This window comes from Paenibacillus sp. MMO-177, assembly GCF_037147795.1.
GTDB lineage: Bacteria > Bacillota > Bacilli > Paenibacillales > Paenibacillaceae > Pristimantibacillus.
This window is the reverse complement of the sequence record NZ_JBBCUR010000001.1, coordinates 1-57,671: the sequence shown is the minus strand read 5'-3', so window position 1 is coordinate 57,671 and position 57,671 is coordinate 1. Positions and strand designations below refer to the sequence as shown.

52 protein-coding genes, 1 rRNA gene and 1 riboswitch (1 of these 54 running past the window's edge) are annotated in these 57,671 nt (G+C 51.0%); of the genes, 43 read left to right on the top strand and 10 right to left on the bottom strand.

The genetic code is table 11. The annotated features are described in order from the left end of the window. Positions 1 to 1,179, top strand: the 3' portion of a protein-coding gene (locus WFK81_RS00265) for a replication-associated recombination protein A (protein ID WP_336784472.1). Its footprint begins 132 nt before the window's first position; only the last 1,179 of its 1,311 coding nucleotides appear in the window; its start codon lies beyond the left edge, outside the window; it ends in the stop codon at positions 1,177 to 1,179. 39 nt (positions 1,180 to 1,218) lie between these two features. Here WFK81_RS00265 and WFK81_RS00260 read toward each other — a convergent pair whose 3' ends face one another. The 4 genes from WFK81_RS00260 to WFK81_RS00245 all read right to left on the bottom strand — a co-directional run bounded on the left by WFK81_RS00260 (position 1,219) and on the right by WFK81_RS00245 (position 5,693). After that, positions 1,219 to 2,457: a GHKL domain-containing protein gene (locus WFK81_RS00260; protein ID WP_336784471.1), complete on the bottom strand. Its 1,239-nt coding sequence runs from the start codon at positions 2,455 to 2,457 to the stop codon at positions 1,219 to 1,221. A gap of 396 nt (positions 2,458 to 2,853) precedes the next feature. After that, on the bottom strand, positions 2,854 to 3,645 hold the full coding sequence (locus WFK81_RS00255; RefSeq protein ID WP_336784470.1) for an ABC transporter ATP-binding protein: 792 nt from the start codon (positions 3,643 to 3,645) through the stop codon (positions 2,854 to 2,856). Between the two features lie 21 nt (positions 3,646 to 3,666). Beyond that, a complete protein-coding gene (locus tag WFK81_RS00250) occupies positions 3,667 to 4,710 on the bottom strand; it encodes a FecCD family ABC transporter permease (protein WP_336784469.1) in 1,044 nt (347 codons plus the stop codon). Beyond that, positions 4,707 to 5,693, bottom strand: coding sequence for a FecCD family ABC transporter permease (locus WFK81_RS00245; RefSeq protein WP_336784468.1), 987 nt, complete (start codon positions 5,691 to 5,693; stop codon positions 4,707 to 4,709). The genes WFK81_RS00250 and WFK81_RS00245 overlap by 4 nt, the downstream gene beginning before the upstream one ends. 190 nt (positions 5,694 to 5,883) lie before the next feature. On the opposite strand from WFK81_RS00245, the gene WFK81_RS00240 reads away from it, so the two are divergent. Beyond that, the gene (locus tag WFK81_RS00240; RefSeq protein WP_336784467.1) at positions 5,884 to 6,894 is read left to right on the top strand and encodes an ABC transporter substrate-binding protein; all 1,011 of its coding nucleotides are present in this window, start codon (positions 5,884 to 5,886) and stop codon (positions 6,892 to 6,894) included. 111 nt (positions 6,895 to 7,005) lie between these two features. Here WFK81_RS00240 and WFK81_RS00235 read toward each other — a convergent pair whose 3' ends face one another. Together WFK81_RS00235 and WFK81_RS00230 are read right to left on the bottom strand one after the other, a co-directional pair. Next, entirely contained in the window at positions 7,006 to 8,091 is a 1,086-nt protein-coding gene (locus WFK81_RS00235) for a copper resistance D family protein (protein ID WP_336784466.1), read from the bottom strand. Further along, positions 8,088 to 8,699, bottom strand: coding sequence for a copper resistance CopC family protein (locus tag WFK81_RS00230; RefSeq protein ID WP_336784465.1), 612 nt, complete (start codon positions 8,697 to 8,699; stop codon positions 8,088 to 8,090). Before WFK81_RS00230 ends, WFK81_RS00235 begins: the two co-directional genes overlap by 4 nt. 243 nt (positions 8,700 to 8,942) lie before the next feature. Here WFK81_RS00230 and WFK81_RS00225 point away from each other — a divergent pair, with 243 nt between their 5' ends. After that, positions 8,943 to 10,295 carry a hemolysin family protein gene (locus WFK81_RS00225; RefSeq protein WP_336785451.1) on the top strand — a complete coding sequence of 451 codons (1,353 nt, stop codon included), beginning with the start codon at positions 8,943 to 8,945 and terminating at the stop codon, positions 10,293 to 10,295. 47 nt (positions 10,296 to 10,342) lie between these two features. Here WFK81_RS00225 and mnmA read toward each other — a convergent pair whose 3' ends face one another. Next, a complete protein-coding gene (gene mnmA, locus WFK81_RS00220) occupies positions 10,343 to 11,500 on the bottom strand; it encodes a tRNA 2-thiouridine(34) synthase MnmA (protein WP_336784464.1) in 1,158 nt (385 codons plus the stop codon). Between the two features lie 223 nt (positions 11,501 to 11,723). Between mnmA and cymR the strand changes: the two genes are divergently transcribed. From cymR to WFK81_RS00125, 19 genes are all read left to right on the top strand, one after another. Continuing rightward, entirely contained in the window at positions 11,724 to 12,143 is a 420-nt protein-coding gene (cymR, locus tag WFK81_RS00215; RefSeq protein ID WP_015845919.1) for a cysteine metabolism transcriptional regulator CymR, read from the top strand. 12 nt (positions 12,144 to 12,155) lie between these two features. Then, the gene (locus tag WFK81_RS00210) at positions 12,156 to 13,313 is read left to right on the top strand and encodes a cysteine desulfurase family protein (RefSeq protein ID WP_336784463.1); all 1,158 of its coding nucleotides are present in this window, start codon (positions 12,156 to 12,158) and stop codon (positions 13,311 to 13,313) included. A gap of 17 nt (positions 13,314 to 13,330) precedes the next feature. Further along, a complete protein-coding gene (locus WFK81_RS00205) occupies positions 13,331 to 13,876 on the top strand; it encodes a PRC-barrel domain-containing protein (RefSeq protein ID WP_336784462.1) in 546 nt (181 codons plus the stop codon). Positions 13,877 to 13,879: 3 nt separating this feature from the next. After that, complete coding sequence (locus WFK81_RS00200) at positions 13,880 to 14,077, top strand: hypothetical protein (RefSeq protein WP_015845916.1); 198 nt, start codon at positions 13,880 to 13,882, stop codon at positions 14,075 to 14,077. Positions 14,078 to 14,390: 313 nt separating this feature from the next. Next, positions 14,391 to 15,470 carry a putative 2-aminoethylphosphonate ABC transporter substrate-binding protein gene (locus tag WFK81_RS00195; protein WP_336784461.1) on the top strand — a complete coding sequence of 360 codons (1,080 nt, stop codon included), beginning with the start codon at positions 14,391 to 14,393 and terminating at the stop codon, positions 15,468 to 15,470. A gap of 29 nt (positions 15,471 to 15,499) precedes the next feature. After that, positions 15,500 to 16,537: an ABC transporter ATP-binding protein gene (locus tag WFK81_RS00190; RefSeq protein ID WP_336784460.1), complete on the top strand. Its 1,038-nt coding sequence runs from the start codon at positions 15,500 to 15,502 to the stop codon at positions 16,535 to 16,537. Beyond that, a complete protein-coding gene (locus tag WFK81_RS00185; protein ID WP_336784459.1) occupies positions 16,534 to 18,252 on the top strand; it encodes a putative 2-aminoethylphosphonate ABC transporter permease subunit in 1,719 nt (572 codons plus the stop codon). Before WFK81_RS00190 ends, WFK81_RS00185 begins: the two co-directional genes overlap by 4 nt. A gap of 13 nt (positions 18,253 to 18,265) precedes the next feature. Next, complete coding sequence (gene phnX, locus WFK81_RS00180) at positions 18,266 to 19,063, top strand: phosphonoacetaldehyde hydrolase (RefSeq protein ID WP_336784458.1); 798 nt, start codon at positions 18,266 to 18,268, stop codon at positions 19,061 to 19,063. Next, positions 19,060 to 20,154: a 2-aminoethylphosphonate--pyruvate transaminase gene (gene phnW / locus WFK81_RS00175; RefSeq protein ID WP_336784457.1), complete on the top strand. Its 1,095-nt coding sequence runs from the start codon at positions 19,060 to 19,062 to the stop codon at positions 20,152 to 20,154. The genes phnX and phnW overlap by 4 nt, the downstream gene beginning before the upstream one ends. A 140-nt stretch (positions 20,155 to 20,294) precedes the next feature. Next, entirely contained in the window at positions 20,295 to 21,077 is a 783-nt protein-coding gene (locus WFK81_RS00170) for a DeoR/GlpR family DNA-binding transcription regulator (protein ID WP_336784456.1), read from the top strand. A gap of 109 nt (positions 21,078 to 21,186) precedes the next feature. Then, complete coding sequence (locus tag WFK81_RS00165; protein ID WP_336785450.1) at positions 21,187 to 22,257, top strand: AI-2E family transporter; 1,071 nt, start codon at positions 21,187 to 21,189, stop codon at positions 22,255 to 22,257. A 541-nt stretch (positions 22,258 to 22,798) separates the two neighbouring features. Next, complete coding sequence (gene alaS, locus WFK81_RS00160) at positions 22,799 to 25,432, top strand: alanine--tRNA ligase (protein ID WP_336784455.1); 2,634 nt, start codon at positions 22,799 to 22,801, stop codon at positions 25,430 to 25,432. Positions 25,433 to 25,491: 59 nt separating this feature from the next. Beyond that, the gene (locus tag WFK81_RS00155) at positions 25,492 to 25,749 is read left to right on the top strand and encodes an IreB family regulatory phosphoprotein (RefSeq protein ID WP_015845907.1); all 258 of its coding nucleotides are present in this window, start codon (positions 25,492 to 25,494) and stop codon (positions 25,747 to 25,749) included. 16 nt (positions 25,750 to 25,765) lie between these two features. Further along, positions 25,766 to 26,182: a Holliday junction resolvase RuvX gene (ruvX, locus tag WFK81_RS00150; RefSeq protein ID WP_015845906.1), complete on the top strand. Its 417-nt coding sequence runs from the start codon at positions 25,766 to 25,768 to the stop codon at positions 26,180 to 26,182. An 8-nt stretch (positions 26,183 to 26,190) separates the two neighbouring features. Beyond that, entirely contained in the window at positions 26,191 to 26,484 is a 294-nt protein-coding gene (locus WFK81_RS00145) for a DUF1292 domain-containing protein (protein ID WP_336784454.1), read from the top strand. Then, complete coding sequence (locus tag WFK81_RS00140) at positions 26,484 to 26,798, top strand: DUF1292 domain-containing protein (protein WP_336784453.1); 315 nt, start codon at positions 26,484 to 26,486, stop codon at positions 26,796 to 26,798. Before WFK81_RS00145 ends, WFK81_RS00140 begins: the two co-directional genes overlap by 1 nt. A gap of 181 nt (positions 26,799 to 26,979) precedes the next feature. Then, positions 26,980 to 28,077, top strand: coding sequence for an endolytic transglycosylase MltG (gene mltG / locus WFK81_RS00135; protein ID WP_336785449.1), 1,098 nt, complete (start codon positions 26,980 to 26,982; stop codon positions 28,075 to 28,077). Positions 28,078 to 28,272: 195 nt separating this feature from the next. Beyond that, a complete protein-coding gene (locus WFK81_RS00130) occupies positions 28,273 to 30,429 on the top strand; it encodes a methyl-accepting chemotaxis protein (protein WP_336784452.1) in 2,157 nt (718 codons plus the stop codon). Positions 30,430 to 30,521: 92 nt separating this feature from the next. Then, positions 30,522 to 32,345: a peptidoglycan D,D-transpeptidase FtsI family protein gene (locus WFK81_RS00125; protein WP_336784451.1), complete on the top strand. Its 1,824-nt coding sequence runs from the start codon at positions 30,522 to 30,524 to the stop codon at positions 32,343 to 32,345. On the opposite strand, the gene WFK81_RS00120 is transcribed toward WFK81_RS00125, so the two are convergent. Then, positions 32,331 to 33,482: an AI-2E family transporter gene (locus tag WFK81_RS00120; RefSeq protein ID WP_336784450.1), complete on the bottom strand. Its 1,152-nt coding sequence runs from the start codon at positions 33,480 to 33,482 to the stop codon at positions 32,331 to 32,333. The genes WFK81_RS00125 and WFK81_RS00120 overlap by 15 nt on opposite strands. Positions 33,483 to 33,623: 141 nt before the next feature. Here WFK81_RS00120 and WFK81_RS00115 point away from each other — a divergent pair, with 141 nt between their 5' ends. After that, positions 33,624 to 35,027, top strand: coding sequence for a polysaccharide deacetylase family protein (locus WFK81_RS00115; protein WP_336784449.1), 1,404 nt, complete (start codon positions 33,624 to 33,626; stop codon positions 35,025 to 35,027). After that, positions 34,990 to 35,214, top strand: a complete 225-nt coding sequence (locus WFK81_RS00110) for a hypothetical protein (protein WP_336784448.1) — start codon at positions 34,990 to 34,992, stop codon at positions 35,212 to 35,214. The genes WFK81_RS00115 and WFK81_RS00110 overlap by 38 nt, the downstream gene beginning before the upstream one ends. 664 nt (positions 35,215 to 35,878) lie before the next feature. Here WFK81_RS00110 and ilvD read toward each other — a convergent pair. Then, positions 35,879 to 37,549 carry a dihydroxy-acid dehydratase gene (ilvD, locus tag WFK81_RS00105; protein ID WP_336785448.1) on the bottom strand — a complete coding sequence of 557 codons (1,671 nt, stop codon included), beginning with the start codon at positions 37,547 to 37,549 and terminating at the stop codon, positions 35,879 to 35,881. A gap of 243 nt (positions 37,550 to 37,792) precedes the next feature. Between ilvD and WFK81_RS00100 the strand changes: the two genes are divergently transcribed. The 13 genes from WFK81_RS00100 to WFK81_RS00040 all read left to right on the top strand — a co-directional run bounded on the left by WFK81_RS00100 (position 37,793) and on the right by WFK81_RS00040 (position 51,551). Next, positions 37,793 to 39,445 carry a response regulator gene (locus tag WFK81_RS00100; protein ID WP_336784447.1) on the top strand — a complete coding sequence of 551 codons (1,653 nt, stop codon included), beginning with the start codon at positions 37,793 to 37,795 and terminating at the stop codon, positions 39,443 to 39,445. Then, on the top strand, positions 39,442 to 41,202 hold the full coding sequence (locus WFK81_RS00095; protein WP_336784446.1) for a cache domain-containing sensor histidine kinase: 1,761 nt from the start codon (positions 39,442 to 39,444) through the stop codon (positions 41,200 to 41,202). Before WFK81_RS00100 ends, WFK81_RS00095 begins: the two co-directional genes overlap by 4 nt. After that, the gene (locus WFK81_RS00090; RefSeq protein ID WP_336784445.1) at positions 41,199 to 42,182 is read left to right on the top strand and encodes a substrate-binding domain-containing protein; all 984 of its coding nucleotides are present in this window, start codon (positions 41,199 to 41,201) and stop codon (positions 42,180 to 42,182) included. Before WFK81_RS00095 ends, WFK81_RS00090 begins: the two co-directional genes overlap by 4 nt. Before the next feature lie 141 nt (positions 42,183 to 42,323). After that, positions 42,324 to 43,340: a galactose ABC transporter substrate-binding protein gene (locus WFK81_RS00085; RefSeq protein ID WP_336784444.1), complete on the top strand. Its 1,017-nt coding sequence runs from the start codon at positions 42,324 to 42,326 to the stop codon at positions 43,338 to 43,340. Between the two features lie 133 nt (positions 43,341 to 43,473). After that, a complete protein-coding gene (locus WFK81_RS00080) occupies positions 43,474 to 44,991 on the top strand; it encodes a sugar ABC transporter ATP-binding protein (protein ID WP_336784443.1) in 1,518 nt (505 codons plus the stop codon). 31 nt (positions 44,992 to 45,022) lie between these two features. Next, the gene (gene mglC / locus WFK81_RS00075; RefSeq protein WP_336784442.1) at positions 45,023 to 46,039 is read left to right on the top strand and encodes a galactose/methyl galactoside ABC transporter permease MglC; all 1,017 of its coding nucleotides are present in this window, start codon (positions 45,023 to 45,025) and stop codon (positions 46,037 to 46,039) included. Between the two features lie 251 nt (positions 46,040 to 46,290). Continuing rightward, positions 46,291 to 46,596 carry an urease subunit gamma gene (locus tag WFK81_RS00070; RefSeq protein ID WP_336784441.1) on the top strand — a complete coding sequence of 102 codons (306 nt, stop codon included), beginning with the start codon at positions 46,291 to 46,293 and terminating at the stop codon, positions 46,594 to 46,596. 28 nt (positions 46,597 to 46,624) lie between these two features. Further along, on the top strand, positions 46,625 to 46,993 hold the full coding sequence (locus tag WFK81_RS00065) for an urease subunit beta (protein ID WP_336784440.1): 369 nt from the start codon (positions 46,625 to 46,627) through the stop codon (positions 46,991 to 46,993). Then, the gene (gene ureC, locus WFK81_RS00060; protein ID WP_336784439.1) at positions 46,990 to 48,702 is read left to right on the top strand and encodes an urease subunit alpha; all 1,713 of its coding nucleotides are present in this window, start codon (positions 46,990 to 46,992) and stop codon (positions 48,700 to 48,702) included. The genes WFK81_RS00065 and ureC overlap by 4 nt, the downstream gene beginning before the upstream one ends. A gap of 16 nt (positions 48,703 to 48,718) precedes the next feature. Beyond that, positions 48,719 to 49,411 (top strand): urease accessory protein UreF, encoded by a 693-nt coding sequence (locus WFK81_RS00055; protein ID WP_336784438.1) that lies wholly within the window; start codon positions 48,719 to 48,721, stop codon positions 49,409 to 49,411. A gap of 26 nt (positions 49,412 to 49,437) precedes the next feature. Beyond that, positions 49,438 to 50,151, top strand: a complete 714-nt coding sequence (ureG, locus tag WFK81_RS00050; protein WP_336784437.1) for an urease accessory protein UreG — start codon at positions 49,438 to 49,440, stop codon at positions 50,149 to 50,151. Between the two features lie 2 nt (positions 50,152 to 50,153). Next, on the top strand, positions 50,154 to 51,020 hold the full coding sequence (locus tag WFK81_RS00045; protein WP_336784436.1) for an urease accessory protein UreD: 867 nt from the start codon (positions 50,154 to 50,156) through the stop codon (positions 51,018 to 51,020). A 69-nt stretch (positions 51,021 to 51,089) separates the two neighbouring features. Then, positions 51,090 to 51,551 (top strand): MarR family winged helix-turn-helix transcriptional regulator, encoded by a 462-nt coding sequence (locus tag WFK81_RS00040; RefSeq protein WP_336784435.1) that lies wholly within the window; start codon positions 51,090 to 51,092, stop codon positions 51,549 to 51,551. A 71-nt stretch (positions 51,552 to 51,622) separates the two neighbouring features. Here the strand turns inward: WFK81_RS00040 and WFK81_RS00035 are convergent, their stop codons facing one another. Next, positions 51,623 to 52,996 (bottom strand): hypothetical protein, encoded by a 1,374-nt coding sequence (locus WFK81_RS00035; protein ID WP_442956013.1) that lies wholly within the window; start codon positions 52,994 to 52,996, stop codon positions 51,623 to 51,625. 233 nt (positions 52,997 to 53,229) lie between these two features. Here WFK81_RS00035 and WFK81_RS00030 point away from each other — a divergent pair, with 233 nt between their 5' ends. The 6 genes from WFK81_RS00030 to WFK81_RS00005 all read left to right on the top strand — a co-directional run. Next, positions 53,230 to 53,907: a sulfite oxidase-like oxidoreductase gene (locus WFK81_RS00030; protein ID WP_336784433.1), complete on the top strand. Its 678-nt coding sequence runs from the start codon at positions 53,230 to 53,232 to the stop codon at positions 53,905 to 53,907. A gap of 74 nt (positions 53,908 to 53,981) precedes the next feature. Beyond that, positions 53,982 to 54,025, top strand: a riboswitch (PreQ1 riboswitch). 92 nt (positions 54,026 to 54,117) lie between these two features. After that, positions 54,118 to 54,783, top strand: a complete 666-nt coding sequence (gene queC / locus WFK81_RS00025) for a 7-cyano-7-deazaguanine synthase QueC (protein ID WP_336784432.1) — start codon at positions 54,118 to 54,120, stop codon at positions 54,781 to 54,783. After that, positions 54,780 to 55,223, top strand: coding sequence for a 6-carboxytetrahydropterin synthase QueD (gene queD / locus WFK81_RS00020; protein WP_336784431.1), 444 nt, complete (start codon positions 54,780 to 54,782; stop codon positions 55,221 to 55,223). The genes queC and queD overlap by 4 nt, the downstream gene beginning before the upstream one ends. Further along, entirely contained in the window at positions 55,216 to 55,944 is a 729-nt protein-coding gene (gene queE / locus WFK81_RS00015; RefSeq protein WP_336784430.1) for a 7-carboxy-7-deazaguanine synthase QueE, read from the top strand. The genes queD and queE overlap by 8 nt, the downstream gene beginning before the upstream one ends. Positions 55,945 to 55,963: 19 nt before the next feature. Beyond that, positions 55,964 to 56,461, top strand: a complete 498-nt coding sequence (gene queF / locus WFK81_RS00010) for a preQ(1) synthase (RefSeq protein ID WP_015845875.1) — start codon at positions 55,964 to 55,966, stop codon at positions 56,459 to 56,461. Between the two features lie 1,106 nt (positions 56,462 to 57,567). Further along, positions 57,568 to 57,671, top strand: a 16S ribosomal RNA gene (locus WFK81_RS00005); the annotation flags it as partial.

The following is a 57,671-nucleotide window of genomic DNA, read 5'->3' as shown; positions in this document are numbered from 1 at the left end:
GCGATCGAAGGCGACCAGGTATCGTCGATTTTGCTGTACGGCCCTCCGGGCTGCGGCAAAACCACGCTCGCCAATATTATCTCTAAACGTACGGCAGGGGAGTTCGTCAAGCTGAACGCGGTAGACGCATCGGTGAAGGACGTACGGGAAGTCATCGACACGGCGAAGACAAACAAGCTGATGTACGGCAAAAAAACGATTTTGTTCCTCGATGAGGTTCACCGGTTTAATACCTCGAGGCAGGATGCGCTGCTGCCGGCCGTTGAGCAGGGGATTATTGTTTTTATCGGGGCTACAACGGAGAACCCGTTCCATCATGTAAACGGGGCGCTCCTGTCCCGCTCAACGCTGTTCCAGCTGGAGCCCCTCAATGAAAAGCATGCGCTTGAAGCAATGAAGCGGGCACTAACGGACAAGACACGCGGGCTTGGCTTTATGACGCTTCATGCGGAGGAGGAGGCGCTGAATCACATCGCGGCTATGGCCGGCGGCGATATTCGCCGAGCGCTGAACGCATTGGAGCTTGCGGCGGTCACAACGCCTTCGGAGCCGGACGGCTCGGTCCGAATTACGATGGAGGTTGCGCAGGAATCGATCCGGAAGCCAACCGTCCGGGCGGATATGTCGACGCAATATGATGTTCTGTCGGCGTTTCATAAGAGTATCCGGGGCTCGAGCGATGCCGCCTTATTTTGGTTCCTTTATGCGGTCGAGAAGCTTGGCATGGATCCGATGACTTTCCTCAGGCGGCTTATCGTTGCTTGCAGCGAGGATATCGGTCTTGCCAATCCGCAGGCGATGGTGCAGGCGGTAACCGCCATGGACGCGTACCATAAAATCGGCTGGCCGGAGGCGAAGTACAATATTGCCCAGGCTATATTGTTTGCCGTCGAGAGTCCAAAGTCGAATGCGGCAGCGGTTGCAATAGGCAAAGCAATGGCGGTTATCGATGGTGCGGGACAAGCCGAGGTGCCGCTTCATCTGCGGGATACGCATTACAAAGGCGCTCAGCAGCTTGGTCACGAAGGCTACAAGTACCCTCATGATTACCCCGGCCATTATGTGAATCAGCAATATTTGCCGGACAACTTAAAAGGGGTCACGATCTACAAAGCGACCGAGCAGGGGATGGAAGGAAAAATCCGCCAGAACCAGGAGCTTCGTCAGCGGAAAAAATAACAGGAAAAAGGACCTTCGCCGGAAGGTCCTCTTCTTTGCTTAAATCGTAATTTGAATTTTTGCGGTTTCGTTATCGTAACGGAAACGGATATCGCCGTTATATTTATGTACCGTCTTTGTAATAATCGACAGCCCGTTGCCCCGCATCGCGTTCGGATTTTTTTTGGTTGTATAACCGTCGGTGTGGAACAGGTGCTTCTGATCTTTCGCGTTTAGAATCGCCGGATTTTCTACCGTATAGACGGTTTTGCCGCCTTTGGAGCGGGAGGCGACAAGAATGCGCCGCGGCAGCTTGCCTTCGTAAACCTCGGCAGCTTCAATGGCATTGTCGAGCAAGTTCGAAAATATTTTGACCAGATCCATCGATTCGATTTTGCTGAATTCATCGGAATCCGTTTCAAACTGCATCTCAATGCCTTTGGATTGCGCCAGCTCCCATTTGCTCTGGAACAAGATCAAGATAACGGGATTATTCACTTTCATCGATAGATCAAGCGCCTTGGAGTCGCCGGCAAGCTCCTTCAAATAATCCGTCGCCCTGTCGTACTTCTTCAGGGTTAGCAAGCCATGGAGAACTTGCAAGTGGTTCATTCGGTCATGACGGCTGGACTTGATGGAGTCGATGACTTTTCCCATCTCGGAAATATAAATCTGTTCGGATTCGTAAAGATCCTGCTTGAGCCGTGTCTTATGCCATTTTCTAAGAACAAAGAAGGCAAGCAGCAGCAATACCGCAAAGAGAATATCGATGGTGAAAATAACCTTGCTGCTATTGATGACCTCCTGGCTGATCGATTCCAGCTGGCTTGCGTCAATATCGATGGCCATCACGCCGAGCAGCTTGCCGGACTCGCTTACAATAGGCACGCCAACCGACAGGTAAACGCCATGCGTCTCGTCCTTAATGATGTCTGTATAATACGCCAAGCCGTCTTTCGCCTGATTGACCTGTTTGGACGGCACGGTGCAGGGAGAACCTATCGGCAGCAGTTCGGCCGCCGTCGGAACCGCCGACAGCATAACCTTGGCTACATCCGTGTCATCCAGTTGCAGCGTATAAACGTACAAAGCATGGATTCGGGAACGGTACTCCTCGAGATATTGAATAATTGCGGAATCCGGCTGCTTGGTTTGCAGAAATTGTTCGTACGCGGATTTATCCAGCCCGTCCGCCATATCTTTGGCAATGGTAATATACTGCTTGGCCAAAGTCGTTTGTGTTGCGTTTCCCGTCGAGAAGTAGGTTAGAACGAGTTTTGAGCAAGTTAAAATACTCAATATAATAAAGGAAGTTACTAAAAATAGAAGTTGCCTTCGAGAATTCATCTGCAATAATCCTTTTCAAAATAGATTGTATGCATAAATATACATATTTTGTGTCTTTAAAAATCGTCTAACCTTCATTATTAATCAAATTCATACCTACATCAACCCTTATTTTTTTGAAAAGCAAAAAGGACCCGGTTAGTGGTCCTTTATCTCTTTTGTCTTATAAAAAGTGAATGGCGGCGGGGTAAAGGTATATCTCATGGAAGAGCGGAGCGCCCGCCTTTGTTCTCCCTTTTCAACCATAAACATTCGGATAAGGAAAAGGGAGAACAACAGCGGCTGGAAGGAGATATACCTGTCCATGGCGTAACGATTCACTATCCCCTGTCATGTTATCCCTCGGAGTTACTTCGCTTTTCTCCGCCCATGGGGCACAATCATTGGCGTGTCATAGAGCGGATCGCGAATGACATCGCATTTCAGATGGAACACGTCCTCAATCATCGTTGCGTCAACAATTTCGGAAGGCGCTCCCTGCGCATAGATGGCGCCGTCCTTGACGGCAGCAATATGATCGGCGTACCGGCAGGCTAAGTTAATGTCGTGCAGAACCATAACGATGGTCCGGCCATCCCGCTCGTTCATTTCCTGGAGAAGGTCAAGCACTTCGATCTGATGCGTCAGGTCCAGATAGGTGGTTGGCTCGTCCAGCAGGATAATGCCTGTCTGCTGCGCCAATGTCATGGCGATCCAAGCCCGCTGACGCTGCCCGCCCGAGAGGGAGGACACGGAACGCTCGGCCAGCTCCTCAATTCCGGTTGCGCGCAAGGCGGCTTGCACGGCCTCTTCGTCTTCCTTTGACCACTGCTGCAGCCAGGTCTGGTAAGGATAACGGCCCTGCTTCACGAGCTGCAGCACGGTAAGTCCTTCCGGAGCAATGGGACCTTGCGGGAGCAGGGAAAGCTGCTTGGCGGCAGTCTTGGCCGGTATAGACGACAGATCTTTGCCGTTAAGCTTCACTTCGCCTTTTGTTGGCTTAAGCAGCTTGGACAAAGCCCGCAAAAGCGTGGATTTGCCGCAGCCGTTGCTTCCGATCAGGACGGTTATTTTACCATCGGGGATGGATAGATTTAATTGTTCAAAGATTGATGCTCCGCCGTAAGAAAGGGAAATTCCTTTCGCTTCAAGCATGCTCATGGTTGACTTCCTCCTGCTTAATTAATGGTTGCGGTGGCGATATAACATAAATAAGAAGAACGGTGCGCCGATAGCCGCGGTAAAGACGCCGGCCGGTATATCAAGCGGAGCGAATACGGTCCGGGCCACCAGATCGGATACAAGCAATAAAATTGCGCCAATCAAAGCGCTGACCGGCAGCAGGCCGCCAAAGGACGAACCAACAAGCTTCCGTGCCATATGCGGGGCAATCAGTCCTATAAAAGCAATTGCGCCGCCAATCGCAACGGCAGCCCCGGCGAGCGATACGCTTAGCAGCAGAAGGATAAACCGGTGCTTCTGCACATGAGCTCCGGCACTGCCGGCAACCTCATCCCCAAGCGCCTGAACATTAAGATGGCGGGCCATCAGCCAAGTCGCGGGAAGCAGCACAATCAGCCATGGAAGCAGCGTATAAACATCCTTTACCCAAGAAGAGCCGTAAATACTGCCTGTCATAAAGGTCATTGCCCGGTTCGCCAGGAAATAAGGGCTGGAAATGATAAACATGTAAGAAATGGACTTGAACGCTGCCGATAACCCGGTTCCGATGAGAACCATACGGAGCGGCGAAGCACCGTTTTTCCAGGACAACGCATACAGGATAAACGTGACCGCGTAAGCGCCGAGAATTGCAGCTACGGGCATCCAATGTACCGAGACATGGCCGCCAAGGAAAAAGAGAAACAGGACCGTGCCAAGGGATGCGCCTTCCGTAATTCCGGTGACATCGGGCGAAGCCAGCGGATTGCGGATCAATCCCTGCAGCACGGCGCCGGCGGAAGCCAGGGCCGCTCCAACAAGCATGGCAATTACGATGCGCGGCAGCCGGAGCTTTAATACGATAACGTCATGCATGGCGCTGCCCTTGCCGATAATCGATTTCACCACGTCAAGCGGCGAGATGAACTGGCTGCCGATTCCTGTGCTGATGATAGCGCCGGCAGCGCATAGCAGGAGCAGAATCAGCGTCGTCCATAATGTTCTGCGTTCGAGAAGATAGGACAACTTGGGGCTATTCAGCCGGACCGTCTTGTATTTGCTCATGATGTCTGTCTTCCTTTCCTGGCGATATAAACAAAGAAAGGCACTCCGATTACGGCAGTCATAACGCCTACCGGCACCTCCCGCGGCATTGCGATGTAGCGGGAGCCGATGTCGGCTGCCACCAGCAGTACGCCGCCGAGAACGGCGCAATAAGGGATAACCCAGCGATAATCCGCGCCAACGAAATAACGGACGATATGCGGAATAATGATACCCACGAAAGCGATTGGGCCGGCAACGGCAACCGATGCGCCCGCCAGCAGAATAACCGCGGCGGAAGCGAGCCATTTCACAACCGCGGTCCGCTGGCCGAGTGTCTGGGCAATGTCGTCGCCCATGCCAAGGACGTTTAAATGACGGGAAAGTGCCATGGCAATGATGAGGCCAGCCGCCATGTAAGGCAGTACACTGACGAGCATATGCATGTCGCGGCCGGCAACCGAGCCAACAAGCCAGACAAGCACCTGGTCGAACATTTTGCCGCTGGAGAGCATAAAGCCTTGGGTGAGCGACGCGAAGAATGCGGCGATTGAAGCGCCGGCCAACGTGATTTTCACAGGTGTCATACCGTCTCGCCCAACGCTGCCAAGGACGAATACGATAGCGCCGCTGATTGCCGCGCCAAGCAGGGCAAGAAGAGTAAGAGGCTGCATGCCGTTAATGCCAAGCCAGCCGGATGCAACAACAACCATAAAGGAAGCTCCGGAATTGACGCCAAATACGCTTGGCGAAGCAATCGGGTTGCGTGTGATAACCTGCATCAGGGCGCCTGCCACAGCCAGGCTGGAACCGGCAGCTGCCGCGATTAGAGCCCGTGGAACCCTTGCCGTCTGAATGATCAGATGTTCTTGGTTAGCGGGCTGATAATGAAAGATGGCATCGAAGACAGTTGCAAGCGGAATATCCGTTATGCCGAATGCAATGCTGCATATAATCGCTGCTCCAAGGAGCAGGAGGGATATAATGAATCCTGTTAGTCTCATAGCTGATTACGGACTCCTTTTTCTCGGATGACAACTTACAAAACATATGTACCTAGTGAAGTTTAATGGACAAGTCAATAGACTGTCAATGAATATGAGAATCGTTCTCAAAATTTTCATTGACTATGCCGTTATTTTCTTTTATATTGTTGCAAGTGAGAAATATTATCAACGGGGGGGGCACGTTATTATGTTTACTAAAAGCAAGAAAACAATCTGGCTTGCGCTTTGCACGATCATTATCGCCGTTCTGGCAGCAGGCTGCGGATCGAATTCCAATAATAATGCAGGATCGGATATTTCCAACAACCAAGCAGTAAATTCGGAGCAGTCCGCTTCGAATGAGACTCGCATCGTGAAGCACGCAATGGGCGAGACCGAGATCAAAGGCACGCCGAAGCGGGTTGTTGTGTTAACGAACGAAGGGACGGAAGCCGTATTGGCGCTTGGCGTGAAGCCGGTTGGCGCTGTTAAATCGTTTACGGGCAATCCGTGGTACGACCATATCGCGGCGGACATGGAAGGCGTAGAAGTAGTAGGCGAGGAAGGCCAGCCGAATCTGGAGCTTATCGCAGGACTGCAGCCGGATCTTATTCTTGCGAACAAAATGAGACATGAAGAAATCTATGAACAGCTGAAAGCTATCGCGCCAACGGTAGAAGCGGAAACGCTTCGCGGCGCATGGAAGGATAATTTCAAGCTTTACGCGGAAGCGCTTGGCAAAACCGAAGAGGGCAATAAGCTGATTGCCGACTTTGACGCCCGCATTGAAGATTTCAAAGCGCAAGCCGGTGACAAATTGAAGGAAACCGTATCGTTTGTCCGTTTCATGGGCGGAAAAACAAGGGTCTATCATACGGATACCTTCTCCGGCGTTATCGCGGCTCAGATTGGACTGGCACGCAACGAGATGACGCTGAATTCGAAGGAAACGTTTGCCGACGAAATTACGAAGGAACGTCTTCCGGAAGCGGATGCGGACCGGATCTTCTATTTCACTTACGATACGGGTGACGGCAAAGGCTCCGCTCAAGAGCAGGAGTGGACGAACGATCCGATCTGGAAAGGTCTCAGCGCGGTAAAAGCAGGCCATGCCTACCGGGTAGACGACGCGATTTGGAATACGGCAGGCGGCATTAAAGCAGCTAACCTGATGCTTGATCAGCTTGCCGATAACTATGGCATTAAGCTCTCGAAATAGTTATGTTCATAAAAAGAAGCTCCTCATTCGCCTTGGCGAACGGGGAGCTTCTTTTTATCTATTCGAATGTAATCACGATTTTGTATTCGAAGGCTATAAATGAGGTTCATTTTAACCAATGCCGAACATCAAGGCAAAGTAACCAAATACCGTCGTGAGCAATCCCATAACAAAAGCCGGTAAAATTTTGTTTTCTTTGTACATCTGAATGAGTCCGTAGATCATGACGAGAGCTGCGGCAAGCATAAGAATGCTGTCCAGCCCGATGGAAAGCTTCAAGGACAGATCCGGACTGAAATGTCCGTTGTAGACCGTCGTGAACAGCTTGGAAGGGGAGACCGATTGCAGCGTTTCCTTCACGTTATGGGGAGGCGTCTGCTGGCCCAGAACTCCGGTGACGATAAAGAGCAGCAAGGCGATGACGCTCTCCGCTTTGAGCCACGGGAGGGGATTAAAGCCGCTGTTCTCCTTTAGCTTGTTTCGGTACCCAAAACCGTTCGTATAAGCAAATAAAAGCAGCGGCGCAAGGAGCAAATGCTTCAGCAGAAGCATCTGCCCGTAAGGAAGCATCCACGAATTCACGTACTGCGGCGTAGTAAAGGTCATAAGCGTAATGCCGGCGATAAAAGTAATCAGCATGCAGCCGATTGCAAGCGGCGAGAACCAGGCCAGGAAAGCCTCCCAGTTACGGCTGCTCGCGGAGAACCAGCTGGCAATCAACAGCACGCCAATCCACACGGTTACGGCAAGGAAATGGGCGGAGTGGACAAGCCAGCCTTTGGTGCCGTAAAGCGATGTCGCATGGCTGGCATAACCAAGCCAGAGAATTAACAGGAACATAATGAACAAGCTGACCTTCGGCATATGCTTATCGTTGCGGAAGGAGGGCAGGCCAATCAGGAAAGCCAGGCCAACGGAAGCAACAGCCGACCAGATCCAGGCCTTGCCGTTGTTCAGCTCGAGCAGGATGCTTTTCACCATTTCACCGTAAGTAACGTCCGTATCCTTGGCAAACAGCACTGCAGAATTATGAATGGGCACATACTCGAGTACCGGAATGGCAAGCGCGCAAACGAGAAGAAGCCAGTTCGGCGCATGGATGTCCGGACGTCTATGCTCAGGGACAACCCGCAGGATAAACGTTCCGGTCAGTATGGCGAAGCAGACATAGAGAAGGGCCTCGCTGACATAACTCATTTGCGCCCCCTCCGGATTACGATTACAACCGCTGCAGCCACAACAACGCCGGCAATAATCCAGATCGCGGTGTTTACGCCATTGTCTTTGCCGGATTCAGCCTTTGCGTCCTCTGCCGGAGCTGCAGGTGCGGGTTCCTCTGAGGCGTTGTCATCCGCGGATGCGCTTGCATCGGGTGCTTCCGTAACCTCGGCGCCTGGAGAAGGCGACTCTGCCGGAGTTGAAGTGGCTTCCGGTGCTGGGGAAGACGCAGCTTCCGCGGCATTCACCGTAAAGGCGTATTCACCGTCAACCGCGTGTCCGTCAGCCCCGATGATGGTCCATTTTACTGTATAAGTACCATTCTTTAGAGGTTCGGTTACCGAGCCGCTCATGGTCGCCTTATTTACCGCAATATCACCGGTCGGGACCGGTTTGCCGGATTCATCGAGCAGCTTGAATTGGCTCAGCTTTTCGATTTCGGTATTAAAGGTCATGGAAATCTCGGCAGGGGAGACGGTAACGGTCTCCTCCTTGGCAGGGGTGGATACGGTAATTTTGGAATGGGCCATTGCGATACCCGGCAGCAAGAAGAGGGCGGCCAGGCAGATAAAAAGGATACGTTTCATTAGGAAATTCCCCTTTGTTTATTGGATTAATTGATGTCATTATAACAGATCGGGGATTCGTTTCGGCTTTGCCTTTTTGAACAATATTCGAAGGCAATAAATCGTCATAATGCAAGGTTTACACGGAATAAACTTGAATTACCCTATCTTTACTGAATCGCAAATTCCCTTCTCGAAGGAGGTGCACCTGCTGCTGTGCAGGTCGCACGGCTGCAGGGGACTGTATTGAGTGATCCGCTTCCGATGGTTATGCAGCTGGTTCTTATCGTTTTCCTGGTGTTCATGAACGGTTTGTTTGTTGCCGCGGAATTCGCCATGGTCAAGGTCCGGGGCACCCGGATTGAAACGCTGGCGGCCGAGGGTCATATGCGGGCGAAGCTTGCCTCGCATTTGACGAGCAATCTTGATGCTTATTTGTCTGCGTGCCAGCTGGGGATTACACTGGCCTCGCTTGGTCTTGGCTGGATCGGGGAACCGGCGATCAAGGATTTGATCGAGCCGTGGTTTCTTGCGCTTGGCTGGGGCAATCCGGTATGGATTCATTCGATTTCCTTCATTATCGCTTTTTTATTTATTACTATCCTCCATATTGTCCTCGGTGAACTCGCCCCCAAAACGTTGGCCATTCGCAAAGCGGAAAACGTAACCCTGCTTACCGCAATGCCTCTTATCATGTTCCACAAGCTAATGTATCCCTTTATCTGGGTTTTGAACGGTCTTGCGAACCAGCTCCTGAAGCGATTCGGCGTCGAGCCGGCATCCGAGCAGCATTCCGCCCATACGGAGGAAGAGATCCGCATCCTCATGCAAGAGAGTCATAAGAGCGGATTGATCAACAATACCGAGCTGACGCTGGTGGATAATATATTTGAATTTGCCGAAACCAATGCCCGCGAGATTATGATTCCGCGCACGGAGATGGTCTGCCTGTATGTTCATCTGTCCCTGGAAGACAACAAGGCAATCGCGTTAAACGAGATGCATACGAGATATCCCGTCTGCGATCATGACAAGGACAACATTATCGGGTTTATTCATATAAAAGATTTGCTGAAGGACACGACGCATAGCCTGACCGATATCCGTCAGATTACGCGGGCGATTACAACGGTCCCCGATTCGATGCAAATCAGCAACCTGCTCATTCTGATGCAGAAGAGGAAAGCGCAAATCGCCATACTCATCGACGAATATGGGGGGACATCCGGTCTTGTTACGCTGGAAGATATCATGGAAGAGATTGTAGGAGAGATCCAGGACGAGTTTGACGAAGAGCGGGCGGAGATCGAGAAGCGGGACGATTCCGTCTACTCTATCAGCGGAATGATGCTGATCGAGGAAGTGAACAGTTATTTCGGCATGGATATCGAAAGCGACAATTACGATACGATTGGCGGCTGGATGTACTCCCAGATCGAGATTCCGCCGACAAGCGGGCAGCGGATCGACTATGGCGGGGAATATGCGTTTATTATCGAGGAAACGGATCATTTGCGGATTTCCCGCGTTCAGGTACAGAAGCTGACCACGCAAACAAAGCAGGGCAAATGGAACGGGAAATCGGGCCCGGAAGGTAAAGCGGAGGGACATTCATGAGGAAAAAATAGACCCCCTTGTCCATGCGGCAAGGGGGCTTGCTTCATTTATTTGGCCAAAGCTTCAAACGCGGCTTCGTCAATCTTATGAACGACATCAATCGTGCCGCCGCCAAGGCATACATCGCCATCGTACAAGACAACGGCTTGGCCCGGCGTAATCGCTTTTTGCGGATTGTCGAATACAACCTCAGCGGTGCCGTCAGCCTGAAGCGTTACGCTCACGCCTTGATCCGGCTGGCGGTAACGGAATTTCGCCGTGCAGCGGAAGGTGCCTTCCGGTCTATGAGGCGCAATCCAATTCATGCCGCTTGCCGTAAGTCCCGTGGAATACAGACTAGGATGGGATTCGCCCTGCACAACGTACAGAATATTGCGCTCCAGATCCTTGTCGGCCACAAACCAAGGCTCGCCGTTGCCCGATCCGCCGATTCCAAGGCCTTGCCGTTGGCCAAGCGTATAATACATGAGGCCGTCATGGCGTCCTTTTACCTCGCCGGAACGGATATCAACCATATCGCCGGGGCGGGCAGGCAGATAACCGCTCAGGAATTCCTTGAAGTTGCGCTCGCCGATAAAACAAACGCCCGTGCTGTCTTTTTTCTTCGCGGTGTAAAGACCGGCCTCTTCGGCAATGCGGCGCACTTCCGGCTTAGGCAGATGCCCGATCGGGAACATCGCTTTCTCGAGCTGCTTTTGATTCAGCGCGCTCAGGAAGTAGGTTTGATCCTTATTGCCGTCAACGCCTCGGAGCAGTCTGGTCTCGCCGTCTTCGGTCCGTTCAACCCGGGCATAATGGCCGGTTGCCAGATAGTCGGCGCCAAGCTCGTTCGCTTTTTTGAGGAAATCGCCGAATTTGATCTCCCGGTTGCACATCACATCCGGATTAGGCGTCCGGCCGCGCTTGTATTCATCGAGGAAATAAGTAAATACTTTATCGAAATACTGCTTCTCAAAGTTTACGGTATAATAAGGAATGCCGATCTGGTCGCAAACCCGGCGTACATCCTCAGCGTCCTCTTCCGCTGTGCAATGACCGAATTCATCGGTGTCATCCCAGTTTTTCATAAATATGCCAACCACGTCATAGCCTTGCTGCTTGAGCAGCAGAGCCGTTACGGAGGAGTCAACTCCGCCGGACATCCCGACAACGACGCGTGTTTCTTGCTTCGATTTTACCATCACGCGCACCACCTTGTTCTTCACGCTTCTAAGACCGCCCGCGCAAGACGTATTCCCGCAGACGGACTTCGTACTATTGTAACATAATCGAGAAACTTTTTCATGAAAAGTCAATCCTTTTCTCGCATGTCGCAAAAGGTTGTGTTAACATAGATATGATATGGGAATACCCGTAATTATAACAAACAATACGCTAACATACGCGCTATCGAATGGAACAACTACTACTTAAGAGAGGTGCCCGAATATGAAAATATCGACGAAAGGCCGTTACGGCCTCACCATTATGATGGAGCTTGCGGGAAAATTCGGCGAAGGTCCGATTTCACTTAAGAGCATTGCCGAGCGCAATCAGCTTTCCGAGCACTATCTGGAGCAACTGGTTGCACCGCTTCGCAATGCCGGACTCGTAAAAAGTATTCGCGGCGCTTACGGCGGTTATATCTTGTCCAAGGAACCGGAGACGATTACGGCCGGTGACGTGATTCGTATATTGGAAGGCCCGATTTCCCCGGTGGATTTCACGGAAGAGGATGATCCGGCCAAACGCGATTTGTGGCTGCGCATCCGCGACAGTATCGCAAGCGTGCTTGATCAAACAACCTTGGCCGATCTGGTGAATTACCAGGATGCCGGTGTTGCCGACAGTTACATGTTCTACATTTAATGAGGGATTCGTATGCAAAAGTATTATTTTGACCACGCAGCTACAACGCCAATGCATCCGGATGTAGCCGCAGCGATGCTGGAAGTGATGACGGGAGCCGGCGGCAACCCGTCCAGCATGCATGCCTTCGGGCGCGCAGCGAAGCAGAGAGTGAACCAGGCTCGCGATTCGATCGCGGCCGCGCTTGGATGCAAGCCATCCGAGCTGATCTTCACCTCCGGCGGAACGGAAAGCGACAATGCGGCTATTATCGGCGCGGCAGCGGCGATGAGGAAGAAGGGCAAAACCCATATCATTACATCAAGCGCGGAGCATCATGCCGTTCTTCATACCTGCGAGGCATTGGCTGAAGCGGGCTATGAAGTGACCTACCTTCCGGTAGATCAGACGGGACGCGTCTCGGTAGACGAGATTGCCGCGGCAATCCGGCCAACCACGGGGCTTATCAGCATTATGCACGGCAACAACGAAGTCGGCACTTTGCAGCCAATCGAGGAGATCGGCGAGCTTGCCCATGTCCATGGCCTGTTATTCCATGTGGATGCCGTCCAATCGTTCGGGACGGTTCCATACCGGCTGTCCGAGCTTCCGGTTGACTTGATGAGCTTTTCCGCGCATAAGATAAACGGCCCGCAGGGAGTAGGCGCCTTGTATTTGGCGAACGGAACGCCATTCGAGCCCATAGCGCACGGTGGATCGCAAGAGCGAAAGCGGAGACCCGGGACGGAAAATGTCGCCGGCATTACCGGTTTCGCTAAAGCTGTTGAAATTTGTGTGAACAATCGCGAAAACAAGCAACTTTTCTTGGAGAAGCTTCGTACAGAATGGGTAGACAAGCTGAAAGCCGCGCTGCCCGTGGCGACGGAGATCGTCATCAACGGGAATGCGGAGCATCATCTTCCGAGCATCGTTAATATCAGCTTTATCGGGATTGATACGGAGACGATGCTGATGAACCTCGACATGGAGGGTATTGCCGCAGCAAGCGGCTCGGCCTGTACGTCGGGTTCGCTCGAAAGATCGCATGTGCTGAAGGCAATGAACCTTCCGGAGGAACGTTTGAATTCAGCTGTACGATTCAGCTTTGGTTTGGGGAATACTGTGGAGGAACTGGAAGACGCTGCACGCAAAATCGCGACAATCGTGGAGCGGATCCGTACCAATCAGTAGGAGGCCCCGAGCACGCCATGATCAAACTCCAGCAATTAATCGGGCTGCCTGTGCTTGTCATTCATTCCGGCAAGCAAGTCGGCTTTGTCAAGGACGCTTGGTTCGATGAACATTGGCGGTTAATTGGCCTTATCGTAGAAGGCGCGAAATGGTTTGCGACATCGGTCAAAACCGTGGAATGGGCAGAAGTATTAACCTGCGGCGAAGATGCCGTATTTATCTCAAGAGAATCCGCCGTAAAGCCCGTTAAAGCGGCCGAGATTGGACGTTCTTTTGAGACCGGCGTCGTGAAGCTTAAGGATTTGCCTATGATAACGGTGCAAGGCATACAACTAGGAAGAGTGTCCGATGTTTATTTTTACCCGTTTCAGGGTACACAAATAGTAGGCTATGAGCTTACGGATGGCTTTATATCGGATCTGATGGAAGGGCGCAAATGGCTGAAGGCCCCGGAGGATCCGGACGCCGTGCTGCTCGGGGAAGACGCGATTATCGTTCCTGCTGTCAGTGAAGCGGAATTGGAGCCTGTCGCAGCTTCCAATTCGATAAATAGGGAGAAATGAAAGATGATGAGATGTCCCAATTGCAATTCAAAGGATATTGGTAAAATCGGTTCCCATCAGTTCTACTGCTGGGGCTGCTTTATAGAGCTGACAGTGAACGGCGAGAAAATGTCGGTCTATCAAGTGGAAGAGGACGGAACGCTGAGTTCGCTCGACGATTTGTTCTTTGAAGAGGAAATGCCGCAAATTCAAATCAATTAGCGGTTTTATAGATCAGGTGACGACTTCAGGACGGCTTATGGCCGTCCTTTTTGCTGTTTATATAGACTGAAATCCAACCAAAACAAAGGGAATACAAAGAAGGACGCTTATTTTACGTTGCGATAATACCGTTCAAACAAAGGAGAGATAAGCTGGTTGATGATAGGTGTTTGGTTTGAAACACAACTAAAACCAACTAAAATCAAATAAAAACAATTTATTAATATGGATTTAATACTGATTTTACAATCTCAAGCTAAGCTATAGATGTCTAAAACAAGGCGATTACGATGAGGTGGAGGAGAAAGAGACTATGAAGAAGTGGGTAGGAGCAGCACTTACGACAGTACTTATCATCTCTGCGTTAACAGCATGCGGCAGTAACAACAATACAAATGCACAGCAAGGGGCTAATGGCAACAAGGCGGCAGCCGGAGCGAACTCGGAGCTTACGGTTTATACCGCGCTCGAGGATGACCAGATCCAAGCTTATCTTGAATCGTACAAATCCGCTCATCCAAATGTGAAAGTGAATATTGTGCGTGATTCAACGGGGGTTATTACGGCAAAGCTTCTGGCGGAAAAAGATAATCCGGTTGCCGACGTGGTATGGGGAACAGCCGCAACAAGCCTGCTTGTCCTCGACCAGAACAACATGCTGGAAGGCTACTCGCCAAAGGGAATTGAGAACATCCAGCCTGAATTCAAAGATAAGAAAGAGCCGGCACACTGGGTGGGCATCGATGCATGGGAAACAGCGTTCGCCGTCAATACGGCTGAGCTCAAGAAGAAAGGGCTTGAGATTCCGAAATCGTATGCCGATCTGATCAAACCGGAATACAAAGGTTTGATCGTTATGCCGAATCCGGCTTCCTCCGGCACGGGCTTCCTGACGGTTAACGGCTTGCAGCAGCTGATGGGCGACAGCGAAGCATGGAGCTACCTGGACAAACTGGATCAAAATATTGCCGTGTACACCGAATCCGGATCCAAACCGGCGAAGATGGCCGGCACCGGGGAATACCCGATTGGCATTTCCTTTGGTTACCGGGCGATTCAAGAGAAAAAGGGCGGAGCACCGGTAGAGGTTGTATTTCCGGCAGAAGGCTCGGGCTGGGATGTTGAAGCCAATGCGCTGATGAAGAAAGAGAACATCAAGCCGGAAGCAAAAGAGTTCCTCGACTGGGCAATCTCCGAAGAGCCTATGAAGAAATACAACGAGAACTACGCGATTCTTGCGATGAAGACCGATTCTTCCGTTATTCCGGAAGGTTACTCGAAGGATCCGATCAGCCAGCTGGTCAAGCTTGATCTGAACAAAGCCGCGGAGACCCGTGACGCCACGCTTGCGGAATGGTCGAAGCGTTATGAAGCCAAAAGCGAGAAGAAATAAAAGCTGATCCGAAGGAGGACAACGGTTCTATGCCAAAGAGCTATCTATCTATAGAAGGCATCCGCAAGACATTCGGATCGTTTACAGCGCTTGAGCCTATTCACATCGAGATTCCAAAAAATGAATTCGTCTGCTTGCTGGGTCCAAGCGGCTGCGGCAAGACGACCTTGCTTCGGATGATTGCGGGACTCGAAACGCCGGATAGCGGCCGTATGCTGGTGGAGGACAAGGATATTACATCCTTGCCTCCCGCGAGGCGCAATGTAGGATTTATGTTCCAATCGTATGCCCTGTTTCCGAATTTAACGGTAGCCCAGAATGTTGCCTACGGACTGAAGGAGAAAAAGATGTCCAGGCAGCAAATGCAGAGCAAGGTGGAGGAAGTGCTCGGCATGGTAGATCTTATGTCCTCTGCGACGAAGTATCCCGCCCAGCTGTCGGGCGGACAACAGCAGCGGGTAGCATTAGCCCGTGCGATTGCTTTATCCCCCGATTTCCTGCTGCTCGACGAGCCGTTGTCCGCGCTGGACGCCAAGGTGAGAGAGAAGCTTCGCCTCGAGATCCGCAGACTGCATGAGCAGCTTGGCATGACGACGATTATGGTTACCCATGATCAGGAGGAGGCTCTTACGATGGCGGATACGGTCGTTGTGATGAACAATGCCAAGGTTATTCAGTCCGGAGCCCCCGAAGAGATTTACGAACGGCCAAGCAGCCGGTTTGTCGCCGATTTTATCGGTGCGGTCAACTTTTTTGAGCCTATGGATGGCGCAGACACGCTGGCGATTAGACCGGAGCATGTAAGGCTTGGTCTTATACAGGAGACGGGAAGCTATGAAGCGGTGATGGAAAGTCTGGAATTCCGGGGCTCCTTCTACCGGGTAACGATGAAGGTGCAAGGTCCGATGAACCGTTATTTCCCGAATGGAGTTATGGCGGATGTCAACCGTTCCATCGTTAAGCAATATCAACTTGAAAAAAACCGCCGTGTCTTTATCCAATTGCCCGAGGAACATTTGATACACTTTGGCGCAAACCGCCGGGAGCGACTTGAGGTGGTTGGATGAGACCGGCGAAATGGCATACAGCCATGATCCTCAAACGGGGAAATGGCAGCTGGTTTGAACGTATGGCAATGCTTCTGATGCTTGCGGGATTATGCGTGATGATTCTTCTGCCGTTGTTCTCGCTGTTCAGCAAGGCAGTTACGAACAAACAAGGAGAGTATATCGGATTAAATAACTTTATTGATTATTTCTCTACGCCGGCATTGCTGAGCTCCTTGCAGCACACGGTATACGTTTCGACTCTGACCGCAATCCTGTCCGTCGTACTGGGGTTTCTGTTCGCTTACGCCCTTACCCGTACGAATGTTCCCGGGAAAATGTTTTTCAAAACGGTATCGCTCCTCATGCTCTTCGCTCCAACGATGATGCTTGGGATCGGATTAACCTACTTGTTCGGCAACCAAGGCATGATTACGACCGGTTTTTTCGAAGCTTTGCCCTTCCATTGGGATATTGGTCTGTACGGCCCAACGGGCATTGTTATGGCGGAGGTCATGTACACTTTCCCGCAAGCCTGTCTCATTCTTGCCGTTTCCTTAAGCTTTGCGGATTTCAATCTGTACGAAGCTGCCGAAACAATGGGAGCCGGAAAAGGAAAAATCTTTTTCACCATTACTCTTCCCAATATGAAATACGGACTTATTTCTTCGTACTTTGTCTGCTTTACGCTGGCATTCACGGACTTCGGCGCGCCGCAGGTTGTCGGCGGCAGCTACAATGTGCTGGCTACGGAAATTTATAAGCAGGTTATCGGCCAGCAAAATATGGGGATGGGAGCGACTGTCGGCATCATTTTGACTCTTCCCGCCATCCTAGCTTTTATCGTCGACCGGTTTATAACAAGCAGACAGCATGCCATCAGCGCAAGAGCGGTTCCGTTCCGTATATCGCCTAGCCGGAAGAGAGACGGTGTTTTCCTAGCCTTCTGTATCGCGGCATCGGGCATGATCCTGCTATTAATCGGGACGGTCTTTGCAGCTTCGGTCATCAAGATATGGCCTTACAATCTTTCGCTATCCTTGAAGCATTACGATTTCAGCAAAGTGGCGGGAGGCAGCTTGCAGCCATTCTGGACCAGCTTGCGAATGTCCGCCTGGACGGCTCTAATCGGAACGGCCGTTACTTTCGTAGGCGCTTATTTGATTGAGAAGACGAAGACTTTGCCGGTACTCCGGCAGGCGGGTTATTTCCTGTCGATCCTTCCGCTGGCGCTGCCGGGTATCGTTCTTGGCCTGTCATACATCTTTTTCTTCAACAAAGCAAGCAATCCGATGCATGGCATCTACGGAACCATCTGGATTCTGGTGCTGGCAAACATTGCGCATTTCTATTCCGTTGCCTTTGTTACCGCAACAAGCGCATTAAAGAAGCTGGACCGCGAGATTGAAACGGCCTCCGACTCTTTGGGCGTCCCAAGGTATAAAACCTTGCTGAGAGTGACGCTTCCCTTGTGTCTGCCGGCCGTCTTGGAGATGGCGATGTATTTCTTCATCAACTCCATGGTAACCGTGTCCGCGGTTATGTTCCTGTATGCGGCAGATTTAAAGCTAGCATCCGTTTCCATTGTAAATATGGAGGATGCGGGAGATATTGCCCCGGCAGCTGCCATGTCGACCTTGATTGTAATGACGAATATAGGGGTACGGCTGCTCTATGAAGCTGTGACCCATCAGATTAAGAAGAAAACGCAAGCTTGGCAAACCAGAGATCAATAAGGAGAGATGAATCATGATAAAAGCAGTCATGCTGGATTGGGCAGGCACCATGGTCGATTTCGGCTGCTTTGCACCGCTGAACGTTTTTGTAGAGGTTTTCGCGCGCAAAGGGGTTCAGGTTACGGTTGAGGAAGCTAGGCAGCCGATGGGCATGCTGAAGCGGGACCATATCGCGGCGATGTGCCAAATGGAGCGGATCGCGGGTATTTGGGAAGGACTTTACGGAAGAAAGCCTAGCGAAGCGGATATCGATCAGCTGTACACAGATTTTGAGCCGCTGCTGTTCAGCACCTTAAAGAATTACGCAACGCCGGTACCCGGCGCTGTAGAGCTTGCGGGCAGACTGCGCAGTCAAGGGATCGCCATTGGTTCCACGACCGGTTATACGAGAGCGATGATGGATGTGGTTTGCAAAGGGGCCAAGGAACAAGGCTATGAGCCGGATACCCTCGTTACGCCCACGGAAGTCTCTGCCGGAAGACCTTCTCCATGGATGATCTACCGGAACGCGGAAATGCTTGGCGTATATCCGATGCATCACATTGTCAAAGCCGGCGACACCGTAAGCGATATGCTCGAAGGCGTAAATGCCGGCTGTTGGACGGTTGGCGTAATCGTAGGCAGCAGCGAGCTGGGCATGACGGAGGAGGAAGTAACCGGGTGCGAAGAAGCGGAATTGGCCGATCGCAAGGCAGCCGTTGCGGCAAGACTGCAGGCCGCAGGCGCCCATTATGTCATTGACCGAATCGGAGAGCTGGATAGCGTCATCGTACAAATCAATGCTCGTTTGGAGAAGGGGGAGCGCCCATGAACCGCCCCTATTTGCTACTGACTCCAGGACCGCTTACGACTTCGGACACGGTAAAAGAAGCGATGCTCCGCGACTGGTGTACCTGGGACAAGGATTATAACGGGCTGGTGCAGAGCATTCGAACCCGTCTGGTGAAGCTCGCCACCTCTTCGTGCGAGTCCTATACATCGGTGCTTATGCAGGGGAGCGGCACCTTCAGCGTGGAGTCCGTCATTGGCACGGTTGTTCCGCAAGACGGCAAGCTGCTGGTGCTGACCAACGGGGCATACGGCAACCGGATTGCCCAAATGGCCGCTGTTTATGGGATTTCCGCATCCGTACTAGATTTCGGCGAGACGGAGTGCGTGAAAGCTGCCGCGGTTCAGGAGCGCCTGCAGGCTGATCCGGATATTACCCACGTTGCCATGGTGCATTGCGAGACAACAACGGGCATGCTGAATCCGATTGCCGACGTATCGAAAATCGTTAAAGGCCGCAATAAGATCTTTATCGTGGATGCGATGAGCAGCTTTGGCGGGATCCCTATTGACGTAGCGGAGCTGGAGATCGATTTTCTGATCAGCAGCGCAAATAAATGCATTCAAGGCGTTCCCGGCTTTGGATTCGTCATTGCGCGAACGGAAGCGCTCCTCTCCTGCAAAGGCCAGGCGCGCTCGCTATCGCTCGATCTGTATGATCAGTGGGCGGTGATGGAAAAGGGCGGAGGCAAATGGCGCTTTACCTCTCCAACCCATGTGGTGCGGGCGTTTGACCAGGCTTTAATCGAGCTGGAGGCCGAAGGAGGAATAGCCGCCCGCCATGAGCGGTATAAGGCGAATCAGCAGCTGCTTGCGGAAGGCATGACTCAGCTCGGCTTCTGCGCTTTGCTTCCGAAGGAGCTCCATTCTCCGATTATTACGTCCTTTTATTATCCGTCCAGCAAGCGGTTCAGCTTTGAAGAGCTTTACGACAAATTGAAGGCCGCCGGCTTTGTTGTCTATCCCGGCAAGATCAGCTCGGCCGACACGTTCAGGATCGGGAACATCGGCGAAATCTACAAAGAGGATATCGTGAGACTGCTGCAAGTGATCAATAACGAGATGTTCTGGTAAGCCGTTTTTTTTACCCTATAGAACCAATCAAATCCACAAACTAGCAAGCAAGCGGTTCTCGCATCGGAAGGAGTTTGCTCCTTTCTCGGGGAAGAAGATAAGGATATCGTGATAATGTATCGGAAAGGGGGGTGCCAGCTATGTCGCTAATTGGAGAAGAGCGAAAGAGAGAGATACTGGAACTCATCAATGATGCGGGGAAGGTCCAGACGAATGATCTGGTGAAACGGTTCGGCGTTTCATCGGAAACGATCCGGCGTTACCTGGAGGAGCTGGAGTCGGAAAACCGGCTTAAACGCGTATACGGCGGAGCGGTAAAGATGACACTTGTCTACGAGGAGCTCTCCCATCTGAAACGCGAGGTGTTAAGGGTGGAGGAGAAACAGCGGGTCGGCCGGGCTGCTGCCGCCTTGGTTGAAGATTATGATGTGATCGTTATCGATGACGGCTCTACAACTCTTCAGATGATTCCCTATCTGCTCTACAAAAAAAATCTGACGATCATAACCAATTCCATTTCCGGTTTAAATATGATTTTGGACTATCAGAACAAAGACATGTTTTCGGGCGACGTTTTTTTTATCGGAGGAAAGATTGACCCTAGGCATTACCGGATATCCGGTTCCCTTGCCGAGAAGTTTATGGAGAACTTTTTCGTGAACAAAGCTTTCATCTCCATTGACGGCATCTCTCCGGAGCAGGGAATAACAAGCTTTGATTCCAGCCGTGCGCTTCTCGTACAGACGATGATGCAAAAGAGCGAACAAAGCATCATTCTTACGGATAGCAGCAAATTCGGCGCAAACCGGCTGTACAAAATCGCGGATCTGGCGCAGCTTGATACGGTTGTTTGCGAGGTGCCTCTCCCTGCGGAATGGTCGGAATCAATCGGTAAGCCGTTGAACTGGATCGTAGCGGAATAAATACGAATTAGGTATTCATGGATGAAATGGACCGCTTGTACATATACTGAAGCAGATTGCTCTGCCAATCTACCGGCTTACGGTAATGAAACAAGCGGGGGTGAAGACGGTGGAACGATTGACGAAGAGCCGTCTGTTTGTATGGCTGGTCTATATTATCATGGGGCTGCTTGCCCTTTATTTGCTGCTGCTCGTGAAGCCTCTCTTTCTTCATATTTACGTGTTCTTAAGAGCGATTCTCGCCCCGTTTATTATCGCCATGATCGTATCTTACGTGCTTAATCCGATCGTTACGATGCTGCATGAGCGGAAGGTTCCGCGTACGGCAGCGGTTCTGCTGATCTATGCCGTTTTCTGCGCGGCGCTGGCCGTTATTTTAGTTAATGTGATCCCGATGTTCAAGGAACAGATGGACGAGTTGAACCGCCACGTTCCCGATCTGACGTATCGCGCGGAAAGTCTAGTGACCGATCTGAACAATACGTCCTTTTTGCCGGACAGCATACGGGACGGGATGAATAAGTCCATTTATCATATGGAGAAAAAGCTGTCGGATACCGTATCCCATTTCATTAACAATATCGGATCGGTTGTGAATGCGGTATTTATCGCCTTTATCATCCCGTTCCTCGCTTTTTATATTTTGAAGGACTTCGATTTGTTCGAGCGGACGGTTATTACCTACGTTCCGAAGTCGCACCGCAAGCATGCCGTCAGGCTGCTGAAGGATATTGACACGGCGCTCGGGAGCTACATTCGCGGGCAATTTATCGTCTGCATCATCGTTGGCATACTTGCTTATATCGGGTACATCATTATCGGGATTCCGTATCCGCTGCTGCTCGCCAGCATTGTGTCCGTTACGAACATTATCCCGTATTTGGGTCCATTCTTCGGCGCGGCTCCGGCCCTTCTCGTCGCATCTACAATCTCTATGAAAATGATGCTGTTTGTCGCCATCGTCAACATGGCATGCCAGGTGCTTGAAGGCAATGTCGTGTCTCCGCAGGTGGTAGGACGCACGCTCCATATCCACCCGCTGGCGATCATATTCGCCCTGTTGGTCGGAGGAGAGATCGCCGGCATTGTCGGAATGATTCTGGCGGTTCCGGTCTTCGCGGCGCTTAAAGTTATCGTCCAGCATATATTCGCTTATTACGTCAGGCGAAAGACCATTTGACAGACGTTCCTTTGGCCGATATACTTTAGACAGTTGCAGCAACTATTACATGCAAAGCGTTGATGGAAGGAAGTAAGCCATAGCCCGTCAATCAGAGAGAGAGCTTCTTCGCCCTAGGGCGTCGGCTGTAAGAGCTCTTGGGACGAAGAATGGCCGAAAGCTACTTTCGGAGTGTGAACGAACTTCACCGGGAGGACCCGTTATCGTCCATACGAGGAGATTGCTTTTGAATGCGGCGGCAAGCGTGCATTCGCGGCAATAACCAGGGTGGTACCGCGATATTAAATTCGTCCCTGTCTAATGACAGGGACTTTTTTATGTTTCAAAACAAACTTTTAAAGGTTTGAAGAAGTGGGCAGCGTTGGAGCACGGAGAGAAAGGTTGAAGCTTTTGGAGCGACAGCGTCCGCCTTTGTTTTTGAATCCTAACCTTGTACATATCGTTCAAAGGGATTCAAAAACAACAGCGGCCGAAGGCTCAACCTTTCTCGCAGTGCCCGTCATGCTGATCTCAACTCAATGTTAAACGGAGGCGTAAAACAATGAAAGCAAGTGAAATTCGTTCCAAATGGCTTTCCTTCTTCGAAAGCAAAAGACACCATATCGAGCCAAGCGCATCGCTTGTCCCTCACAACGATCCGTCGCTGCTCTGGATCAATGCGGGCATGGCTCCGCTCAAGCCTTATTTCGACGGACGCGTCATCCCTGACAATCCGCGCATCACGAACTCGCAAAAATGCATTCGCACGAACGATATCGAGAATGTCGGCAAAACCCGCCGCCACCATACGTTTTTCGAGATGTTGGGCAACTTCTCCATCGGCGACTACTTTAAAGAGGAAGTCATCACTTGGGCTTGGGAGTTTCTGACGAACAAAGAATGGATCGGCTTCGATCCCGAGCGCCTCTCCGTTACGGTATATCCTGAAGACGAAGAAGCGTACAAGTACTGGAACGAGAAAATCGGCCTTCCGGCTGAACGCATCTACAAGCTGCAGGACAACTTCTGGGATATCGGCGAAGGCCCATGCGGACCTTGTACCGAAATTTTCTATGACCGCGGCGAGAAGTACGGCGATCTGAACGATCCGGAATGCTGGCCGGGCGGCGAGAACGAGCGCTTCCTCGAAGTTTGGAACCTTGTATTCTCCCAGTTCAACCATAACAAAGACGGCAGCTATACGCCGCTTCCGAACAAAAACATCGATACGGGCGCAGGTCTCGAGCGCTTCGCTTCCATCCTTCAGGATGTGGATTCCAACTTCGATACCGACCTGTTTATTCCGATTATCGAGCGTACCTGCCAAATCGCTGGCGTGAAGTACCATGTCAATGCAGAGCATGACGTTGCGTTGAAAGTAATCGCCGACCATATCCGTACGGTTGCCTTTGCGGTAGGCGACGGCGTTATGCCTTCCAATGAAGGCCGCGGCTACATTATCCGCCGATTGCTTCGCCGTGCCGTGCGTTATGGTAAAACAATCGGCATCGACCGTCCGTTCCTGTATGAGCTGACTTCCGTTGTCGGCGAAATTATGGGCGTTTACTATCCGGAGGTTGTCGACAAACGCGAGTTTATCGAGCGCGTTATCCGTACGGAGGAGGAGCGTTTCCACGAAACCTTGTCCGAAGGTCTTGTGATGTTGTCCGATCTGGTTGCGGCAGCACGCAAAGCGGGCAAGACGGAGATCGGCGGCGAGGACGCATTCCGCCTCTACGATACGTACGGCTTCCCGTTTGACTTGACGGAGGATTTTGCTTCCGAGAACGGCATGACCGTTGACCGCGAAGGGTTTGACGCCGCGATGGAAGCCCAGCGCGAGCGCGCTCGCGCAGCCCGCCAGGAAACAGGCGGCATGAACGTGCAAGGCGGTCCGCTTGCCGACTTTACGGTTAAAAGTGAATTTGTTGGCTATAATGAACTGGTAACAGAAGCCCAAATCACAGCTATTGTCCATGAAGATTCGCTGGTAGACCTCGCACACGAAGGCAGCCGCGTGCTTGTGCTGCTTGACCGTACTCCGTTCTATGCGGAAAGCGGCGGCCAAATCGGCGACAAAGGCACAATCGTAGGCAACGGATTTACGCTGCAGGTTGAAGACGTGACGAAAGCGCCGCATGGCCAAAGCGTGCATCATGCCGTGGTGGCTTCCGGTACCGTTCGTACGGGAGAGACCGTGGAAGCCGTTGTTATCCGTTCGGTGCGCGAGGATATCATCAAGAACCATACGGCCACTCACTTGCTGCACAAAGCGCTGAAAGAAGTGCTTGGCGATCATGTTAACCAGGCGGGTTCGCTTGTGCAAGCCGACCGCCTGCGTTTCGACTTCTCCCATTTCGGCAGCATCACGCCTGAAGAACTGACGGAAATCGAGCGCAAGGTCAACGAGCAAATCTGGATTGGAACTCCCGTCGTTATTGAGAGCAAGCCGATTGCGGAAGCAAAAGCAATGGGCGCGATGGCCTTGTTCGGCGAGAAGTACGGCGATATCGTGCGTGTCGTGCAAGTCGGCAATTACAGCATCGAGCTTTGCGGCGGCTGCCACGTAGCGAATACGTCCCAGATCGGTATGTTCAAGCTTGTAAGCGAGAGCGGTATCGGATCCGGCGTACGCCGCATCGAAGCCGTAACCGGCCGCCATGCCTACAGCTATACGGAAGGTCAGCTTGATCTCCTGAAGCAGGCTTCGGCGCTTCTTAAATCGAATAACAACGATGTTCCGAAACGGATTGAAGCTCTGTTCGCGCAAGTCAAAGAGCTGGGCCGCGAGAATGAATCGCTGCAGGCGAAGCTGAGCCGTATCGAAGCAGGCTCCCTTGAGCAAAACGCGAAGACGGTTGGCGATGTAACGGTGCTGAGCGCGAAAGTCAGCGCGCCTACCATGGATGCCCTCCGCGGCATCGCAGACGAGCTGAAAGCGAAGCTGCCTTCGGCGGTTATTATCCTTGGCGCCGTGCAAGAGGACAAAGTAAGCCTCGTTGCAGCCGTATCGGCCGACCTGGTGAAGAAAGGCTTCCATGCCGGCAAGATCGTCAAAGAAGCGGCGGCGCATTGCGGCGGCAGCGGCGGCGGACGTCCGGATATGGCGCAAGCAGGCGGCAAAGACGCTTCGAAGCTGGACGAAGCTTTGAAACTTGCCGAAGAACTGGTTCTTAACCAATCAAATGTGATATGATAGCAGTGTAAATGTAATAAACTAGTTAATAAATGCGGTTGGAAAGCGAGGTGCTGGCGATGAATTCCATGGACAACACGATGAAGTTTAATGTGAAGGCGGAAGGCGAATCTTCCTCACAAGACATTTTGCTTACGGTGCATGAGGCGCTTCTGGAGAAAGAGTACAATCCGATCAATCAGATTGTTGGGTATTTGCTGTCCGGAGATCCCGCCTACATTCCACGGCATAACAACGCCAGAAGCTTAATTCGCAAGAAAGAACGTGATGAACTCATTGAAGAGCTTGTCCGGTTTTATCTGAACAACAAGAAATAAGGATTAGGAGCCGGATATGAGGACAATGGGTTTGGATTACGGTGACCGCAACATCGGAGTTGCGGTCAGCGACGCGTTCGGCTGGACCGCGCAGGGACTGGAAACCGTTCACAAGCGCAGGGACGGCGGCGAAATGGATCGGATTGCCGAGCTGGTGAAAGAGCATGAAGTAACGGAAATCGTTGTGGGACTGCCGAAAAATATGAACAATACGATTGGCCCCCGCGGCGAGATAAGTATGGCATTCGCAGAGCAGCTTCAGCAAACACTAAACTTGCCTGTTCACCTTTGGGATGAACGGCTGACAACGGTATCCGCCGAGCGGACTTTGCTTGAGGCGGATGTTAGCCGGAAGAAGCGAAAGCTAGTAATAGACAAAATGGCGGCAACGCTTATTTTGCAAAATTATCTCGATTCTAAAACGAAAAGGTGAGGGTTGCGATGACAAAGGATGACCTGCAGTTCGAAGAACCGGAAATTATTTATATTCCGGATGAAGACGGCAACGAAGAAGAATTCGAAGTCATCATGAAGTTTGAAGTGGATGGCTCTGATTCGAAATATATGATGGTTGTTCCGCTTGCAAGCGACAATGACGAGGAAGATGAAGTATACGCTTTCCGTTATGAAGAAGAAGGCGACGACCTGAAGCTGTACACCATTGAAGACGAAGAAGAGTGGAACATGGTTGAAGAAACCTTCAACACGCTTCTCGGCGAGATGGAGGAAAATTAATGGCAGATAATGAGCGCATTATTCCGGTTCCGCAAGAGCGGCTTCGGGAAGCGTTCGGGAACGTAATCGAGCTGGTCTCTGAACACGGAAGTCTCGACAAATTCGAGATCAAGGCGGAGTTTCAGCTGGGCCCGTACGTTTATGCCGCTCTGCAGTCGCCTGACATGAAGAAAGAGCAGGAGGTAGAGCTGTTCCGCGTCATTCTGACCGATAACGGCGAACCCCAGCTTGAAACGATTGAGGACGATGATGAGTGGGAACTTGCGTCGGAAGCTTACGATGATCTTCTGTTCGCAAACGACGAAATGCCTTAATTGCATAAGCAAGTTGAAAAAGAGCGGCTCCCACCGCTCTTTTTCTCAGGCTTTTGAAGGAAATAATTGTCGGAAAATGGATGTAACTGATGAAAAGTTTATGCTTACGATGCGATGAATCATCACAATGGCCTACATATGGCCATTAGGGTGATAATTCATTTTAGGAGGAACGCGGTTGGTGCAATCGAGACAGCAGCACTCAAAATCAGGGCCCTCGGCAGGCCGTATTGTCATATGGGTCATTTTATCGCTCCTGGCTCTCCTTATTATCGGAGCAGGGAGTGTCTTTTTGTATGTTTGGAACGGTTTAAAGCCGACAGCTCCAGGCGATCCTGTCCGAATTGAAATCGCAAAAGGGGCTTCGGCGTTTGCGGTATCCGACACGCTGGAAGAGCATGGCATTATCAAGAATTCCTTTTTGTTTAAATATTATTTGAAGGCCAAGAAGGAAGGCTCGCATTTCCAGGCCGGCGTTTATGATCTAAGCCCGGGCATGAAGAATGACGCGATCATCGCAAAGCTGAACAGCGGGGATACGGTAGCGGAGGCCATGATCCGGTTCACGATTCCGGAAGGCTTTACTTTGCTTCAAATTGCCGACAAGCTGGCGGAAGATAAACTTATTGACAAGAATAAATTCCTGGCGCTTGCCGATTCCGCCCCGGGCTGGGAAGGCGCGGAGGCGGTGAAATCGATACCGGCTGACAGCAAGCTTCATCACCGGCTGGAAGGGTACTTGTTCCCGGAAACCTACGAGCTGAAGAAGGGCAGCATGGAAGAGGATATTCTCAAGCGGATGATGGCCGAGCTGGACACGAAGCTCGATACCCTTCCCGAGGGGTGGACGGACGTTCTCGCCGAGCGCAAGCTGACGCTCCATCAGCTGCTCACGATTGCTTCGCTCATCGAGAGAGAGGTTGTTGTCGACGATGAACGGCCGATTGTGGCCGGCGTCATCTATAACCGACTGGCGAAAGGAATGCCTCTTCAAATCGATGCCACCGTTCAGTATTTGCTGGATAAGCCAAAGGAACGGTTATACGAAAAGGATTTGCAGATTGACAGTCCTTATAACACGTACAAGATTAACGGACTGCCGCCGGGACCGATTGCAAGCCCAAGCATCGCTTCCATTAAAGCGGCCTTATATCCGGAGAAAAACGACTACTTCTATTACGTCACCAAAAAAGACGGTTCGCAGACGCATTTGTTTGCCAAAACGTATAAAGAGCATCTGAAAAATATCGAAAAGAGCAACCAGACGGCTGCGAAATAAGGCGGAAAATAACGACAAGGAGGGGAAAAAGTCCCTCCTTGTTTTTTTATTGGGGAAAATAGTTTTCGAATCTACTAATCAATTGACATTTTCCGACCGATATAAAATAATAGGACTGTACCTACCAATATAGGGTAATAGAACTAGACCAATCCAGACGACAAACTACATAACGATAAAAAGGCGGTGTCTTGCATGAAGAAAACGGACAAACCTAAAAAAGTTAAAGAGAAGCCGCAAAATATGAAAGCGCAATCAAAAGCGCAGGCGGTTACCGCTCAAACCACGAAGCAAGTAACGCAGACATTCACTTCCATTTTCTCGAACCCATTAAAGTCGGTAGGTACAAAGTTGTTCCTGATTATCTTCGTAAGCATTATTGCTTGCGTATTGGTGGTAGGTGAAATGGCCTACTGGAAAGCAAAAGCCATCGTTGAGGACAAAGTATCAAGCGCAAGCTTCGAGACCATTGTACAGGCTTCGGCGAATTTGGATATTATTCTGAAGACGTATGAGGATCTGACGATGCAGATCATGATCGACAAAGAATTCCATAAGCTTGTTTCTAGTCTGGAAGACAGCACGGAAGCTTTTGATTTGTTTGAAGCAGAGAAGAATTTGGGAGACCGCCTGCAAAATGCAGTGATGAGCAACAAGGCGATTATCGGTGCTTATTTGCTGCCGCTGAAAGATAATCTCCCGGTTATTACATACGGAACGGCATCTGTTGCCGTAGCCCCGGATCTGATGAAATCGGACTGGTTCGAGAAAACCAAATCCTCGAAAGGCGGCGTCAACTGGATTGGAACGCAGCCGACCGGCTTTGGCACAAAGGACAAGCAGCCGTCGATTGGTCTCAGCAGACAGATGAACAACACGACAACCAACGTGGCGTCTTACGTTCTATTGCTCGAGATTAACCTGGCGGATATCCGCGAGAAGTATGAAGACATTTCGCTTGGCGCTGGCAGTAAGATTTACCTGGTAGACAGCGACAACAAGTACATTGCAGCCCCGGATAGCAGCCTTATCGGCAAAGGCAATGTGGTCAAGCTGAATATTGACGAGGAAGGCTCTCTTAAAGAGAAGTCCTCTGAAGGGGAAGAGGTTCTATCCGTATTCAAGACGCTGGATACGGCCGGCTGGAGACTGGTAGGGACAATCCCGGTTAAAGAGCTTGTTAAAGACGCCGGCGTAATTAACAAGATGACTTGGCTGATTGCCCTGGTTGCGATGTTTATCGCGATCGCGATCGGCATGCTGGTTATCCGCACCATCGCAATGCCGCTTATGGCTATGCGCAATCTGATGAATGAAGGCGAACGCGGCAATTTGACGGTTCGCTCGAATATAACGAAAAGACAGGACGAAATCGGTCAGCTTGGCGAGAGCTTTAACAAAATGATGATTCAAATTACGGCGCTTGCCAAGCAAACGACCCAATCCGCTGACGATGTATTGTCTACAGCCGGCGAGCTGACCGATGTATCGAAGAAAACGGCGATCTCGGCAAGGGAGATTTCCGTTGCGACGGAAGAGATCGCAAGCGGCGCATCCAGCCTCGCGGTTGAGGCGGAAAGAGGCAGCGATCTGACAGGCAATATCAATGATCAGATGAAGTCGGTTATGGAAGCAACCGGTCATATGGTTGAATCTGCGGGCGAGGTGGAGAAAGCCAGCCAGCAAGGTACGGCGTATATGGGTCTTCTTATTGAGAAAACGGGCATGACGGAAGAAATGACCCGTTCCATGGTAGAGAAGGTAGATAGCCTTAAGCTTAGCACGGGGTCCATCGTTAAAATTTTGGATGTCCTGAACAATCTGACGAAGCAGACGAACATCCTGTCGCTGAACGCTACTATCGAAGCGGCGCGTGCCGGAGCGGCCGGCAAAGGCTTTATGGTCGTAGCCGATGAGATCCGCAAGCTGGCGGATCAATCCCGTCAATCGATTGATGTCGTAGGCCAGATTACGGAGACCATCATGACGCAGATCGAAGAGACGGTTACGGTATTGTCCGATGCGTACCCGCTGTTCCAGGAGCAGATCGGTTCGGTTAAAGAAGCGAACCAGCTCTTCCTCACGGTACAGAACCAAATGGGACAATTCGTACAAAAGCTGGATTCGGTTACGAATTCGATTACGATGCTTGATCAATCGCAAGTGGTGTTAACGGAAGCGATGGGGAATGTTAGCGCCGTTGCGCAGCAGTCCTCGGCTACTTCCGAGGAAGTAGCGTCGCTTAGCACCGAGCAGCTCAGCATCAGCAACGGGCTCGTTAACCTGTCCGAGAAGCTGGATGCCGTATCCCGCGGACTCAAAGAATCGTTGTCCCGTTTCAAAATCGATTAATTTTGCAGCCGTCCAAATGGATGAAAGATCCGTTTGGACGGTTTTTTGTTCTTTCGTAAGGCGATAATGTCTAATGACTGGAGGCGCCTTGCATGAAAAAAAGAATCGCTGTAATCGGGTTATTATTTGTATTTATCATGTCCGGGTTTATTGCGAGACTCGCCTGGCTGCAGCTGACTCCCGGCTACGGGCATAAGAACGCCGCCGCTGCCATGAGCCGGACCAGCTGGAAGCGGATGTCGGTTATGCAACGTGAACGGAATCTTGTGCTGGACTCCGGCCGGGGAGATTTCGTAGACCGTTATAATAGGCCAATTACGGGGGAGACGTATTATACGCTTGCCTTATTTCCCGTGAATATGCAGTTTGAAGATTCTGAAGCGGAGAAGAAATGGCATCGGAATGTGCAGCAGCTTGCCTCGATGCTGGATGTAACCGAAGGACAGCTGGCGAGCTGGTGGAGGGAGCTGCGGGAGCCGTCCTTCTGGCATCAGGGGGAGGAGAAGTTTCCTTACCGTTTATCGGACAAGCAGCTGCGGAAGCTGGCTCAGCTTCATTTGAACGGAGTAAGGGCTTTGCCATACCGGAACAGGTATTTAACGGGGTTTGCCGCCAAGCATGCAATTGGATATATCAGCCAGCATCCGGAGCATCTAGAGCTGGCTTATGCGAAGGAGCTTCAGTCAGGCAAACGGAAAATCAATGAGCTGATAGGCGGTTCGGGTCTTGAAAAGTCTCTGGATGATTTGCTGCATGGCGCTGGCGCTACTTCCGTCTCTTATTTTACAGACGGCAACAATGGGCCGCTGCTAGGGTTGAATTACCGCGTTACGGGGCCGGGGAATCCGTATTATCCGCTTCAGGTTCAGACTACGCTTGATCTTGAATTGCAGAATAGGCTTGAAGCTTATATCGATGCCAAGCGGCTTAAGGAAGGGGCGGTTGTTGTTCTGGACGCGAAGAACGGAGATATCGTGGCGATGATCTCCAGGCCGCAGATGAAGCCGCTGCAGCTGGATAACGAGAAGGAGTGGGCTAATCATGCGGTTCAGGCGGCCATTCCCGGCTCGGTCTTTAAGCTGGTTACGGAGGCTGCCGCTCTGGAAGCGGGGGTAACCACCGAGAAGGAGCGTTTTACCTGCAACGGAGAATACGGCAAATACGGCTTGTCCTGCTGGAAAGAGGGCGGGCATGGCACGCTTACGCTGCAGGAGGGACTCGCGCAGTCATGCAATATTGTATTCGCGACAATCGCGGAGCGGTTAACCGCGCAGCAGCTGCAGCGTACAGCAGCTGCTTTAGGGATTGGGAAGCAAGCAGGCTGGCATTCGGAACGGGCCTTTGGACCGTTTCGCCATCCGCTCCGGCTGCTTGGCGAAGAGGAAGCCGGGCGGTTATTCCCGGCTGTGGCCGGCGTTATGACGGATGGCGGCGTAATGGCGCAATCCGCCATTGGGCAGCGTGATGTATTGATGACGCCGCTGCAGGCGGCGAATCTAGTCGTAACGCTGCTGAACCACGGGCGCGTGATGGAACCGCGCCTCGTGCGGGAAATCCGCTATGCCAACGGCCAGCGGATGGTGACGCTGCCCGCGAAGAGCGCTCCTGCATCGGATGGCCGGATTCGTCCGGCCACCGCGCGCAAGCTGCTTCGCGGCATGGAGGCGGTTGTCGACCATGGAACAGGCCGGTCGATCCGCCAAGGGCTGTGGGCGATAGCCGGCAAATCCGGCACCGCCGAAATAACAAGGGCCGGAGCGCCTCGCGTGAACCAATGGTTCACGGGATACGGTCCGGCCCAGGAGCCCCGTTATGCGGTTGCGGTGCTGGCGGAGAATCGTCCGCCGGACAGCGGCAACCAGGCAACGGAGCTTTTTCGCGGCGTGATGGATATTCTCGCCTTATACTCCCGTTGAAGGATGTTTGCCGTCCACTTCTTCCTCGGCGGCAGCCGGGAACGGATGTACATCGAATTCGCCATGCGGCGTGCGGATCCACCGATGGAAGAAGCCTTGCTCGTACAACGCTTTGATCAGAATAATGATGATTGGCGACAGAATTACGCCGGCTACGCCGAACAAATGCAGCGATATGATCATGCAAGATAGCATGGTAAAGGCGGACACGCCAAGCGTATCGCCCGTAATTTTTGGCTCCACGATATGGCGCGTCAGAACAACCGCGACCAAGAGGACGGACAGCCATACGGCAAGCGAGGTATGACCAACCAGGAACAAATAAATAATCCAAGGGATAAACAGCGTGCTGACGCCAAGAAGCGGCAATACGTCGAAGATCCCGGCCGTTAAGGAAATGGCGAATGCATTTTCTACCCGCAGAATAAGGAGTGCCGCAAAAATAACGAGGAACGTAATGCTCATCATTTTTGCCTGAGCCTTCACATAAGCTCCGATTCCTTTAAATACATTCTCGCGAAGGAAGAAGAAAGCTTTTTTGAAGGTGTTAGGCGTCTTGTCGTTGGCGGTTTTCTTCCACATTTTAATCTCAATGCTCAGGAAGTAAGCAAGAATAATCCCAATTACGAAGTTGAACAAGAAAGTAGAGAAAGAAGAAATATAACCGACAAGACCGGTGAAAATAATATTGGCCAGCTTCGGCAAATATTCCGTTGCCCCGTTTATGTACTCCGTAATCTTTTGGACCCATTCCGGAGGCAAAGCCTGCAGCTTTTGCTGGAACACGCTGGAATCATCCTGCACCTGCTGTTTGAACAGCTCCTGGTACTGCGGCAATTTCACCTTGATAAAGTCGGCGCCTTGGCTTGTAATGATATAGGCTAGTCCGGAAAATATGCCAATAATAATAAGGGAAAACACCAGTACCGATATGCCGGACGCAATCGATTTTTTGATGCCGATCTTGTTCAGCCGCTTGGCCAGCGGTTCGATAAACAGGTAAATCACGAATGCAAAGAAAATAGGTGTTGCGATCTTGTACAGATAGCTGAAGGCGAACATAACCAGATAGACCGTAAGGGCAATAAGCGCTATGTCGAATGCGGTACGCCAGTATTTCTTGTAAAACGGAAGCATACAATAATCTCCTCTCGTTCAGGAATCAAATCCCTGTTGTGATTGTACTATAATTTTTAAAACGATGCCTATAATTAATGCTCATATGGTACAATTAAAGGTATCGTGTTTATAACTTTCATAAACGGTGGGGAATACAAAATGTTACAATTGCTGCTTTGGGCATTTTACTTATTGTCCTTGTATGCCTTTATCCCTGCGCTTATCAGCCGTGTTTTCGGATTTCGCGTATTCAAGAAAGGCCGTGTTACAAGCGAGATCGCTTTAACCTTTGATGATGGTCCGGATCCTGAATATACGCCCCAGCTGCTTGATCTGCTTGCCCGTTATAAGGCGAAGGCCACTTTTTTCGTAGTTGGCTCACATGCGGAGAAGCATCCGGAAATACTGCGGAGAATGCATGAGGAAGGTCATATAATCGCTATCCATAATTATGTTCATAAGACCAACTGGTTTATGAGGCCAAAGACGGTTCGCGCTCAGATCGATCGTACCTCAGACGTAATACGGGAGGCAGTCGGAATCCGTTCCGCTTTTTATCGCCCGCCTTGGGGGATTGTTAATGTATTTGATTTCATGAACCGCAATAAGATGCAAATCATATTGTGGTCGGCCATTTTTGGCGATTGGAGCGCTAAGCTTGGCGCAGAGCGTCTTAAGCAGAAAATGATGAGGAAGATGCGTCCCGGAGAAGTATTGCTGCTGCATGACTGCGGACGTACGCCAGGCGCGGATCCAACAGCACCGGCCAATATGCTGATTGCCCTAGAAGCTTATATGGAAGAAGCCACGAAACGGGGCTTTCGGTTTGTCGGCATAGCGGAGATGATGAGATTGACAGACAGAACGCCGAAACGGTCTGTAATGAAGAAAGCTTTAGTTGGAGCATGGCTGATCTACGAAAAGCTGTATCACGTTGTTTTCCGGCTCAAAAACGTCGGAGGCGAGGATTCGGTATTCCACTACCGCATGATTAAGTACCACGGGGAGCCCATTAAGCTGGCGGATAACGGCTTCTTAAAGAACGGCGACAAAATCGTAGAGCTGCATTTCGATAACAAGATGCTGTCTTCGATTGCCTTGCAATCGGGTTCGCCATTATCGACGGGAATTCGGCTGCTCCGGGAAATGGAACAGGCTTTGCCGGTTCTGGCGAGAACGCTCGCTAAAGATCCTGAAGCAGAAGGCGCGCGCGCAACCTATGGCGTGACCATGATTCATCGGGGAGCGGATCGTTTGGGCTTCCAGGTTGAGCCGCTTCCGGACGGTATGTTCGCCCGGACAACGCGTATATACTTAAAACTTCTTACTAGCGTTCTTTCCAATAAGCAGCGCAACGCGAGAGGCAAAGCAAAGCGGGATTCCATCAAGCCCCATATGCTGTTGATGCCGCTGGAACAGCTGCTGATGTTCGCCGTAAACGGCGCGCATGCCTCTTCGGCCAAACCGGTTAAGCCTCATCAAGAAGTGGCTGCGGCAAAATCTGCTCCTTCCCTCGACAACGCGGATGCTTCCGAACTGGACAGCAACCCATCCGTCATCTAAAAAAGCCTGGCAGTCGCTGACTGCCAGGCTTTTTGTTCCTTTTTCTTCTTTTTATGCCTTAACGATATCCCATATCGTTAAGCCGCTCATTCGTACCTTTCTGAACCATCCTAACGATGCCGGAAATCGTAAAGCTAGCCTGAAAGCAGCTAATTCAACGAAAATCCCCGACTTCCCGCCTTCTTAACGATATGCCATATCGCTAAGACACTCAATCATACCCATTGGAGCTACCTTTACGATATCGCACATTGCTAAGCAACTGGAGAGAAGCCAGATAGGCTGATGTGTTCCGTGTAGACGCTGTGGAGAGGCTGTTCTTGACCGATTAATCATTAATTTAGGGGAGAACGGTATCTGTAACTGTAGTGCATCTGCTTAACTTTGAAGATCTGATGCAAGTGTTGCTTGAAACGTGGATAGCTTTGGTCTTAGTAGGTGGTTGGGACGGTTGGGGTGGTTGAGATGTATGGGGTGTTGGGTGTTTGGGTGGTTGGTTTTTGGTTTGGTTTAGGTAGGTTCTCCCAACAGGGAGGCACAATAACCTGATAATCACCTGTGCCGGGGTCGTCAGGCACCATACATTCCATTCCTCCCAAAAAGGAGCAGAATGGAGTCAGCGACGTCGCCACTGCTGCTGTTGTTTGCTCCAACGGAGCAGACGTATATCTCTGGAAAAGCGGAGCGTTCGCCTTTGGTTGCCGGATTCCAACTTTGCTAATAGTTGAATCAGAGGAATCCGGAACCAACAGCGATTGGAAGAGATATACGTCTGCGGAGTGCTGCTATACATCCCACATAAAACAAAAAAAGCAGCCCCCAAAGGAGCTGCTCAACTCTAATTCTGCGAACTACATCTTCATTACGCCGCCCGTACTTGCATTCGTAACAAGATGGGAGTAGCGAGCCAGGTAGCCGCGTTTGATTTTCGGTTCGAAGCCAGGCCATGCGGCGCGGCGTTTTTCCATCTCTTCGTCGCTGATGAGAAGGTTAATTCCACGATTGTTCATATCAAGTTCAATGATGTCGCCGTCTTGAACGAAGGCGATCGGGCCGCCTTCTGCCGCTTCCGGAGATACGTGACCGATGCTGATGCCGCGGGATGCGCCGGAGAAACGACCGTCGGTGATCAGGCCGACTTTAGTGCCAAGACCCATACCAACGATTTGCGAAGTTGGAGCAAGCATCTCCGGCATGCCAGGACCGCCTTTAGGACCTTCGTAGCGGATAACGACTACATGACCTTCTTTCACTTTGCCGCCGGCGATGCCAGCAAGTGCATCGTCTTGGGAGTCGAAGCAGATCGCTGGACCTTTATGGTAGCCGCCAACCGATTTGTCAATAGCGCCGACTTTAACGATCGAGCCGCCTGGAGCCAGGTTGCCGAACAATACAGCCAAGCCGCCGCGTTCACTATGCGGGTTATCGATCGTACGGAGAACATCTGTATCTAGGATCTCACAGCCTTCAACATTCTCGCGAAGTGTTTTACCAGTAACAGTTATACGCGTGCCATCCAATGCGCCATCTTTTTTGAGCAGCTCATTAAGAACGGCACTTACGCCGCCTGCAACATGAACATCTTCGATGTGGTAATCGGATGCCGGAGCAATTTTCGCAAGATGCGGAACGCGTTCTGCAATTTCATTGATGCGTTCGATTGGATACTCGATACCGGCTTCATGCGCAATAGCAAGCGTGTGAAGAACGGTATTTGTTGAACCGCCCAAAGCCATATCAAGAGCAAATGCGTTGTCGATTGTTTCTTTTGTCACGATATCACGTGGTTTGATGCCAAGTTCGATCAGTTTCATCAGCTGGCGAGCCGATTCTTTAACGAACTCTTTACGCTCAGGCGATACAGCAAGAATCGTGCCATTGCCTGGCAGCGCAAGGCCAAGACCTTCTGCCAGACAGTTCATCGAGTTTGCAGTAAACATGCCGGAGCAAGATCCGCAAGTCGGACAACCGAATTGTTCCAATTCAGTAAGACCTACTTCGTCGATTTTGCCTGCGATATATTGGCCTACGCCTTCAAATACGCTAGTCAGGGAAATTGCACGGCCGTCGGATGTTCTGCCGGCTTTCATTGGTCCGCCACTTACGAGCATGGTTGGGATGTTTACGCGAAGGGCACCCATCATCATGCCAGGCGTAATTTTGTCGCAGTTAGGAATGCAGACCATACCGTCGAACCAGTGTGCGTTAACTACTGTTTCTATGGAGTCCGCAATAATCTCGCGGCTGGCAAGGGAATAACGCATCCCGATGTGACCCATCGCGATACCGTCGTCTACGCCGATGGTGTTGAATTCGAACGGCACGCCGCCCGCTTCGCGAATCGCTTCTTTAACCAGTTTGCCGAATTCCTGCAGATGGACGTGACCTGGAATAATATCGATATAAGAGTTACAAACCGCGATAAACGGTTTGCCGAAATCTTCTTCTTTTACGCCTGCTGCCCGCAGAAGACTGCGGTGAGGTGCGCGGTCAAATCCTTTTTTAATCATGTCTGATCTCATTTTCTTAGGCGCCATGCAAGTCCCTCCCATGTAATGTCATACCTTTGAGTTTATCATATCGGACAAACCTTGGCTACAAGAGCAGAAGCCGTGAACGGCCGTAAATGCTTGTAAAACAGAGCAAATTAGGCTTATTATGGTCAATACGCTCTAACTGCCTACAATTTTCGACAAATTTACTGTTACCGTCTTTTTATTTGTGGCAAAATGAGTACTGGTTTGATGAAGGAGGAAACAGACATCGTGTATAAATTGCTGCTTGTGGATGACGAACCGGAAGTAACGGAAGGTCTCATGATGGAGATTGACTGGGAGAGCTGCGGCTTCTCCGAGGTGAAGACGGCCGGCAACGGGAAAGAAGCGATGGAGCTTGCAGAAAAAATGGAGCCGGATGTGCTCATTACCGATATTAGCATGCCTTATATGAACGGCCTAGAGCTTGCCGATTGGGTGAAAAAAATGTATCCGATTACCCGTGTCGTCATTCTGACCGGGCATGACGAATTTGAATATGCCAAGCAGGCCATTAACCTGCAGGTGGAAGCCTATGTACTGAAGCCGTTCTCGGGAAGCCAACTAACGGAAACGGTGCTTCAAGTGAAGCAGCGGATGGATGAAGAGAGGGAGATGCGGAACAATGTCGAGCTGTTGCAGGAGCATTACCGCATGACGCTGCCGATTGTCCGCGAAAAGTTCCTGTCTTCCTTAATTACGCGGCATCAGTCGCTGGCAAGCATCCGGGAGAAAGCGGAAAAATACGGTATGGAGCTGGAGGGCGAGGGCTATGTTGTTTCGGTCATCTCCGTTCTCCATTCGGACAAGCCGGAAGAGGATCTTGACCCTCTTCATGCGGTCTCTTCGATTAAGGATCTTGATCTGAAGCTGTTCTCCATTACGAACATAGCAAGCGAAATCTGGTCCAGGCAAAAACTTGGAAAAGTATTTATTCATCAAGACCAAGTTGTCCTGTTTACAGTTAGTTCCAAAGGCAAGGACGAAGAGGTAGTAATGGAGGCTACCCAGGACGCGCTGAAAGAAATTTTGCAGAGCATTGAAAAATTTCTGAGGCTTCCCGTCATGATTGGAGTCGGGAGGTTTACCCGGGATATCCGCAGCTTGAAGTACTCGTATGAAGCGGCGGAGGTGGCGCTTGATTACCGAAGAATTCTCGGGATTAACCAAATTATTTGCATCGACGATATGGAAGAACGCGTGCAGGAGAAGCTGATCTTTGACGAGTGGAAGGAGCAGAACCTGGTCCGGTCCATCAAGGTGGGAACCGAGCAGGAGCTGGCCGATGTCATCAATGAGCTGTTTGATGATCTCGCGCGCGTGCATGCACCGGTTCCGGTGCATAACTTCGAGCATTATCTGCTCGAGATGGTAACGGCTATTATCAAGCTGTCCAAGATGCTCGACGACGGTACGGACAAAGATCCTATTTTTGCGGTTGGCATATTGGATCAGTACCAGAAGCTGAATACGCTTAACGAGACTAAGGCCTGGTTTACCGAGCTATGCGGCAAAGTAAGGAGCCGTATTGCAAGCCGCAGGCAGCATTCGTATAAGCATATCGTAGAGGAAGCAATTCAGTTTACGAAAAGCAATTTCAACGACCACGAGCTCTCGATAAACGTTGTCTGCGCGCATCTTCATATTAGCACGGGTTATTTCAGCAGCTTGTTCAAGAAGGAAGTGAAGATGACCTACGGCGCCTACTTGCTGCAGCTTCGCATGGAAGCGGCGAAGGAATACCTGAGGACAACGGAGCTGAAGACCTTCGAGATTGCGGAGAAGGTCGGATTCGCCGACCCGAACTATTTCAGTCTCTGCTTTAAGAAATACGCGGGAGTATCGGCCAAGGAATACCGAAGCGGCTTGACGGAGTCCAAATGAAAAGCGGGAACAGCAGAAGCATTCAATACATTTTGTCCGTCTCCCTTATCCTGTTCTCGGTCTTTATCATTATTGTTGTAAGTACGGTGCTTTACAGCCGATTTGCCGCAACCGCGGAACAGAACGCGTTCCGCAATTCGCAGCAAATTGTCGATCAGGTCAGCTACAGTTTGGAAAATAACGTGCAGGCAACCTCCGATCTGTTCAATATGATGTACCATACCATTACGCAAAGCGGCGATGTGGACTCGGAAAGTCTGCACCGCCAGTTGGCAACGATGATGTCTACCCGCGCGGACACGGTTTCACTTGCTTTATTCGATGACAAAGGGCAGCTCGTCATGGACTTGCCCGACGTCACGATGAAGAACGCTCTGGATGTCACATCGGAGAGCTGGTTTCAGAGCGCGCTCGATACGCCAAACCATTTGTCGATCTCGCTGCCGCATGTGCAAAATCTGTATAAAGAGCAGTTCAGATGGGTCGTTTCGCTAAGCAAAAGCATTACGATTATCCATAACGGCAGGCCGATCCAAGGCGTTTTGCTGCTTGACGTCAACTTCAACACGATTGATGAATTGTCCGACAGGGTTAGTCTTGGCGAGAAAGGCTACGTCTACATTCTGGACGAATCGGCAGGCAACATTGTCTATCACCCTCAGCTGCAGCTTATATATGCCGGACTGAAAAACGAAAACGTCGAGCTTGCGCTCAAACATACTTACGGCAGCTATATCGACAAAACGTCCAACGCTACCAAAATCATCAGTGTTCAGACCATCGGCAATGTAGGCTGGAAGGTTGTAGGCGTGTCCTACAGGGATGAAGCCATGACCTCTATTTCTGAGCTGAACAGATCCATGTTTCAGCTCCTGCTTGCTTTAATTTTGATTGTTGCGCTGCTCTCGAGCATTGTCTCGCGGCGGATATCAAGACCCATCAAGCAGCTTGAATTGTCTATGAAAAATGTGGAGCACGGCAATTTCGAGCAGACCGCGATTGGAGAAGGACCTCTTGAGGTCCGTCAGCTGGCCGACCGGTTTAACATCATGATTGGCACGATTAAAAAGCTGATGAGGCAAATCGTCTCGGAGCAGGAAAGCAAACGGACCTATGAGCTTGAGGCTTTGCAGGCGCAGATTAACCCTCATTTTTTATACAATACGCTCAACTCGGTTGTTCGCATGGTAGGGATGAACAAGAACGAGGAAGTGACCACCATGATCACTTCTTTATCGAAGCTGTTCCGGATCAGTCTTGGCAAAGGGAAAAGCGTCATTACGATTGCCGATGAGCTTGAGCATGCCAGGAATTATCTCGTCATTCAGCAAATGAGATTCAAGAACAAGTTCGAATTCTCGATTGAAGCGGATGAGGGTATTTTGAACTATGCCACCCTCAAATTAATCGTTCAGCCGTTAATCGAGAATGCGTTGGCCCACGGCATCGAGCCTTCCGTAGACAAAGGTCATATTTGGATCAAGGCTATGCAGGAAGGCCAAGATATCGTAATTGAAGTAAGGGACAACGGCCTTGGCATGAGCGAGGAACGTCTTAAGCAGGTTACGCAGGGCGAGGTAACAAGCTCCAAAGGCTCGGGAGTAGGCGTCATGAACGTTCAGGAGCGAGTTCGCTTATTTTACGGCCAGGCTTACGGTCTGCATTTCGAGAGCGAGCTTGAAGAAGGAACAACCGTTACGGTCCGATTCCCGGCGATGGAATTGACGCAGGCAGAAGGGAGAGAGCAGGGGGAATGAACCGAAGACAAAGGATGATTGTTGGTATTTTGCTTGCCGTGGCTGCCCTCGTACTGCTTGTTTCCGCCTTCAATCCGGGAATTCTGGAGCGGAAACAGAAGCCTTCGGACATAACGATCCAAGTTATTTTGCGGTCAAGCGATGGCGGCTATTGGCAAAATGTCATGCTTGGCGCGCAAGCCGCGGTTAAGGAATTTGGCATTACGATGTACACCACCGCTTCTAACGATGAAACCGATGCCGACGGACAGCTTCGGGCAGCCATGCAGGCGCTTGCGACAAAGCCTGACGCGATTGTTCTGGCTGCCAGCGATGATAAGTTGTTTGCCCCGTTCCTGAAAGAAGCTGCGGAACGGCATATTCCCGTTATTGCAATCGACAGCGTATTGACTTCCGGAAAAACGAGATCTTATATCGGCATGGATAACTACGGAGCAGGCGAGCAGGCGCTTCGGGAGCTGGCCGACCAGCTCGAACGGCAAGGCCGAATTGCGATTGTGGCTCACGCTGCAGGGGGCATTAACGGCAGGCTCAGAGCTCAAGGGATTCTTGATTCAGCCGCCAAATACCCGAGCATTCATATCGTTGACCAGGTGACATGCAGCGGCGACCGTGACCATTGCAGCAGGGCGGTAGCCAAGGAGCTGCGCAAGCAGCAGCTGGACGGCATCATCGCTCTCAATACAGAAGCCTCGATTGGCGCGGCGACGGAGCTGAGGAACGAGCAGGCGGGGAACAAGGTCAAGCTTATCGGCTTTGACAGCTCGCCCGAGCTGCTGGAGCTGCTTCAAGAGAATCAGCTGCAAAAGCTAATCGTGCAAAACCCGTTCAGCATGGGATATCTGGGCATGAAGTATGCAATGGAAGCGGCGCTTGGCCATAAAGTCCCATCCCGTGTCGAAATTCAAAGCAAGCTGATCGACAGGAAGAACATGTTCTGGAAGGATAACCAGAAGCTGCTATTCCCTGTCGTTCAGTAATAAGAAAGTGATGAGAATATTAATAAAAAAGATGAGAATATTAGATTCGAATCCATTTCAAATTTCGACATAATAAGGATGCAGCAAGCAAGCAACACGGCAAGCTCGCATTACTTAATTCACTCGGGGGGTATTACAGAGATGAAAAAATGGACAGTGGCTCTCGTTGCGGGGGCAATGGCACTTACGGCAGCAGGTTGCTCGAACTCGAATAACGGCGGTACAAGCGGCGGAAGCCTTCCTAAAACAGGGGTAGCCATTTACAAATTTGACGACACATTTATGAGCGGCGTGCGCAACTCGATCAGCAAAGCGGCTGAAGGCAACGTTAAGGTTGATATCGTGGACAGCCAAAACTCCCAGCCGACTCAAAACGATAAAGTTGACTTGTTCATTACGAAAAAAGTAAAAGCAATGGCAATTAACCCGGTTGACCGTACGGCAGCGGGCGTTATTATCGACAAAGCTCAAAAAGCGAACATTCCGGTCGTATTCATCAACCGCGAACCGCTTGCTGACGACCTTGCGAAATGGGACAAAGCGTTCTTCGTAGGCGCAAAAGCGGAAGAGTCCGGCACAATGGAAGGCGAAATCATCGCCGACTACTGGAAGTCGCATCCTGAAGCCGACAAAAACGGCGACGGCGTTCTGCAATACGTTATGCTGAAAGGCGAGCCGGGTCACCAAGACGCTGAGCTCCGCACGAAGTTCTCCGTTCAAGCGATTCAAGATGCTGGCATCAAGGTTCAAAAGCTGGCTGAAGATACAGCGATGTGGGACCGCGTTAAAGGCCAAGAGAAAATGGCTGCCTTCCTTGGTTCCCATGGCGACAAGATCGAAGCGGTTATCGCAAACAACGATGACATGGCACTCGGCGCAATCGAAGCTCTGAAAGCAGCGGGCTACTTCAAAGGCGACAAGAAAATGCCGGTAGTAGGCGTAGACGCAACGGACCCTGCAATGCAAGCGCTGAAAGACGGCACGATGCTCGGTACGGTTCTGAACGATGCTGAAAACCAAGGTAAAGCTACGGTTATGCTGATGAAGGTTCTGGCTGCAGGCGAAACGCCTACGAAAGAAAACACGGGCTATGACATCACGGACGGCAAATACGTTTGGATCCCTTACCAAAAGGTAACGCAAGAAAGCGCAAAGTAATTCGAGTATCAAATCTTCACACAAACAAAAATAACGATACGAAAAACAGGGAGCGACAACCGCACTTCCGTCGCCCCCTGTTTTTTTGTACCTTGCTTCTTGGATGGGAGCCGGATTAAAGGAGGCTATATTAATGGCAGAGCAGCATCCTTATTTGCTTGAGATGAACAATATTACGAAGACGTTCCCTGGCGTTAAAGCGCTTGACAACGTAACGCTGAAGGTTCGGCCGGGTACGGTTCACGCCTTGATGGGCGAGAACGGCGCGGGTAAATCAACACTGATGAAATGCTTGTTCGGGATTTATCATCCGGATGCGGGCGAGATTTTCCTCAATGGACAAAAAGCGGATATTAAAAACTCGAAGGACGCCTTGAACAGCGGCGTATCCATGATTCACCAGGAACTTCATCCGGTGCCTCAGCGCAGCGTGATGGAGAACATTTGGCTTGGCAGATTTCCGATGACGGGCGTTCGTCCGCTGCGGTTTATTGACCATAAAAAGATGTACAAAGACACAGTCGCCTTGTTTGAAGATTTGAACATGGACATTGATCCGAACCAGCTTGTCGGCGAATTGTCGGTGTCCAAAATTCAATCGCTCGAAATTGCGAAAGCCGTGTCGTTCAACTCGCGAGTCATTGTCATGGACGAACCTACTTCTTCCCTGACGGGCAACGAAGTTGAGCATTTGTTTGCGATTATCAACAAGCTGCGTGCACGCGGCGTAGCCATCATTTATATTTCGCACAAAATGGAAGAGATTTTGCGCATCTCCGATGACGTAACGATCATGCGCGACGGTAAGTATATCGGGACCTGGGAATCCAAAGAGCTGACGATCGACATGATCATCCAGCGCATGGTAGGCCGCGATTTGTCGGAGCGTTTCCCGGAGCGCACGAACGTGCCGGCAGAAGTGATGATGAAAGTAGAGAACCTTACTTCCATAAATCCGAAATCTTTCAAAGACGTATCCTTTGAGCTTCGCAAAGGCGAAATTCTTGGCGTTGGCGGCCTCGTAGGGGCACAGCGTACCGAATTGATCGAAGCCTTGTTTGGACTTCGTTCCGTGAAGTCCGGGGCGATCTACAAAGACGGCAAGCAAATCACGATTAAGTCCCCGATCGATGCGAAAAAGCACAAGATTGCGCTATTGACCGAGGAACGCCGCGTAACCGGTATTTTCCCGGTGCTCAACATTACCGAGAATACCGCGATTGCTAATCTTGGTTTGTATAAAGGGCCGTTTGGCCTCTTGAACGAATCGAAGATGCGCGTTGAAGCGAAGAAAGGCGTCGAAAAGTTCAGAACCAAGACGCCGTCGGTCAATCAGCTGATCCGCAATCTGTCGGGCGGTAATCAGCAGAAGGTGCTTCTCGCACGCTGGCTGCTGACGGATCCGGACATTCTTCTGCTGGACGAGCCGACACGCGGTATCGATATCGGCGCCAAATACGAGATTTACCAGATCATTATCGATCTTGCGAAGCAAGGTAAGAGCATCATTATGATTTCGTCTGAAATGCCGGAGCTTATTGGTATGTCGGACCGGATTATGGTTATGTCCGAGGGCCGCGCAACGGGTATCCTCGACGGCAAAGACGCGACAGAACAAAGCATTATGAGGCTGGCCGCACAGACGGGCTAGTGATGAGGATTTGAAGGAGGATTACACACTCATGGAAGCTACAAAGGGCTCAAGAGCTAAAAGCATGTTTTCGCAAAACGCGATCTGGATCGTTCTGATCCTTCTGATCGCTGCCATTACAATTATGGACACGAACTTCCTGTCCGTGACGACATTCCGGGATATGCTCGTTCAATCGTCGACGCGTCTTATCATCGCGCTTGGCGCCGCGTTTATCCTGATTACTGCCGGAACGGACTTGTCGGCCGGCCGCGTAGTAGGTTTGACGGCGGTTGTATCCGCATCGATGCTGCAAAGCGCGGATTACGCGAATAAGTTTTTCCCTAACCTGCCGCATCTGCCAATGATTCTTCCGATCCTTATCGCGATCGTTGTAGGTCTCATTGTTGGCTTGATCAACGGTATTATCGTATCGAAATTTAATGTTCCGCCATTTATCGCGACGCTTGGTACCATGGTTGCCGTATACGGCGCGAACTCCCTGTACTTCGATATGCCGCCTAACCAATCGCAGCCAATCGGCGGTCTTCGCAAAGATTTCAGCGAACTTGGCACGGGCTCGATCGGCAGCGGTGACTGGTCTCTGCCTTACATCGTATTGATCGCGATCTTCGTAGCGTTTATCGTATGGGTTGTCTTCAACAAAACGACTCTTGGCAAAAACATGTACGCGATCGGCGGCAACATTCAAGCCGCTCACGTATCCGGTATCAACGTAGCGAAATGCCTGATGTGGATCTACGGTATTGCCGGCGCTCTGTATGGCCTGGCTGGCGTTCTGGAAGCGGCGCGTACGGGCGGCGCGACAAACAACTACGGCAACATGTACGAGCTTGACGCGATCGCAGCCTGCGTAGTCGGCGGCGTGTCCACCACAGGCGGCGTTGGCCGAGTGAAAGGCGTTATCGCGGGTGTATTGATCTTCACCGTAATCAACTACGGTCTGACTTACATCGGCGTGAGCCCTTACTGGCAGCTGATCATCAAAGGCGCAATCATCGTGGTTGCGGTAGCATTCGATATCCGTAAATATGTAGCGAAGAAATAGTTCCGACATCTGAAGAGAGAACCCGCAGGAACGTGCTTTAATATAGCGCGTAGCCTGCGGGTTCTTTTATTTTGACAAAAACACTGTGAATGCGACATGGATATGTAAAATAAAGGTGAGATATGTCGAGTGTATAGGAGTTAATCCGTTAATAGCAATCGCAGTTATGTCATATTACCTAACATAATTCCATTTACTTCAAACAGACGGCTGTCTATAATGAAACTAATACGCTTGGGAGAGGTGGTACAATGCAGCTAACTGAACGCGAGAAGGAGAAGCTTCTAATTACGATTGCAGCCGATTTGGCCAGGAGACGTTTGAACCGGGGAGTAAAGCTGAATTATCCGGAAAGCGTGGCGCTTATTACCTCGGAGATTATGGAAGGCGCCCGTGACGGGAAGACCGTAGCTGAATTAATGGAATACGGAACAAAGGTTTTAAAGCGTGAAGACGTCATGATCGGAATTCCCGAAATGATTCACGAGGTCCAAGTGGAGGCTACCTTCCCTGACGGAACCAAGCTGGTTACGATTCACCACCCCATCTTCAGTTAAGCTGGCGCGGCCAAGGAGGGAAGCTGAAATGATACCGGGAGAATACAGGATTACGCCTGGCTCCATTGTACTGAATGCCGGACGCCGGACGGTGAAAACAATCGTTGTGAATACGGGCGACCGCCCCGTTCAGGTAGGCTCTCATTTTCATTTTTTTGAAGTAAACCGGGCTTTATCGTTTGACCGCGAAGCGGCCTTTGGCATGAGGCTTCATATTCCCGCCGGTACGGCGATCCGGTTCGAGCCGGGGGAAGAAAAACCGGTTACGCTGGTTGAGCTTGGCGGATCCAAGCTGTCCTACGGGTTAAACGGATTGTCCCAAGGGAAGGCGGAAGCGGGCAAGCTGCCGGAGGAAGTCCGCGCGCGTCTCAACGCATGGGAAGGAGAAGGCGAATGAGCGTCATTGACAGGCATAGATACGCGGCCATGTTTGGACCAACGACAGGGGATGCGGTACGGCTGGCGGATACCGAGCTATGGGCCGAAATCGAGAAGGATTACACCGTTTACGGCGATGAGTGCAAGTTTGGCGGCGGCAAAGTTATCCGTGACGGCATGGGGCAATCAAGCGGCGCTCTTCGGGATGAAGGCGTGCTGGATACTCTAATAACAAACGCGGTTATTATCGATCATTGGGGGATTGTGAAGGCGGATATCGGCATTAAAGACGGCTTTATCGTCGGGATTGGCAAAGCGGGCAATCCGGATATTATGGACGGAGTTACGCCGGGCATGATCGCAGGCGCAAGTACCGAGGTGATTGCGGGCGAAGGGAAGATCATTACGGCCGGCGGCATTGATGCGCATATTCATTTTATATGTCCGCAGCAGATCGAGACGGCGCTCTCTTCCGGCGTCACTACGATGATTGGCGGCGGCACGGGGCCGGCGACGGGAACCAATGCAACAACCGTTACTCCGGGTGCCTGGCATATGCGCAGAATGCTGGAGGCGGCTGAGCAGTTTCCGATGAACCTTGGTTTTACGGGCAAAGGAAATGCTTCGTTTACGGCCCCTCTGATTGAACAGATTGAGGCAGGAGCGATTGGGCTGAAGCTTCACGAAGACTGGGGGACCACTCCCGCGGCAATTGACGCGTGCCTGAAGGCTGCCGACCAATACGACATTCAGGTGGCCATTCATACGGATACGCTGAATGAAGCGGGATTTGTGGAGGATACGCTTCGAGCGATAGGAGGCCGCACGATTCATACCTACCACACGGAAGGCGCGGGCGGCGGCCATGCGCCGGACATTATCGTAGCGGCAGGGGAATTGAACGTACTCCCTTCCTCCACCAACCCGACAAGGCCTTTTACGATTAATACGATAGAAGAACATTTGGATATGCTGATGGTCTGCCACCACTTGGACAGCCGCATTCCGGAGGATGTTGCGTTTGCGGACTCGCGGATTCGGCCCGAGACGATAGCGGCGGAAGATATTCTGCATGATATCGGCGTCTTCAGTATGATCAGCTCGGATTCCCAGGCTATGGGGAGAGTTGGCGAGGTGATCATACGGACATGGCAAACCGCGGATAAAATGAAGCGGCAGCGCGGGCCGCTGCCGCCCGATACGAATAGCGATAATTTCCGCATTAAGCGTTATGTGGCGAAGTACACGATCAACCCGGCTGTCACGCATGGCATTTCGCATTTGGTAGGTTCGGTCGAAGTCGGCAAATTCGCGGATCTGGTGCTCTGGCAGCCGATGTTTTTTGGCGTGAAGCCGGATTTGGTGCTTAAGGGCGGCAGCATTGCTTACGCTCAAATGGGCGACCCGAATGCTTCCATTCCAACTCCCCAGCCGGTGTTCGGCCGGCCGATGTTTGCTTCCTTCGGCAAGGCGGTGCATAGCAGCTCGATTACGTTTGTCTCGCAGGCGGCGTTTGACAACGGCATTGATCGGCAGCTTGGACTTCGGAAACGGATTGAGCCCGTGAAGGGCTGCCGGTCGGTTACGAAGAAGGACATGATTCACAATGGCGCAACGCCGTTGATAAAGGTTGATCCCGAGACTTATAAGGTAACCGTGGATGGCGAGCTCGTGACCTGCGAGCCGGCAGATTCGCTGCCCATGGCTCAGCGTTACTTTTTATTTTAAGGAAGGACGGTGGCTGATGGGGTACTCTGCAGCTTGGCTTGCCGTGCAGCAGCTATTGGACTCTGCCATTCCGATCGGAGGGTTTTCCCATTCGTTTGGTCTCGAGACGATGGTGCAGGAAGGGCGGATCGTTCATAGCTCGCAGTTATATGAATATGCTTCGGTTATGATGCGGCAAAGCTGGGCAACCTCGGATGCGATGATCATCCGGGCCGTATACAGGGATGCTCCGCATGACGATTGGAACCGGTTGTTTGCCGTCGAGCGACTTGTGCATGCGCAACGGATTGCGGTAGAGACGAGAGTTGGCATGGAGAAGATGGGCCGCCGTCTGCTGCAGCTTGCCGCTGCCATTCATCCTCATCTTGATTGGTCGCTATTCAATGAAGCTTTGCGGCATAGGCAATGTCAGGCTACCCATCCGCTTGTACACGGTTATATATGCTGGCGGCTTGGCGTAGAGGAAGAACGGGCTGTTCAAGGCTATTTGTACACTTGCGTGGTTACTTGCGTAAACAGCGCCCTAAGACTTATGTCCATCGGGCAGACCGAGGGGCAGTCGCTTATTGCAAGGTTGTCGTTAGGAATAGACGAAGCAACGGAGCTGGCCATGTCGATGCGGCCCGAGGAGGCGTATTCGAATATGCCGATGGCGGAGCTTGCCATGATCCGGCATGAGGGTTTGTATTCGCGTTTATTTATGTCATAACCATAATGAGAAAGCGGGGAATTGCAATGTGCCAAGGTCAAGGTCATACGCATAAAGAATGGGAGAAGCCGGTTATCGATGGATCGCGTCCGGTTCGGATCGGAATCGGAGGTCCGGTTGGTTCCGGCAAAACCGCGCTGGTGGAGCGGCTGTCGAGGGAGCTTTGCGAGAAATACAGCTTGGCCGTTATTACGAATGATATTTACACCAAGGAAGACGCGAGGATTCTCGTAAATACGGGAGTGCTTCCCGAGGAACGGATTCTCGGAGTAGAGACGGGCGGCTGCCCGCATACGGCTATCCGGGAGGATGCGTCGATGAATTTCGAAGCCATTGAAGAGCTGCAGAGCAGATTCGACAAGCTTGACCTGATCTTTATCGAGAGCGGCGGCGACAATCTGGCAGCTGCCTTTAGCCCGGAGTTGGTGGATCTCTTCATCTATATTATCGATGTTGCCCAAGGGGAAAAAATTCCGCGCAAAGGCGGCCCTGGCATTATGCGTTCGGATCTGCTCGTGATTAACAAGATCGACCTTGCCCCGTATGTTGGTGCAAGTCTGGAAGTGATGGATGCGGATTCGAAGCGGATGCGGGGCGATCGTCCGTTTGTCTTTTCCAACATGTTTGGCGGCGATGGGGTAGCCGAAATCGTTGGCTGGCTGGAGCATGAGCTTGCGCACGCGCGGGGCGAGGCGCATTCCCATATCGTGCAGCTTGGCTCCATGCCTCATAAGCATTAGGAATGGCGGCAGATTTACGGAAAGAGCGCGCGGTACGAAGCTCCGTGCTGCGCGCTTCCTTTCATTGCACGGAAGGCGTAACCCGGCTTACGGATAAGTATCATACGTCGCCCATCAAGATTGCAAAGAGTTTTCCGCTTCAAGAACAGCTGGCTGTAATCATTATGGATGCTTCTCCCGGTCTGCTGGCCGGAGACCGATACGAAATGGAATGGCAGGCGCATGGTTTCTCGCATGCTTATATCACGACCCAGTCTTATATGAAGGTTCATCCCAGTCCGCTTGATGGCGGGGCGGTGGGGTCCTCGATTTGTCAGACCTTCCGACTTGGTTCTCACGCGGTTATTGAACATATGCCGGAGCCGATTATGCTGTATAAGGATGCCAGGCTGCGCAGCGAAACCAATGTCTATCTGGAATCAGGAGCCGTGTGGATGCAGGCGGATATTCTTTGTCCGGGACGTACGCTGCGCCAAGAGAAGTTCCAATACGGAGAGTTTCGGAACAGCTTGTCCGTTTACTACGAGGATGAGCTGATCTTCGCCCAACGGCAGCGGATTGTGCCTAGCGAACATAAGCTTGCGGCTCCGGGCTGTTGGGAGGAGATGACGCATATGGCGACCTTTTGCCTGTTTAGCGATCAATTAACGGCTTCGATGACAGAGTCCATGAAGCAGTTTGTTCAGCAGCTTCCCGAATACGGCTCCCACCCGGTTCTCATTGGGCTGTCCGGCACGCAGCGTCACGGTCTTGTCGCAGTGGCTGCTTCCACCGCGGCATGGCCATTGCAAGAGGCGATGCGCTTCCTCTGGCAAGGCGCAAGAAGAATAGTACTGGGCAAAGAACCGGTTGAACTGCTTTATTCTTAGGCTGGACTTGGCTGTACGTTCAAAAAACGGTATATTTATAGATATGAATGTATTAGCGAGGGTGGATGGATGGACCTGGATCAGGAGAAGCTTCATAAACTAAGAGAGTTGGATGACGTATTCCGCAAGCTGCGCAGGCTGATTAACTCGGAATATAACCGGTTTAATGTTCACGGCCTTGGGATGACGGAAGGCAAGATGGTTATTATTCTAGCGCAGCAAGGGCCTCAGAAGGCATCAACTATGGCAGAATTACTGCGCATTACAAGCGGAGCCGTAACGGGGATCTCGGATCGGCTGATCGATCTTGGCTTTGTGGAGCGTTCGCGGAGCGAATACGACCGTCGCATTGTCATGCTGAGCGTGACGGACGAAGGCCGCAAGCTGGTGGATCATGTGATGGAAATGCGCGAGCGCATTATGTTTAAGCTGTATGACGGCTTTGAGCTTGACGATATCGAGAAAGCAACGGACATCTTTATCCGGATGGCAGCGAATCTGGATCCGAAGAGCGAAGCGACGGAAGAATAGATGATCATAAAAGGTCTGCCCCGCGGCCATTTGGCTACGGGGCAGACCTTTTATTTTTACCAATTTAGGATTTATAGGGATTCGCCGTTCAGGTAATTAAAGAATGGTTTATCGACCCAGATCGGATAGGACTGAATGTCGAGTCCGGTGCCAAGCTTTTTGAATCCTTCCACAATAGCGGCTGAAGGCTCGTTAAGCGAGAAGGATTGCGCGTAATAGTGGCCGGCGCCTGTAATTTTGTTGTTTGTGATTTGGATATAATCATCGAGCTTGGTCAAGGAGTAATAAAGCGGCTGCCACCAGGAGCTGGCAATAAGGCCGGTCTGGTCCTCGCTGTTTTTCTTTGCGTATTGCAGAATAACCGGCTGGAAGCGGGCTTTGTCCGCGGCATTCGCGAATTCGAATTTCAGATCGTATTCTTTGGCGTAAGCGATATAATTGCCGTTTTCGATTTGGACGACCTTATAGTTCTCCGTTTGAACGGGCTCGCCCCACTCCTTCAAATAAATGAATGCGGAAGTTTTAGGCTCGAATTGCACTTTGGCACGGATTCCTTCGCTGCGGAGCAGGCCGATCAGTTGAACCGCATGCTTTAGGTTGTCGTGGCCGTACGTCAGGGACAACGAATCGACGAAGTTGGCGTCAAAACGGTTGTCCTTCAGATTATAGCCGGTAACGAGATTTTGCTTCAGGGCCGCGTCCACAACCGTCTGAAGCTCAGGCGCCTGAATGATATCGGAGGTGTTGTAGGCATCCGCCAGCTTGCCGTAGATATCGGCATCCGAAGTATAACCGATATAATGCTTATACTCTCCTTTAATGGAAAGAATCTGCACGAGAAGAGCTTCCGCCAGATCAGCCGATGCGGCTTTTCCTTTCACTTCTTTATAGAAGGAAGACGGGAGCAGCCCGCTATGTACGGCAGCCGCGAGCTCTTGCGCGGCGGACAGGCTAAGTCCTGCCGGCGAGTAGCCGATTTGCTTCAGCGCATCGGTTGTTTTGCTTTGCGGGTAGGAATGGGCAAGCTCGGCCAGACCGGCTGCTTTTACGGCGATATAAAGGGCGCCGGTCGCTTGGAGCGGCTTGTCGGCCTCTATTTTTAATGAAGTGATGATACCATGCTCATATAATGCCGCGGCAGATGAATAATAAGGACTGTCGGCTCCGAGATCGCTGAAGACCGGTTTGGACTCGGCAGACCCGAGATGAAGAACCTTGGCTACCTGTTGAAGGAATTGACCTTTGGTAACCGTCCCTTGGAAAGAGATGCCGTATTTCTCTTGCAAGAACTGCTCGTATTCTGTTATAGATGTAGAAGAAGATTGCAGGACTGCTGAAGTTGGTGCTGCTGCAGCTTGGGCCGCGGACAGAGGTAAGGTGGCAGAGAAAAGAAGGGATAAAGCCAGCGATCCGGAAAGGAGCCATTTGTTACGCAAATTCATCATTTAAAACCTCCATTGATATAAAAGATTGGTTAACTCTATTAATCCACTCGGAATTGTATGGAAATATTATCATTGTTACAAAATGGTGTCAATAGCCGAAAGGCGCAAGTCTTGTTTTGCATGCTATAGTAGAATAGAAGTACATAAGCTTATGCTTACGAAGCAAGAATCATCATGAACAGTTTAATCTTACCTGTTTGTGTGATTATTCTTTTCAGGAGGCTTGGAACAACATGAACACAAGCAAGAAAGCTGAACGTTTGAAGAAAGCTCCTGCACTCAAGGCGAATGTCGCCCCTGAGCTGGCGCACCGCGTACCGCCAGGACAGACAACAACGGACCGCTTCCCGATTCTGCATGAAGGGGATGTGCCGGAGTACGATATGTCTACTTGGACTTTGCGCGTATTTGGCGAAGTGGAAGAGGAGAAGGTGTTTACATACGAGCAGATTATGGCTCTTCCCCAGATCAAGCAGACGAACGATATTCATTGCGTGACCCGCTGGTCGAAGCTGGATACCGAATGGGAAGGCGTCCGTTTCTCCGATCTGATGAAGCTGATTAATGTGAACCCGGAAGCCAAGTATGTAATGATTCACGCCGATCAGGATTACGAGACGAATCTTCCGCTCGAGGATCTGCTGCATGACAACATCCTGCTGGCGCACAGCTTCGATGGGGAACAGCTTACTGCCAAGCATGGCTGGCCGCTGAGGCTGCTTGTCCCGCATCTGTATTTCTGGAAGAGCGCCAAATGGATTAGAGGAATTGAATTTATGAAGGAAGACCGGCCGGGTTTCTGGGAAAGAAACGGCTTTCACAATTATGCCGACCCGTTCCGCGAGCAGCGCTTCTCCGGCGAAGATCTTGGCTTGCCGGAAGACGAATGGCATCACAAGGATTTCGATTAATTGGCATATAGCCGGATAACTAGAGATATGTTATAGTACGTAGGTACATTCGAATAAATGCTGAAGCGGAAGCTTCAGGAGAGGTTCGCGAACTCCCTCTATAAAAAACTAAGAACTGGAATCTATTCTGATTCCATTTTTTTCGTTTTGAGACATGTGTACAGGGTTTTGTTCGAAGGGTCTCTCCCTCATTAAGGGAGGAGAAGAAAGATGAAAAAAGGAAAAGCGGTAGTCGTATTCAGCGGTGGGCAAGACAGCACAACCTGTCTGTTCTGGGCGCTGGAACGCTACGAAGAGGTGGAAGCGGTCACCTTCAACTACGGGCAGCGTCATGCGCTCGAGCTGGAATGCGCCGCGCAGATTGCCGAAGAGCTAGGGGTATGGCATCATGTGCTTGACATGTCGCTGCTGGGTCAGCTGACACCTAACGCTCTGACCCGCTCGGATATCGAGATCGAGCATCAGGAAGGCGGCTTGCCGACTACGTTTGTAGACGGCCGGAATTTATTGTTCCTGTCCTTTGCCGCGGTGCTTGCGAAGCAGATCGGAGCAAGAGCGATCGTAACCGGCGTATGCGAGACGGATTTCAGCGGGTATCCGGATTGCCGGGATATTTTTATCAAATCGCTTAACGTAACGCTTAATTTGTCGATGGACTACCCGTTTGTGATCGAGACGCCTCTGATGTGGCTGGATAAAGCCGAGACATGGGAGCTGGCTGACCAGCTTGGCGCTTTTGAATATGTACGGACCAAGACATTAACCTGCTATAACGGCGTAATTGCGGATGGATGCGGAGAATGCCCGGCCTGCAAGCTGCGGAGCCAGGGGTTGAACCGTTACTTAGCCTCCAAAGAGGAGGGGAGAGCGGAATGATTCAGCAAATTTATCCAAGCGTCCAGCATTCCTTTCAATATGAATTAAACAAAGACATGCAGTTTGCCGCAGCGCATTCCGTTCCTTCCGAGGAAGCGGGACATTGCGCGCGCGTGCACGGGCATACTTATTTTGCTAACGTTACGATTGCCGGCGATGAGCTGGATTCGTCCGGATTTCTAGTGAATTTCGCAGCGGTCAAGAAGCTGATCCATAACCGCTTTGACCATACGTATCTGAATGATCATACAGACGTATTTGACAACAACGACCCGAACCGTTTTCCAACCACTGAGGTTGTCGCCCGAACGATTTACGAAATTGTCCAAGCTTATCTCGACGAAACGCCGAATAAGGCGACCTGCGTACAGGTCTTCTTGAGAGAGACGCCAACAAGCTATTGCATTTACCGTCCGAAGAAGGCTGCAAGCCATGGCTGAGAAACGAATTCCGGTCATGGAAATATTCGGGCCAACCGTGCAGGGCGAAGGCATGGTGATCGGGCAAAAGACGATGTTCGTCCGTACGGCAGGCTGTGACTATTCCTGCTCGTGGTGCGATTCCGCATTTACGTGGGACGGAACGGGGAAGGACGATATCCGCATGCTGACAGCAGGCGAGATTGTATCCGAGCTTCGGGAGCTTGGAGGTAACGCATTCTCTCATGTGACCTTGTCGGGAGGCAATCCGGCTTTGCTGAAAAATGCGGATGAATTGGTGGACGCCCTTCATCGAGACGGCGTTCGCGTGGCGGTGGAGACGCAAGGCAGCCGCTGGCAGGATTGGCTTCTGGCTATAGACGAGCTCACGCTGTCTCCGAAGCCGCCAAGCTCGGGCATGGCGACGAACTGGGAAGTGCTTGACGAGATCGTTGCGAAGCTCGCGGGCAGTCGTAATCCGTTCAGCCTGAAGGTTGTTGTATTTGATGAACAGGATTTGGCTTATGCCGCCAAGGTTCATAACCGTTACCCGAATGCGGCGTTTTTTGTGCAGACGGGCAATGACGATCTGATTGAGGGAGATAACGCAAAGCTGGCGTCCAAGCTGATTGAACGTTATGAATGGCTTATCGACCAAGTCATGAAACGCGAAGATATGACGAACGTGAGAGTGCTTCCGCAGCTTCATGCCCTGGTATGGGGCAACAAACGCGGTGTTTAGGAAGAAAGGAGACAATTCAATGTCTGGAAGAAACGAAGAGGAATTGCAAGGAATCAGCCTGCTGGGCAATCAAGGTACGCGTTATCCGATGGAATATTCGCCTGCGGTGCTGGAGGCTTTTGATAACAAACATCCTTACCGGGATTATTTCGTGAAGTTCAACTGTCCGGAATTTACAAGCTTGTGCCCGATGACGGGCCAGCCGGATTTCGCGACGATTTATATTTCCTATATTCCCGATGTAAAAATGGTGGAGAGCAAGTCGCTCAAGCTGTACCTGTTCAGCTTCCGCAACCATGGCGATTTCCATGAGGACTGCATGAACATTATTATGAACGACCTGATCGAGCTGATGCAGCCCCGCTACATCGAAGTATGGGGCAAGTTCACGCCGCGCGGCGGCATCTCGATCGATCCGTATTGCAACTACGGCAAGCCGGGTACCAAGTATGAGCAGATGGCCGAGCAGCGGCTGTTTAATCATGATATGTATCCGGAGAAGGTGGATAATCGATAATCGGAGGTTAGTTGGGAAGGGGATAGGTATCTCATGAGGAGTTGTATCTCCTTCCAGCCGCTGTTGCTTGCACTTTGCATCGAACAATTTTCAGAGGTTGCAAAGTGCAAGCAAAGGCGTACGCTTACAAGCTTTCTGCAAGAAAGCTGCTTCGGAAGCATAATCTTTCCTCCAGGAGATACATCACCTCTCCCTCGCATATAGCACACCTCTATCGATTATGAGGTGGGAAGCAGAAAGACCACGGATTAACTTCCGTAGTCCTTTTTTTGAAACAATGAAGGACCGGATTTGTGGTCCTTCTTTTTTGTTCCCCTCAATTAACCGAGTGCCGGAGTATTTGAGTATGGAGAGCTAAAAGGATTTGTGAAGGAAAGCTGCTACGTAGGCATAATTTCACGTTTGGTCTTTGCGTCTAATTAGCGGGGCTATTGTCAGTGTCGAACAATACGCCTTATGAGAAGATATATATTGGTATGTATATTGCAGCGTGTACGTAGTCTGGGATATTTTCGAAAAAAGCAGCGATCTTCTGCTTAAAGACCGCTGCCTTTTTTTAAAAATTTAGTGGTTATTACCGGAGGAGTTGCCTTTCTTATCGGAAGACTTGGTTTGCGTGTTTTTATTCGCATGACCTTGTTGTTTGGACACGTGGTTCACCTCCTGTAAGCGAAGCTTTGTAGGCTTGGTAACGACCTTAGTGTGCGCAGTTTTTTGTTTTTTACGAATGCCGAATGCCGATTCTATTCTGGTGATTTGTTTAGAATAGGTGCTTGCAGAAATGCTTCAAAATTTTGGAGAGAATAAAAATCGCAAAAAAGGTTGCAATTAAATTCGAATCCATGGTATATTCTTATTCCGGCCGAGAGAGACAAGCGGTTCGGACGAAAAGCTGAATATCATCGAGCAAATGGATGAAAAATAAAGCTTGACACTGAAATTAATAACGTGATATGATATACCGCGTTGTTGAAAAAATTGTTCTTTGAAAACTGAACAACGAGCGAAACTGCCCCGTTATTTATAACGGAAAAGCGATAAAACAAGTAATGAGCAATCAAACATCTGAGATTTTCCTGATCGATTCGATCGATCGAGAAAACACTTTAATGGAGAGTTTGATCCTGGCTCAGGACGAACGCTGGCGGCGTGCCTAATACATGCAAGTCGAGCGGACTTTACCTTCGGGTAAAGTTAGCGGCGGACGGGT

What these genes read in the sequence shown, in the direction of transcription:
- WFK81_RS00230 (WP_336784465.1), bottom strand. Translation starts at nt 8,699, where the DNA reads ATGAAACGTATCCTTTTTATCTGCCTGGCCGCCCTCTTCTTGCTGCCG.
- WFK81_RS00225 (WP_336785451.1), top strand. Translation starts at nt 8,943, where the DNA reads ATGGTTATGCAGCTGGTTCTTATCGTTTTCCTGGTGTTCATGAACGGT.
- queC (WP_336784432.1), top strand. Translation starts at nt 54,118, where the DNA reads ATGAAAAAAGGAAAAGCGGTAGTCGTATTCAGCGGTGGGCAAGACAGC.
- WFK81_RS00125 (WP_336784451.1), top strand. Translation starts at nt 30,522, where the DNA reads ATGAAAAAAAGAATCGCTGTAATCGGGTTATTATTTGTATTTATCATG.
- WFK81_RS00080 (WP_336784443.1), top strand. Translation starts at nt 43,474, where the DNA reads ATGGCAGAGCAGCATCCTTATTTGCTTGAGATGAACAATATTACGAAG.
- queD (WP_336784431.1), top strand. Translation starts at nt 54,780, where the DNA reads ATGATTCAGCAAATTTATCCAAGCGTCCAGCATTCCTTTCAATATGAA.
- WFK81_RS00055 (WP_336784438.1), top strand. Translation starts at nt 48,719, where the DNA reads ATGGGGTACTCTGCAGCTTGGCTTGCCGTGCAGCAGCTATTGGACTCT.
- cymR (WP_015845919.1), top strand. Translation starts at nt 11,724, where the DNA reads ATGAAAATATCGACGAAAGGCCGTTACGGCCTCACCATTATGATGGAG.
- WFK81_RS00140 (WP_336784453.1), top strand. Translation starts at nt 26,484, where the DNA reads ATGGCAGATAATGAGCGCATTATTCCGGTTCCGCAAGAGCGGCTTCGG.
- WFK81_RS00190 (WP_336784460.1), top strand. Translation starts at nt 15,500, where the DNA reads ATGCCAAAGAGCTATCTATCTATAGAAGGCATCCGCAAGACATTCGGA.
- WFK81_RS00095 (WP_336784446.1), top strand. Translation starts at nt 39,442, where the DNA reads ATGAAAAGCGGGAACAGCAGAAGCATTCAATACATTTTGTCCGTCTCC.
- WFK81_RS00120 (WP_336784450.1), bottom strand. Translation starts at nt 33,482, where the DNA reads ATGCTTCCGTTTTACAAGAAATACTGGCGTACCGCATTCGACATAGCG.
- phnW (WP_336784457.1), top strand. Translation starts at nt 19,060, where the DNA reads ATGAACCGCCCCTATTTGCTACTGACTCCAGGACCGCTTACGACTTCG.
- phnX (WP_336784458.1), top strand. Translation starts at nt 18,266, where the DNA reads ATGATAAAAGCAGTCATGCTGGATTGGGCAGGCACCATGGTCGATTTC.
- WFK81_RS00185 (WP_336784459.1), top strand. Translation starts at nt 16,534, where the DNA reads ATGAGACCGGCGAAATGGCATACAGCCATGATCCTCAAACGGGGAAAT.
- WFK81_RS00130 (WP_336784452.1), top strand. Translation starts at nt 28,273, where the DNA reads ATGAAGAAAACGGACAAACCTAAAAAAGTTAAAGAGAAGCCGCAAAAT.
- WFK81_RS00245 (WP_336784468.1), bottom strand. Translation starts at nt 5,693, where the DNA reads ATGAGACTAACAGGATTCATTATATCCCTCCTGCTCCTTGGAGCAGCG.
- ureG (WP_336784437.1), top strand. Translation starts at nt 49,438, where the DNA reads ATGTGCCAAGGTCAAGGTCATACGCATAAAGAATGGGAGAAGCCGGTT.
- ruvX (WP_015845906.1), top strand. Translation starts at nt 25,766, where the DNA reads ATGAGGACAATGGGTTTGGATTACGGTGACCGCAACATCGGAGTTGCG.
- WFK81_RS00090 (WP_336784445.1), top strand. Translation starts at nt 41,199, where the DNA reads ATGAACCGAAGACAAAGGATGATTGTTGGTATTTTGCTTGCCGTGGCT.
- WFK81_RS00045 (WP_336784436.1), top strand. Translation starts at nt 50,154, where the DNA reads ATGGCGGCAGATTTACGGAAAGAGCGCGCGGTACGAAGCTCCGTGCTG.
- queF (WP_015845875.1), top strand. Translation starts at nt 55,964, where the DNA reads ATGTCTGGAAGAAACGAAGAGGAATTGCAAGGAATCAGCCTGCTGGGC.
- WFK81_RS00195 (WP_336784461.1), top strand. Translation starts at nt 14,391, where the DNA reads ATGAAGAAGTGGGTAGGAGCAGCACTTACGACAGTACTTATCATCTCT.
- queE (WP_336784430.1), top strand. Translation starts at nt 55,216, where the DNA reads ATGGCTGAGAAACGAATTCCGGTCATGGAAATATTCGGGCCAACCGTG.
- WFK81_RS00030 (WP_336784433.1), top strand. Translation starts at nt 53,230, where the DNA reads ATGAACACAAGCAAGAAAGCTGAACGTTTGAAGAAAGCTCCTGCACTC.
- WFK81_RS00235 (WP_336784466.1), bottom strand. Translation starts at nt 8,091, where the DNA reads ATGAGTTATGTCAGCGAGGCCCTTCTCTATGTCTGCTTCGCCATACTG.
- WFK81_RS00155 (WP_015845907.1), top strand. Translation starts at nt 25,492, where the DNA reads ATGAATTCCATGGACAACACGATGAAGTTTAATGTGAAGGCGGAAGGC.
- WFK81_RS00255 (WP_336784470.1), bottom strand. Translation starts at nt 3,645, where the DNA reads ATGAGCATGCTTGAAGCGAAAGGAATTTCCCTTTCTTACGGCGGAGCA.
- WFK81_RS00170 (WP_336784456.1), top strand. Translation starts at nt 20,295, where the DNA reads ATGTCGCTAATTGGAGAAGAGCGAAAGAGAGAGATACTGGAACTCATC.
- WFK81_RS00070 (WP_336784441.1), top strand. Translation starts at nt 46,291, where the DNA reads ATGCAGCTAACTGAACGCGAGAAGGAGAAGCTTCTAATTACGATTGCA.
- WFK81_RS00085 (WP_336784444.1), top strand. Translation starts at nt 42,324, where the DNA reads ATGAAAAAATGGACAGTGGCTCTCGTTGCGGGGGCAATGGCACTTACG.
- WFK81_RS00145 (WP_336784454.1), top strand. Translation starts at nt 26,191, where the DNA reads ATGACAAAGGATGACCTGCAGTTCGAAGAACCGGAAATTATTTATATT.
- alaS (WP_336784455.1), top strand. Translation starts at nt 22,799, where the DNA reads ATGAAAGCAAGTGAAATTCGTTCCAAATGGCTTTCCTTCTTCGAAAGC.
- ureC (WP_336784439.1), top strand. Translation starts at nt 46,990, where the DNA reads ATGAGCGTCATTGACAGGCATAGATACGCGGCCATGTTTGGACCAACG.
- WFK81_RS00110 (WP_336784448.1), top strand. Translation starts at nt 34,990, where the DNA reads ATGCTTCCGAACTGGACAGCAACCCATCCGTCATCTAAAAAAGCCTGG.
- WFK81_RS00040 (WP_336784435.1), top strand. Translation starts at nt 51,090, where the DNA reads ATGGACCTGGATCAGGAGAAGCTTCATAAACTAAGAGAGTTGGATGAC.
- WFK81_RS00065 (WP_336784440.1), top strand. Translation starts at nt 46,625, where the DNA reads ATGATACCGGGAGAATACAGGATTACGCCTGGCTCCATTGTACTGAAT.
- WFK81_RS00250 (WP_336784469.1), bottom strand. Translation starts at nt 4,710, where the DNA reads ATGAGCAAATACAAGACGGTCCGGCTGAATAGCCCCAAGTTGTCCTAT.
- WFK81_RS00115 (WP_336784449.1), top strand. Translation starts at nt 33,624, where the DNA reads ATGTTACAATTGCTGCTTTGGGCATTTTACTTATTGTCCTTGTATGCC.
- WFK81_RS00240 (WP_336784467.1), top strand. Translation starts at nt 5,884, where the DNA reads ATGTTTACTAAAAGCAAGAAAACAATCTGGCTTGCGCTTTGCACGATC.
- WFK81_RS00035 (WP_442956013.1), bottom strand. Translation starts at nt 52,996, where the DNA reads ATGATGAATTTGCGTAACAAATGGCTCCTTTCCGGATCGCTGGCTTTA.
- ilvD (WP_336785448.1), bottom strand. Translation starts at nt 37,549, where the DNA reads ATGAGATCAGACATGATTAAAAAAGGATTTGACCGCGCACCTCACCGC.
- WFK81_RS00210 (WP_336784463.1), top strand. Translation starts at nt 12,156, where the DNA reads ATGCAAAAGTATTATTTTGACCACGCAGCTACAACGCCAATGCATCCG.
- mglC (WP_336784442.1), top strand. Translation starts at nt 45,023, where the DNA reads ATGGAAGCTACAAAGGGCTCAAGAGCTAAAAGCATGTTTTCGCAAAAC.
- WFK81_RS00200 (WP_015845916.1), top strand. Translation starts at nt 13,880, where the DNA reads ATGATGAGATGTCCCAATTGCAATTCAAAGGATATTGGTAAAATCGGT.
- WFK81_RS00205 (WP_336784462.1), top strand. Translation starts at nt 13,331, where the DNA reads ATGATCAAACTCCAGCAATTAATCGGGCTGCCTGTGCTTGTCATTCAT.